The organism is Planococcus sp. 1R117A (assembly GCF_051417975.1).
Lineage (GTDB): Bacteria > Bacillota > Bacilli > Bacillales_A > Planococcaceae > Planococcus > Planococcus shenhongbingii.
Genome location: NZ_JBPRLO010000004.1, coordinates 167,693 through 223,851, shown reverse-complemented (window position 1 = coordinate 223,851; position 56,159 = coordinate 167,693). Strand labels below are relative to the sequence as shown.

60 protein-coding genes (2 of these 60 running past the window's edge) are annotated in these 56,159 nt (G+C 44.0%); 14 read left to right on the top strand and 46 right to left on the bottom strand.

Annotated features, from left to right (window positions below):
- Positions 1-1,596: the 5' portion of a ribosomal protection-like ABC-F family protein gene (abc-f, locus tag ACSFXN_RS13900; protein WP_437150694.1), read on the bottom strand. Its footprint begins 39 nt before the window's first position; only the first 1,596 of its 1,635 coding nucleotides appear in the window; it begins with the start codon at positions 1,594-1,596; the stop codon falls past the left edge of the window.
- Positions 1,597-2,007: 411 nt separating this feature from the next.
- On the opposite strand from abc-f, the gene ACSFXN_RS13895 reads away from it, so the two are divergent.
- The gene (locus ACSFXN_RS13895) at positions 2,008-2,316 is read left to right on the top strand and encodes a hypothetical protein (RefSeq protein ID WP_437150693.1); all 309 of its coding nucleotides are present in this window, start codon (positions 2,008-2,010) and stop codon (positions 2,314-2,316) included.
- Positions 2,317-2,467: 151 nt separating this feature from the next.
- Here ACSFXN_RS13895 and ACSFXN_RS13890 read toward each other — a convergent pair whose 3' ends face one another.
- From ACSFXN_RS13890 to ACSFXN_RS13855, 8 genes are all read right to left on the bottom strand, one after another.
- Complete coding sequence (locus ACSFXN_RS13890) at positions 2,468-3,415, bottom strand: magnesium transporter CorA family protein (RefSeq protein WP_300991198.1); 948 nt, start codon at positions 3,413-3,415, stop codon at positions 2,468-2,470.
- Positions 3,416-3,483: 68 nt separating this feature from the next.
- Positions 3,484-3,651 carry a hypothetical protein gene (locus ACSFXN_RS13885; protein WP_437150692.1) on the bottom strand — a complete coding sequence of 56 codons (168 nt, stop codon included), beginning with the start codon at positions 3,649-3,651 and terminating at the stop codon, positions 3,484-3,486.
- A 64-nt stretch (positions 3,652-3,715) separates the two neighbouring features.
- Positions 3,716-4,129 (bottom strand): NUDIX hydrolase, encoded by a 414-nt coding sequence (locus ACSFXN_RS13880; protein ID WP_437150691.1) that lies wholly within the window; start codon positions 4,127-4,129, stop codon positions 3,716-3,718.
- Positions 4,130-4,484: 355 nt separating this feature from the next.
- On the bottom strand, positions 4,485-4,958 hold the full coding sequence (locus tag ACSFXN_RS13875; RefSeq protein WP_437150690.1) for a GNAT family N-acetyltransferase: 474 nt from the start codon (positions 4,956-4,958) through the stop codon (positions 4,485-4,487).
- 181 nt (positions 4,959-5,139) lie between these two features.
- Positions 5,140-5,985 (bottom strand): twin-arginine translocase subunit TatC, encoded by an 846-nt coding sequence (gene tatC / locus ACSFXN_RS13870; protein WP_437150689.1) that lies wholly within the window; start codon positions 5,983-5,985, stop codon positions 5,140-5,142.
- 10 nt (positions 5,986-5,995) lie between these two features.
- Positions 5,996-6,202 (bottom strand): twin-arginine translocase TatA/TatE family subunit, encoded by a 207-nt coding sequence (tatA, locus tag ACSFXN_RS13865; RefSeq protein WP_300991193.1) that lies wholly within the window; start codon positions 6,200-6,202, stop codon positions 5,996-5,998.
- 18 nt (positions 6,203-6,220) lie between these two features.
- Entirely contained in the window at positions 6,221-7,933 is a 1,713-nt protein-coding gene (locus ACSFXN_RS13860) for a GMC family oxidoreductase (RefSeq protein ID WP_437150688.1), read from the bottom strand.
- 20 nt (positions 7,934-7,953) lie between these two features.
- Complete coding sequence (locus ACSFXN_RS13855) at positions 7,954-8,706, bottom strand: gluconate 2-dehydrogenase subunit 3 family protein (RefSeq protein WP_437150687.1); 753 nt, start codon at positions 8,704-8,706, stop codon at positions 7,954-7,956.
- A 120-nt stretch (positions 8,707-8,826) separates the two neighbouring features.
- Here ACSFXN_RS13855 and ACSFXN_RS13850 point away from each other — a divergent pair, with 120 nt between their 5' ends.
- Complete coding sequence (locus tag ACSFXN_RS13850; protein WP_437150686.1) at positions 8,827-9,450, top strand: hypothetical protein; 624 nt, start codon at positions 8,827-8,829, stop codon at positions 9,448-9,450.
- Positions 9,451-9,565: 115 nt separating this feature from the next.
- Here the strand turns inward: ACSFXN_RS13850 and ACSFXN_RS13845 are convergent, their stop codons facing one another.
- Entirely contained in the window at positions 9,566-10,384 is an 819-nt protein-coding gene (locus ACSFXN_RS13845) for a LysM peptidoglycan-binding domain-containing protein (RefSeq protein ID WP_437150685.1), read from the bottom strand.
- Positions 10,385-10,603: 219 nt separating this feature from the next.
- Between ACSFXN_RS13845 and ACSFXN_RS13840 the strand changes: the two genes are divergently transcribed.
- Positions 10,604-12,106 (top strand): BCCT family transporter, encoded by a 1,503-nt coding sequence (locus ACSFXN_RS13840; protein ID WP_437150684.1) that lies wholly within the window; start codon positions 10,604-10,606, stop codon positions 12,104-12,106.
- 31 nt (positions 12,107-12,137) lie between these two features.
- On the opposite strand, the gene ACSFXN_RS13835 is transcribed toward ACSFXN_RS13840, so the two are convergent.
- Entirely contained in the window at positions 12,138-13,124 is a 987-nt protein-coding gene (locus tag ACSFXN_RS13835) for an NAD(P)/FAD-dependent oxidoreductase (protein ID WP_437150683.1), read from the bottom strand.
- Between the two features lie 178 nt (positions 13,125-13,302).
- On the opposite strand from ACSFXN_RS13835, the gene ACSFXN_RS13830 reads away from it, so the two are divergent.
- Complete coding sequence (locus tag ACSFXN_RS13830; protein WP_437150682.1) at positions 13,303-14,094, top strand: SDR family oxidoreductase; 792 nt, start codon at positions 13,303-13,305, stop codon at positions 14,092-14,094.
- 76 nt (positions 14,095-14,170) lie between these two features.
- The gene (locus ACSFXN_RS13825) at positions 14,171-14,611 is read left to right on the top strand and encodes a peptidylprolyl isomerase (protein WP_300991185.1); all 441 of its coding nucleotides are present in this window, start codon (positions 14,171-14,173) and stop codon (positions 14,609-14,611) included.
- A 5-nt stretch (positions 14,612-14,616) separates the two neighbouring features.
- On the opposite strand, the gene ACSFXN_RS13820 is transcribed toward ACSFXN_RS13825, so the two are convergent.
- The 10 genes from ACSFXN_RS13820 to ACSFXN_RS13775 all read right to left on the bottom strand — a co-directional run bounded on the left by ACSFXN_RS13820 (position 14,617) and on the right by ACSFXN_RS13775 (position 22,060).
- Complete coding sequence (locus ACSFXN_RS13820; RefSeq protein ID WP_437150681.1) at positions 14,617-14,799, bottom strand: hypothetical protein; 183 nt, start codon at positions 14,797-14,799, stop codon at positions 14,617-14,619.
- 86 nt (positions 14,800-14,885) lie between these two features.
- Positions 14,886-15,698 carry a transporter substrate-binding domain-containing protein gene (locus ACSFXN_RS13815; RefSeq protein ID WP_437150680.1) on the bottom strand — a complete coding sequence of 271 codons (813 nt, stop codon included), beginning with the start codon at positions 15,696-15,698 and terminating at the stop codon, positions 14,886-14,888.
- A gap of 206 nt (positions 15,699-15,904) precedes the next feature.
- Positions 15,905-16,633 carry an amino acid ABC transporter ATP-binding protein gene (locus ACSFXN_RS13810; protein WP_437150679.1) on the bottom strand — a complete coding sequence of 243 codons (729 nt, stop codon included), beginning with the start codon at positions 16,631-16,633 and terminating at the stop codon, positions 15,905-15,907.
- Positions 16,630-17,274 carry an amino acid ABC transporter permease gene (locus ACSFXN_RS13805; RefSeq protein ID WP_300991182.1) on the bottom strand — a complete coding sequence of 215 codons (645 nt, stop codon included), beginning with the start codon at positions 17,272-17,274 and terminating at the stop codon, positions 16,630-16,632. Before ACSFXN_RS13805 ends, ACSFXN_RS13810 begins: the two co-directional genes overlap by 4 nt.
- Positions 17,275-17,463: 189 nt before the next feature.
- Positions 17,464-18,249 (bottom strand): transporter substrate-binding domain-containing protein, encoded by a 786-nt coding sequence (locus ACSFXN_RS13800; protein ID WP_437150678.1) that lies wholly within the window; start codon positions 18,247-18,249, stop codon positions 17,464-17,466.
- Positions 18,250-18,365: 116 nt separating this feature from the next.
- On the bottom strand, positions 18,366-19,451 hold the full coding sequence (locus tag ACSFXN_RS13795; protein WP_300991180.1) for an AI-2E family transporter: 1,086 nt from the start codon (positions 19,449-19,451) through the stop codon (positions 18,366-18,368).
- A 96-nt stretch (positions 19,452-19,547) separates the two neighbouring features.
- Entirely contained in the window at positions 19,548-19,829 is a 282-nt protein-coding gene (locus ACSFXN_RS13790) for a hypothetical protein (protein WP_437150677.1), read from the bottom strand.
- A gap of 99 nt (positions 19,830-19,928) precedes the next feature.
- On the bottom strand, positions 19,929-20,441 hold the full coding sequence (locus ACSFXN_RS13785; protein WP_437150676.1) for an isoprenylcysteine carboxyl methyltransferase family protein: 513 nt from the start codon (positions 20,439-20,441) through the stop codon (positions 19,929-19,931).
- Positions 20,438-21,508 carry a type III polyketide synthase gene (locus ACSFXN_RS13780; RefSeq protein ID WP_437150675.1) on the bottom strand — a complete coding sequence of 357 codons (1,071 nt, stop codon included), beginning with the start codon at positions 21,506-21,508 and terminating at the stop codon, positions 20,438-20,440. The genes ACSFXN_RS13785 and ACSFXN_RS13780 overlap by 4 nt, the downstream gene beginning before the upstream one ends.
- Before the next feature lie 69 nt (positions 21,509-21,577).
- Positions 21,578-22,060 (bottom strand): general stress protein, encoded by a 483-nt coding sequence (locus ACSFXN_RS13775; RefSeq protein ID WP_437150674.1) that lies wholly within the window; start codon positions 22,058-22,060, stop codon positions 21,578-21,580.
- A 126-nt stretch (positions 22,061-22,186) separates the two neighbouring features.
- Between ACSFXN_RS13775 and ACSFXN_RS13770 the strand changes: the two genes are divergently transcribed.
- Entirely contained in the window at positions 22,187-23,062 is an 876-nt protein-coding gene (locus tag ACSFXN_RS13770; RefSeq protein ID WP_437150673.1) for a glycerophosphodiester phosphodiesterase family protein, read from the top strand.
- 1 nt (position 23,063) lies between these two features.
- Here ACSFXN_RS13770 and ACSFXN_RS13765 read toward each other — a convergent pair whose 3' ends face one another.
- Positions 23,064-23,783: a type 1 glutamine amidotransferase domain-containing protein gene (locus tag ACSFXN_RS13765; RefSeq protein ID WP_437150672.1), complete on the bottom strand. Its 720-nt coding sequence runs from the start codon at positions 23,781-23,783 to the stop codon at positions 23,064-23,066.
- Between the two features lie 170 nt (positions 23,784-23,953).
- Here ACSFXN_RS13765 and ACSFXN_RS13760 point away from each other — a divergent pair, with 170 nt between their 5' ends.
- Entirely contained in the window at positions 23,954-25,057 is a 1,104-nt protein-coding gene (locus ACSFXN_RS13760; RefSeq protein ID WP_437150671.1) for an S-layer homology domain-containing protein, read from the top strand.
- Positions 25,058-25,104: 47 nt separating this feature from the next.
- On the opposite strand, the gene ACSFXN_RS13755 is transcribed toward ACSFXN_RS13760, so the two are convergent.
- Positions 25,105-25,551, bottom strand: a complete 447-nt coding sequence (locus tag ACSFXN_RS13755) for a YaiI/YqxD family protein (protein WP_437150670.1) — start codon at positions 25,549-25,551, stop codon at positions 25,105-25,107.
- Entirely contained in the window at positions 25,548-26,123 is a 576-nt protein-coding gene (locus ACSFXN_RS13750; RefSeq protein ID WP_437150669.1) for a DUF1836 domain-containing protein, read from the bottom strand. The genes ACSFXN_RS13755 and ACSFXN_RS13750 overlap by 4 nt, the downstream gene beginning before the upstream one ends.
- A gap of 139 nt (positions 26,124-26,262) precedes the next feature.
- Here ACSFXN_RS13750 and trhA point away from each other — a divergent pair, with 139 nt between their 5' ends.
- The gene (trhA, locus tag ACSFXN_RS13745) at positions 26,263-26,910 is read left to right on the top strand and encodes a PAQR family membrane homeostasis protein TrhA (RefSeq protein ID WP_437150668.1); all 648 of its coding nucleotides are present in this window, start codon (positions 26,263-26,265) and stop codon (positions 26,908-26,910) included.
- Between the two features lie 159 nt (positions 26,911-27,069).
- Complete coding sequence (locus ACSFXN_RS13740; RefSeq protein WP_437150667.1) at positions 27,070-27,849, top strand: 2-keto-4-pentenoate hydratase; 780 nt, start codon at positions 27,070-27,072, stop codon at positions 27,847-27,849.
- A 481-nt stretch (positions 27,850-28,330) separates the two neighbouring features.
- Here ACSFXN_RS13740 and ACSFXN_RS13735 read toward each other — a convergent pair whose 3' ends face one another.
- From ACSFXN_RS13735 to ACSFXN_RS13710, 6 genes are all read right to left on the bottom strand, one after another.
- On the bottom strand, positions 28,331-29,506 hold the full coding sequence (locus tag ACSFXN_RS13735) for an MFS transporter (RefSeq protein WP_437150666.1): 1,176 nt from the start codon (positions 29,504-29,506) through the stop codon (positions 28,331-28,333).
- A gap of 25 nt (positions 29,507-29,531) precedes the next feature.
- On the bottom strand, positions 29,532-29,933 hold the full coding sequence (locus ACSFXN_RS13730; RefSeq protein ID WP_437150665.1) for a MarR family winged helix-turn-helix transcriptional regulator: 402 nt from the start codon (positions 29,931-29,933) through the stop codon (positions 29,532-29,534).
- Between the two features lie 253 nt (positions 29,934-30,186).
- Positions 30,187-31,455 (bottom strand): acetyl-CoA hydrolase/transferase family protein, encoded by a 1,269-nt coding sequence (locus tag ACSFXN_RS13725; RefSeq protein ID WP_437150664.1) that lies wholly within the window; start codon positions 31,453-31,455, stop codon positions 30,187-30,189.
- Positions 31,456-31,571: 116 nt separating this feature from the next.
- The gene (locus ACSFXN_RS13720) at positions 31,572-31,784 is read right to left on the bottom strand and encodes a hypothetical protein (RefSeq protein WP_300991165.1); all 213 of its coding nucleotides are present in this window, start codon (positions 31,782-31,784) and stop codon (positions 31,572-31,574) included.
- Between the two features lie 306 nt (positions 31,785-32,090).
- On the bottom strand, positions 32,091-35,183 hold the full coding sequence (locus tag ACSFXN_RS13715) for an AAA family ATPase (protein ID WP_437150663.1): 3,093 nt from the start codon (positions 35,181-35,183) through the stop codon (positions 32,091-32,093).
- Positions 35,180-36,346: an exonuclease SbcCD subunit D gene (locus ACSFXN_RS13710; RefSeq protein ID WP_437150662.1), complete on the bottom strand. Its 1,167-nt coding sequence runs from the start codon at positions 36,344-36,346 to the stop codon at positions 35,180-35,182. Before ACSFXN_RS13710 ends, ACSFXN_RS13715 begins: the two co-directional genes overlap by 4 nt.
- A gap of 128 nt (positions 36,347-36,474) precedes the next feature.
- Between ACSFXN_RS13710 and ACSFXN_RS13705 the strand changes: the two genes are divergently transcribed.
- Both ACSFXN_RS13705 and ACSFXN_RS13700 read left to right on the top strand, forming a co-directional pair.
- Entirely contained in the window at positions 36,475-36,696 is a 222-nt protein-coding gene (locus ACSFXN_RS13705; protein ID WP_300991160.1) for a transcriptional regulator, read from the top strand.
- Between the two features lie 63 nt (positions 36,697-36,759).
- A complete protein-coding gene (locus ACSFXN_RS13700; RefSeq protein ID WP_437150661.1) occupies positions 36,760-37,200 on the top strand; it encodes a YtoQ family protein in 441 nt (146 codons plus the stop codon).
- 199 nt (positions 37,201-37,399) lie between these two features.
- Here ACSFXN_RS13700 and ACSFXN_RS13695 read toward each other — a convergent pair whose 3' ends face one another.
- The 12 genes from ACSFXN_RS13695 to ACSFXN_RS13640 all read right to left on the bottom strand — a co-directional run bounded on the left by ACSFXN_RS13695 (position 37,400) and on the right by ACSFXN_RS13640 (position 48,549).
- Positions 37,400-37,708, bottom strand: coding sequence for a DUF4870 domain-containing protein (locus ACSFXN_RS13695; RefSeq protein WP_437150660.1), 309 nt, complete (start codon positions 37,706-37,708; stop codon positions 37,400-37,402).
- 72 nt (positions 37,709-37,780) lie between these two features.
- A complete protein-coding gene (locus tag ACSFXN_RS13690; protein ID WP_437150659.1) occupies positions 37,781-38,761 on the bottom strand; it encodes a zinc-binding dehydrogenase in 981 nt (326 codons plus the stop codon).
- Positions 38,762-38,896: 135 nt separating this feature from the next.
- Positions 38,897-39,838 carry an MBL fold metallo-hydrolase gene (locus ACSFXN_RS13685; RefSeq protein WP_437150658.1) on the bottom strand — a complete coding sequence of 314 codons (942 nt, stop codon included), beginning with the start codon at positions 39,836-39,838 and terminating at the stop codon, positions 38,897-38,899.
- A 21-nt stretch (positions 39,839-39,859) separates the two neighbouring features.
- A complete protein-coding gene (locus tag ACSFXN_RS13680) occupies positions 39,860-40,834 on the bottom strand; it encodes a quinone oxidoreductase family protein (RefSeq protein ID WP_437150657.1) in 975 nt (324 codons plus the stop codon).
- 10 nt (positions 40,835-40,844) lie between these two features.
- Positions 40,845-42,617 carry an acyl-CoA dehydrogenase family protein gene (locus tag ACSFXN_RS13675; protein WP_437150656.1) on the bottom strand — a complete coding sequence of 591 codons (1,773 nt, stop codon included), beginning with the start codon at positions 42,615-42,617 and terminating at the stop codon, positions 40,845-40,847.
- A gap of 15 nt (positions 42,618-42,632) precedes the next feature.
- Entirely contained in the window at positions 42,633-43,700 is a 1,068-nt protein-coding gene (locus ACSFXN_RS13670) for a phosphotransferase family protein (protein WP_437150655.1), read from the bottom strand.
- Positions 43,701-43,703: 3 nt separating this feature from the next.
- Positions 43,704-44,108 (bottom strand): acyl-CoA thioesterase, encoded by a 405-nt coding sequence (locus ACSFXN_RS13665; RefSeq protein WP_437150654.1) that lies wholly within the window; start codon positions 44,106-44,108, stop codon positions 43,704-43,706.
- A 13-nt stretch (positions 44,109-44,121) separates the two neighbouring features.
- A complete protein-coding gene (locus ACSFXN_RS13660; RefSeq protein ID WP_437150653.1) occupies positions 44,122-44,901 on the bottom strand; it encodes an enoyl-CoA hydratase/isomerase family protein in 780 nt (259 codons plus the stop codon).
- The gene (locus ACSFXN_RS13655) at positions 44,898-45,785 is read right to left on the bottom strand and encodes a 3-hydroxyacyl-CoA dehydrogenase family protein (RefSeq protein WP_437150652.1); all 888 of its coding nucleotides are present in this window, start codon (positions 45,783-45,785) and stop codon (positions 44,898-44,900) included. Before ACSFXN_RS13655 ends, ACSFXN_RS13660 begins: the two co-directional genes overlap by 4 nt.
- 20 nt (positions 45,786-45,805) lie before the next feature.
- Positions 45,806-46,363, bottom strand: coding sequence for a TetR/AcrR family transcriptional regulator (locus tag ACSFXN_RS13650; protein ID WP_437150651.1), 558 nt, complete (start codon positions 46,361-46,363; stop codon positions 45,806-45,808).
- A gap of 56 nt (positions 46,364-46,419) precedes the next feature.
- The gene (locus ACSFXN_RS13645) at positions 46,420-47,193 is read right to left on the bottom strand and encodes an SDR family oxidoreductase (protein ID WP_437150650.1); all 774 of its coding nucleotides are present in this window, start codon (positions 47,191-47,193) and stop codon (positions 46,420-46,422) included.
- Between the two features lie 405 nt (positions 47,194-47,598).
- Positions 47,599-48,549 (bottom strand): threonine/serine dehydratase, encoded by a 951-nt coding sequence (locus ACSFXN_RS13640; protein WP_437150649.1) that lies wholly within the window; start codon positions 48,547-48,549, stop codon positions 47,599-47,601.
- Between the two features lie 152 nt (positions 48,550-48,701).
- Between ACSFXN_RS13640 and ACSFXN_RS13635 the strand changes: the two genes are divergently transcribed.
- The 3 genes from ACSFXN_RS13635 (at position 48,702) to ACSFXN_RS13625 (ending at position 52,408) form a co-directional block, all read left to right on the top strand.
- Positions 48,702-49,259 carry an SLOG family protein gene (locus ACSFXN_RS13635; protein WP_437150648.1) on the top strand — a complete coding sequence of 186 codons (558 nt, stop codon included), beginning with the start codon at positions 48,702-48,704 and terminating at the stop codon, positions 49,257-49,259.
- A 109-nt stretch (positions 49,260-49,368) separates the two neighbouring features.
- Positions 49,369-50,862, top strand: a complete 1,494-nt coding sequence (locus tag ACSFXN_RS13630) for a glycine betaine uptake BCCT transporter (RefSeq protein ID WP_437150647.1) — start codon at positions 49,369-49,371, stop codon at positions 50,860-50,862.
- Positions 50,863-51,028: 166 nt separating this feature from the next.
- Positions 51,029-52,408 (top strand): Glu/Leu/Phe/Val family dehydrogenase, encoded by a 1,380-nt coding sequence (locus tag ACSFXN_RS13625; protein ID WP_437150826.1) that lies wholly within the window; start codon positions 51,029-51,031, stop codon positions 52,406-52,408.
- Between the two features lie 39 nt (positions 52,409-52,447).
- Here the strand turns inward: ACSFXN_RS13625 and ACSFXN_RS13620 are convergent, their stop codons facing one another.
- The 4 genes from ACSFXN_RS13620 to ACSFXN_RS13605 all read right to left on the bottom strand — a co-directional run.
- Complete coding sequence (locus ACSFXN_RS13620; protein WP_437150646.1) at positions 52,448-53,362, bottom strand: catalase family peroxidase; 915 nt, start codon at positions 53,360-53,362, stop codon at positions 52,448-52,450.
- 49 nt (positions 53,363-53,411) lie between these two features.
- The gene (locus tag ACSFXN_RS13615; RefSeq protein ID WP_437150645.1) at positions 53,412-54,044 is read right to left on the bottom strand and encodes a LysE family translocator; all 633 of its coding nucleotides are present in this window, start codon (positions 54,042-54,044) and stop codon (positions 53,412-53,414) included.
- A gap of 255 nt (positions 54,045-54,299) precedes the next feature.
- On the bottom strand, positions 54,300-55,139 hold the full coding sequence (locus ACSFXN_RS13610) for a cation diffusion facilitator family transporter (RefSeq protein ID WP_437150825.1): 840 nt from the start codon (positions 55,137-55,139) through the stop codon (positions 54,300-54,302).
- 534 nt (positions 55,140-55,673) lie between these two features.
- On the bottom strand, positions 55,674-56,159 hold the 3' portion of the coding sequence (locus ACSFXN_RS13605) for an ABC transporter permease (RefSeq protein WP_437150644.1). It continues 294 nt past the right edge of the window; 486 of the gene's 780 nt are visible here — the last part of the coding sequence; its start codon lies beyond the right edge, outside the window — the gene reads right to left on this strand; the stop codon is at positions 55,674-55,676.

Genomic DNA, 56,159 nt, shown 5'->3' with positions numbered 1-56,159 from the left:
AGAGTAATTCCCATCAAAACGTTCAATTGACTGATTATAAAGCCAATAAGTTACAGGAAACAGCTTATCCAGGAAATAGCGGTCGTGGGAAACCGAGATGATTGTTCCGGGAAAATTGGACAGTGCTTCTTCCATCACTTCTTTCGCTTCCAAATCCAGATGGTTTGTCGGTTCGTCTAAAATCAATAGATTATGGTTCATGTGCATCAATTGAGCAAGCCGGAGCCGCATGCGTTCTCCTCCGCTTAGCTGGCGCACAGGCTGGAACACCATATTGCCAAAAAACAAGAACTGCGCCAATATAGGGCGGGCATCGTATTCTGACACCGGCACAACATCCCGAAACTCTTCCAACACGCTTCGGTTATTATCCATTTCCAATGTATGCTGAGATAAATAGCCGATGGATAAACTGTTACCAAGAATGATGTCCCCGGCATCCGGCTTTTCTGTGTCCAATATCATGTTCAAAAGCGTTGTCTTTCCCGTGCCATTGGAGCCGACAATCGCTACCCGCTCCCCGAACCGGACATGCAGGTTTAGTTCGTGGAATAATATCCGTTCTCCAAAGCCTTTCCAGATACCTTCCATCCGGACCACATCTTTACCGCTCCGGTCTGCCATCTGAAAATCGAGAGCCATCTGTTTTCTGGACAGGACAGGACGATCGAGCAACTCAATACGAGCTAACGCTTTTTCTATGCTTTTTGCTTGGCGGTGCATTCCGGCATTCGGCGGATTCGCCCGATTTGCCCATTCTTTCAAGCGCTTGATTGTTTCTTTCATTTTCCGAATTCTCTTTTGCTGGTCTTGGTATTGCTGGAATTCAATCAACAGACGGGCTTCGCGCTCTTTTACATATGCTGAATAATTTCCTTTATATTGAATCAAATCTCCTTGGTCCAACTCCCAAATTTGAGTGACTGTTTCATCTAGGAAGTAGCGGTCATGTGAAACCAGCACAATGGTGCCTTTATAATGACTAATAAAAGAACCGAGCCATTCAATCGCCTCTAAGTCTAAATGGTTTGTGGGCTCATCCAGCAGCAGTAACTCCGGTTCCTGTAAAAGCAATTTGGCCAAACCTACTTTTGTCCGTTCGCCGCCGCTCAGATGTCCCCATTGTTCTTCTTTTAATGATTTGATTTTCAAGCCATTAAGAATCTGATCGATTCGGACTTCAATTTCGTAACCGCCCCGCTGAATAAAATCATCCTGCATGGCACCATAACGCCGCAAGATCCATTCCATTTCTTCCGGAGCCGCCATGCCCATTTGTTTTTCCATCTTCTCAAGCTGAAGTTGTACGGCAAGCAACTCTGAAAACACATTCCTCAGCAATTGTTGGACCGTTTGTTCTCCGTTTTCATTCGGAGACTGCTGCAAAAGCCCGATTGCGCAGCCTTTTTTCCAGGTAACTGCGCCTTCTGTCGGATGCAGTTTTCCAGCCAAGACATTCAGCAGCGTCGTCTTTCCTTCGCCGTTTCTGCCGACAAGTCCAATCCGCTGACCTTCGGCAATTTCCCCTTTAATATGATTAAATAATTTCTGATTCGCAAAATGGCACATAATGTGTTGGAATTGGCTGATGATCATTGTTCTCTTCCTTTCGATTGAAGAGACACATACAATGCAAAAAAGGCATGCGCAGACGCATGCCTTTGATAAAATCCGTTTGCAGGCAGATGTCTCTCACTGGTTTTTCACTTCATGCAATTGTCTAAAAAAGGACAGACTTATCCCGTGCATGTTTTTTGTGAAAGTAACGCCATGAAGAATGTAAAGATATTCCTGACATTCAGTCATGCGCTTACCAGTTTGATTCATCTTACCCACCTCCTTCATCATTTCTTTCATCTTAGTTGAATCCTCATAAAACGTCAATTGAAAATCAGAAAATTCTCATTTATAATAAAGAAAGAATACACAAAAGCTTATATTTCAGTTAATTAGGGAAAAGAATACTTAATAAGAAGTTTCTATGAAGGGCGGGTGGGTACCTTGTCAATGTACTCAAAAATGGCTTTTGATAATGAGACTAAAAAGATTGAAAAAGCGCTGAAAAAGTACGATGAAAAGAAAAACTCTGCGCTTGTACTGCTTGCTGAAATTGATATGTTCGAGAAAATGGATGATGTGAAAGAACTTGAGCTGTGGAGACGCCAAACGCTAAAAGAGAAACTCGTCGCCGTTGAACGCCATCGGAAAGAACTGAAAGAACTTATAGCCTCCTATATTGAAAGACATGGAGATCAAGACCTTCAGCGCTATTCCGATTTGCTGGAGGAACTTGAAAAAGATAAATTCCGTTATTAAAAAGATGAAAGCAGCGTCAAGCTATACTCCATTAGCTATTCAGTTTATTGGCAAACAAAGGAGCCGCCCCACTGAATATGGGTTGGCTCCTTTGTTTTGCTTTTATGGTAATTAGGACTCTTGGTTCTTCAAACAGGACATCCATTCGCTTTCACTGTTTTTTCAATTTGGAACTTTTGCTTAAAGCGGTTTTTAATATATCTCCTGTCCATCCTCTGTTTTTCAAATAAAAATAGAGAAAAACCGTTGAAGCGACAATCACAATCAACGAGCCTAAATAACCATAGGTCCAGCTCAATTCTGGCATTTTCTCAAAATTCATTCCCCATAGTGCACCAAATGCCATCACTGGAGTGAAAAGCGTCGTTAGAACAGTTAATGTCTTCATTATTTCGTTTCCGCGGTAATTAGCCACCACATTCTCCATATCCACCATATTATTGATTTCGTCTTTATACGACCTAATCAACATAATGCAGCGGTCAATGCGCGCTGAGGTCCGTATGTATTCTTTCTCTTTTTCTACATCTTTGCCGAACGTTTCAAAAATAGCCATCCTTATTTCTAAAAATCCCATCACTAAGTTTTGCCATAAAAGAATTTCATGGCGTACAACCTCAATTTTGTCTAAGGTTTTTTTATCATTTCTTTCTCTTATTTCCCATAACAAGTTGCGAAGCTGTTCTTCGAACACATCAATTTTATGGAGAATTGAACTGATCATATCTCCCAGCAAAATCATCATTAACTCAGTTGTAGATTCTGTTTCTTTCATTTGCCTAAGGACAGAATCTTTATCCAAATCCTCATCTGTCTCAAAATCCAATTCATTTGTCACCAGAATATCTTTCGATAAATAAAAATGAAATACCTCCAAGTCATCTTTCTTTTTTGGGTTTTGGCGATAAATAAGAGATCCCCAGATTGCTTCATTTCCGCTTTCTGACGTCTCTGTATGCAAAATGTTAACGGTTATGTCGCGTGAATCTTTAATCCAAGAATGCATTTTTTTATTGTTCGGCAAAAATTTTAGGAAATCTTTATCTTCAATATCTCCTTCTTCTTGCCATATCGCGTTTTCAAATAAATACTGCGGCATGAGTATTCCCCCTTGTAGCTAAGCAATGATAAACACTTATGTAAAAAGCAAGCCGCAAGCGGCTTGCCTCATTTTTCATGCGGTGGATTATCTCTATACTTTTCATTCGAATTTTCTTCATACTCTAGTTCTCTGTCTGGCATTGGATCTATTTCTTTAGTGTCTGGCATATCGCGGCGCGGCTCGACTTCCGGAATCAGCTCTTCACCTTCGTGACCTTCCCGATCTTTTCTCATCGAATCCCTCCTAAATAAAATCTTATTCATATAATACCCTTTTTCTTTATGATATATGCTTTTATCAGTGTTGAATCAGCGATTCTATCAATTTTGCATCGTCCGGATACGCCATGTCCAACTTGGCAAGCTCTCCTAACGATTTCCATGCCACATCCGAAATCCATTCATCGCCTTCTTGAAGCGTGATTTCTCCGCCTGTAACTTCCACTTTGAAATAATGGACATTAAAAGACACAGCGGCGTTTTCGTACTCTCCACTTCTAACTTTCAATTCATCGGTAACTTTCACTGTAAGACCTGTTTCTTCATAAAATTCCCGCTCAATGCATTCACGCAGACTTTCGCCTTGTTCGATGCCGCCTGCCGGAACTGTCCATTTCTTCTCTTCTCCTGGAGGACCTTGCAGCACCAGCAACACTTCATTTTTTTCATTGATGCAAACTCCCGCTGCACCTTTCCATTCCGACATTTCCATTTGTAATTCCTCCATCGCCAGCTTTTCAATTTCAGCTGCTATTTGTTGTTTTCTTTCTATAATATATCCCTCAACCTCTCAAGGATCTGCTTCAGGCAATTTCTTTTTTAAGGTACCATATCTTTGGGCTTCTATGGGATGTTTCTTCAAATAATTGCGAAAAGCGCCCCCCACGGAACGCAATGAAAAGGCTGCCGAGAGTTTCTCGACAGCCTTGAAAGCTTAGTTTTCTTTACCCCGCTTTAACGGTCAGTACGACTCCCGCTTCTTCAAGCGGGAAGTCTACTGGCCGTAAAAGTCCGATTGGTTCAACTAACAATCAGCGGGAAGAACGCCCACTGATTGAAGTTTCTCTTTACCGTGCCGATTCTTTTACTCCGTTGTCCAGTGTTAATCCATGGGTTGCTTCCGGAAGTCCAAGATCGGCTGAAAAACCATTGGCTCTATAGAAAGCATCTGCAGCGGCTGAATCTGTCCGCACCACAATTTCTTTGAAATGGTTGCGCCCGTGATTGATGATTTCTTTCAGGAGCAACGTGCCAATTCCCTGTCTTCGGGAGTTGGGTGAAATGTAAAAGCGGCGCAGCCTGCCGACTCCTTCTTTATTCGAATACGGGTCCCGGTTTAAACCGCCGATGGCTATTAAATGGCTATGCTGATCCCATACGCCGTACAATACTTCTCCAGCCTGATTGAATGTATTAGTGCCATCTTCGTATTGGCTAACCAGCCGTTTGAGAAAGCGGTAACCTTCCGCTTCACTTTCTTCTACTAATTTCGAAACATCTACAGTCTTCAGATCTTCAATTTCTTCTACATTGATCGTCATGCCGCTCCTCCTCCTCTTGGTTTCCCGATTCTGCTTCTATGGGATTTTTACCTATACTTATACTTCCTTACCCCTTTAGTGTATAGAAGTTTTAAAAGGAATGCCATTTAATATCGGAATTTTCTTATAAATTAAAATATAAAAAAACTGCACCGAAATGCAGCTTTTCCTTTTCATCATTTCACATTGCAGAAGATTCAACATTGGCTTTCTTCACTTCTATTCTTCTCACAATATAAATGCTTACTTCGTAAAGAACAGCCATTGGAATCAGCACAATTAATTGGCTGATAAAATCTGGCGGAGTAATTAAAGCCGATACAATCGCAATCACTAAGTACGACCATTTCCGGACGTTTTTCATCGATTCAGACGTCAGCAATCCGATTGAGGACAAGAATAAAGCAACAATCGGCATTTCAAAAAGAAGCCCCAGCGGTATAGTGGTCATAATCAGAAAATGAATATATTCACTCGCTGAAATCATGACCGCGAAATTCGCTTCCCCCAGCCCAATCAGAAACTGGAAACTCAAAGGATTGACAATAAAGTAGCCAAACGATATGCCAAGAAGAAACAAGATCAGCATAGCCGGCGAATACAAGCCAACAAACCGTTCTTCCGTTTCCAGCAAACCAGGCTTAACGAATTGCCATAAAAAATAACAGAGAAAAGGCAAAGAAAGACCAAGCGCCAGTGTAACTGAGATTGATGTGTAAAACTTAATTACTTCCAGCGGTCCAAGTATTACTAAATCATGGCCTTTTACGATATAAGGGAACCAAAAATTCAAGGTCGAAAAAACCAACAGCAAGAAGAATAAAAAAACAAAAATGCTCTTTATCAACTGCTTTCTCAATTCACCTAAATGATCCACCAAACTTTCTGCCTGTTCTTCCGGTTGTTCTATTTTAGGCGGCTCCGGTTTGACCGGCGGCTCTTCTAAAATTTTTTCAGCACTTTCTTCCGGAAGAGCTGCTTTCTTGCTGAGCGGGCTAATTAGTTTGCGTTCTCCATACGGATCCATTTAACCACCTTCATAATTTTTCGGATTTTTTCTCTTGCTTTTCAACCGTTTCGTCTTCGTCATCATCCATTAGCCCTTTTGTGGACCGTTTGAATTCCGAGAATGTTTTTCCGACTGCTCCGCCAATTTCCGGCAGCTTTTTCGGGCCGAATAAAATAAGTACGATGACTAAAATAATGATTAATCCAGGTACGCCAATTGATGCTAAACCTCCCATAAACTTTCTCCTCCTTTGTTATACGAGCGCTCCGCCATTTTTACTGTAATTGATCACACCTTCTGCACAACGATAGGCAAGTGCCCCTACTGTTCCGGTCGGGTTGTAACCGCCGTTATGGGCAAAGTTCCCCGCGCCAACTACAAAAAGATTTTCAGCGTCCCAGTGCTGCAAGAAATTATTTACCACACTATTGGCTGGATCTGATCCCATAACTGTTCCGCCAGTATTGTGTGTAGTTTGATAAGGGACAATATCATAATCGGAAATCGGACTGCCGCCAACCACCGTTTTGGCTCCCATTTCCTGCATGATGCCAGCAGCTTTTTCCACAAGATGAGCATGCAAAGCCTTATCTTGATCAGTAAAATTATACGTAAGCTGCAGCAGTGGAACACCGTAAACATCCTTATACGTTCCATCCAAAGACATAAAGTTTTCCTTATGCGGCATAGAAGCTCCCTGTCCTCCGACACTAAGCGTTCTTGGGTAATTTTCAATCGATGCTTTTTTAAATTCTGCTCCCCAGGACGGTGTGTCAGGCGGGATCGGGTTTGTCAGAATCGGCCGGTTCCCTGTTTGCGTAATGGAAAGACTGGCCCCGTGGATAAAATCCAAATCTGCATGATCAAAATTATCACCGTTAAAATCGTCTACCGTCATTCCAAGAGCGCCAGCTCCCATAAAGACATTCATTTTTTCTTCAAAGAAACCGGACGCTCCTGGCAAAATTTGATAAGCATAATTCCGCCCAAGTGTTCCTCTTCCGGTTGCCGGGTCATATTGTTCGCCAATTTTAGATACCATCAGCAATTTAGCATTGTTCATTACATAACTTGTCAGTACAACCACTTCCGTTGGCTGGATAAATTCCTCAAAAGTGACCGTATCAAAATAACGCACACCAGTGACTTTGTCTCCTTGCTTCATGATTTCCACTACATTGGCATTGAATTTAATGTCAAAATTCCCAGTATTCAATGCCGTAGGGACGACTGTGATTTCAGGAGAACTTTTGGCACCGTATTCACAGCCGAAACGCTCACAAAAGCCGCAGTATTGGCAGGCATTGATTTTGGCGCCATCGGGATTTTCATAGGCTTCTGATAAATTGGCGGAAGGAATCATAAATGGCGTATAGCCCAGTTTTTTGCTTGCTGTCTCGAATTTTTGCAAAATCGGCGTCTTCTTCATTGGTGGTGTGGGATACTCCGCGGAACGCTGTCCCCAGAATGGGTTTATAGATTCACCAGAGATTCCGGCCGTTTTTTCGAAACGGTCAAAATAAGGCTCCAGTTCATCATAAGTAATTCCCCAATCCTGAATGGTATACTCAGGAGCAAGCTTGTTGGCACCATATTTTTGGTCAGTCAAAGTTTTAATTTCAAAATCATACGGCAAAAACCTCCAGTTTTGTCCGTTCCAGTGCGTACCGGATCCACCCAGACCCTCTCCCAGCAAAAAAGAGCCCATTTGACGCATGGGCAAAGCACGCTGCTGCCGGTTGTTGCGGAACGTTACAGTTTCCTTAGATAAATCCTGCATCAATTCGTAGCGTACAGCATAGCGAAATTCGTCATGGACGATTGAAAAATCTGCGGTGCTCCGTTCCCGGCCACGCTCTATGCCGACAACCTTCAATCCTGCTTTAGCGCATTCTGCTGCAATGATGCCTCCGGTCCAGCCCACTCCTACTGTCACTACATCCACTTTATCCAAAGTTGTAACCATTAAGACTCCCCCTCTTTGTATTAGTGACTCATTCCAAGGGATTGCGGATCAATTTCCTGGAATTCTTCACTATCAATCTGATTGACATAAGATGCCTGGTGACCCGGGAAACCTTTCATTCTCCAACCTTCCATGTTTTGATTGCCGCCATATATCGGATCTGCGTAAGCGCCTTCCAATGTCGCCATGCGCAACAGACGGAAAAAGAACAGCGAAGATACCCCTCTCATTTGGATTTCATCTTCTTGGAAAGCGGTAAGAATTTCGTCCATCTGCCCGCCTTCAAGATCAACGAAGTTCGCATTAAAACGGTTTTGGGCTTCCTGCTGCATGACTTGAAGCCCTTGCCGGAACATTTCATTCCTTCTTAACCGGCTTTGATACCCCTGCGTGCTTTCCCCTTCAAAAAAAGGCGCTTGCATATATTCCTTTGAATTTTCACCGTAAGCCCCGGCTAATTGCTGGTCGATGAAATAAGGGACGCCTAGCCCTATAGCTCCGGGACCTAAGTCATCTTCCGGGAAAATCCGCTCTGTAGCTTGTGCCAAAATCTGGAATTCTGCATCATTCTTGAAAAACATCAACCCTCTGACTCCACCAGCCGCACCTGCTTCCCCGCCAGTCGCCGGCGATGTACCAGGTGAAGCATTTTCGGTCCCTGTATTGGAAGCGATTAGACCCCCGATTATACCACCGCCCACTAGTGCTCCGGCAGCTATTCCTGAGGTCTTTAAAAAGTCGCGTCTGGAAAAATTCTTTTCTTTTTTTGACATTCCGCCTGCCTCCTTATATGATAAAAAAGAATAGTGAGAATATTTCAATATTATAACCTAACATATCAAATTTTACACGTGAAAACCAAAATATTATTATCCTAAGAAAGGATGGCTCCAATGGACCTAAAAGTATCCTTAAAAGAAGTTCCCCAGTATTTAAAATGGAAGGATTCTTTATTGGATTTGCGCTATTATTTCGACACGGATACCCAGGATATCACATTGACACGTGTCTTTGACCCTCAGCTTGAATATGATTTGGAGCGTTACCAAATCATGGATGTGCAAAGTTTGAAACAGCATTATTCGGTGGAAATCGAGAAAGCGGAACAGCAGGTCTATTTCTATCGGGTAGCCAATATGATGTTTTTATTCCTGTTTATATTAGCTCCCGCCGTTGCTTTATACTTTCTCCAGGATGACTGGGTTGCTCTCGTCTTCGCTCTCTTGTTCATCTTTCTCATGATTTTTCTGGTAGAATGCTTTAACCAGGCTTACTTAAACAAATTTCAGAAGCAGTTGAAAGACGAAATCGGATTGGAAAACGCTGTACACAATAAGGTTATTTCTTTCCAGCAGGATGAAGTAAAAATCCAAGGTTCTTCCGCGACTGTCCTGACAAACCTGTATCCGGAAATTACAGATCCGGATTACAAAAAAGGCAGAGAAAATATAATCCGTTTCGGGTTGAAGGAAAATTCGATTCAGCCGCTTATTACAGTAAATACTTCAGGAAAATAAAAAAAGCATTGAATTCGGGGTAACAAAAAAGAGGCAATCCGCCATGGATTGCCTCTTTTTGGAGCAATAAAAAAGGCCAAGGGAATGGTCACCTCGGCTTTGTAGCATTTTTCTATTAATTTAAGATTTTGATATTAACTGTTTTGCGGCCCCAGTCAAGAGCTGCACCTTGTGATGGAATAAATACATCAATTTTGTTTCCTTTGATTGCGCCGCCAGTATCTCCAGCGATTGCTGTACCGTAGCCTTCAACCCAAACTTTTGATCCTAATGGAATAACTGTCGGGTCTACTGCGATTACTTTTTGGTTCGGGTTAGAACGCAAGTCTTGTCCAGTTGCCGTAACGCCTGAGCATCCCGTGCAAAATGCTGTGTAAGCTGTAGCTGATACAGTCATTTCTTTACCTGATTGAGTTGATGCTGCCGCTTGTGCGGGTGCTGCTGCTTTGGCAGGTGCTTTAGCTGCTGCCTGAGCAGGCGCTGCTGCTGGTGCTGCTTGAGCAGGTGCTGCTGCTTCTTTTGGTGCTTTAGGAACAGAGATTGGTGTTCCGCCTTTGACAACTAATTTGTCTCCAGGATAAATCCAGTGGCCTGTAATACCATTCCAGCTCATTAGTTCTTCTAGTGAAATATTATGTGCTTGAGCGACTTTAAATAATGTATCGCCGCTTGCTACTGTATATGTAGCTTTGTCTTCCGATACTGCTGCTGCTTTTTCTGTTGAACCAAGTTCAAGCTGCTGCTGCGGGAAAATAAGGTCCGATGATAAGTCGTTCCACCCTTTTAATTGTTCTACTGAAACGTTCTGCGCTTGTGAAATGCCCCAAAGCGTGTCCCCTGAATTTACTGTATACGATGATTGAGCGCTGGCTTGGCCGGCTGCCCCTACACTTAAAGCTGCGATTGCAGTTAGTGCAATGATATGTTTTTTCATAAATGAAATTCCTCCTTTTCACTAACAAGGAGCATCATACCACCTAAACATTTCATTCAGATGACAAAACGACAGTTATAAAATAACAATTGCGTTACGTCATTTCAATCCGTATTACATTTTGTAATGAAGCAGATTCTTTCAATTATTGGGTTTATGTGAATTATATTGGGGAATTATTGTTTATTTGTAAGCTTTTTTAAGGAAAGAGGGGGAAAAATGAAGGAAGTCACATCAGTTTTTTGGGTTTCTCTTGCACTGTGTTTAGGCATGGTCATATGGGGACTTGTCTCACCGACAAAGTTTAATGAATATACCGGATATCTGACTGCCACCATCTCGGATACTTTTGGCTGGTATTATTTAGTTACAGTTTTTCTTATTTTGGCATTCTGCATCTATATGATTTTTTCTAGATATGCGAATATCAAATTAGGGAAGGCGGATGAAGAACCTGAATTTTCATTGCCTTCCTGGTTTGCGATGTTATTCAGCGCAGGAATGGGCATGGGGCTTGTATTTTGGACAACGGCAGAGCCGATTTCCCACGCTTTCACCAGCACCCCGCGTTCAGAGCCCGGTTCTGAGGAAGCGATATCCGAAGCCCTGCAGTTTTCTTTTTTCCATTGGGGTTTGCATGCATGGGCAGTATACGGGATTGTCGCACTGGTCCTTGCTTATTTTAAATTCCATAACGGCGCTCCCGGTTTGATCAGCGCCACATTGGTGCCGTTATTCGGCAAAAAAGCCATGGCCGGATTTGCTGGAAAACTAATTGATGTCCTGGCGGTTTTTGCTACTGTTGTTGGTGTCGCTTCCACGTTGGGATTCGGAACTGCGCAATTGAATGAAGGTTTATCTTTTCTTTTCGGCACCCCAGACACTTTTACTTTTCAGCTGCTTATTCTAGCCGTTTCAACTATTTTATATGTAGGCTCGGCATGGTCAGGGATAGGAAGAGGCATTAAATACTTAAGCAATATTAATATGATAGTAGCAGTTGTGCTGCTCCTCATGATGCTTTTCGCGGGTCCAACTTTATACATATTGAATTCGTTCACCGATGCATTCGGCGGTTACCTTAATAACTTCTTTAATATGAGCTTCAATCTGGAACCCCAAAATCCTGAGAAAAGGGCATGGGTCAATTCCTGGACCATTTTTTACTGGGCTTGGTGGGTTTCATGGGCACCATTTGTTGGAATTTTTATCGCCCGCATTTCAAGAGGCCGAACAATCAAAGAGTTTATGATTGGCGTATTATTTGCCCCGTCGCTCGTCTGTTTTATCTTTTTTGCTGTCTTCGGCGCCTCCGCACTGAATTTGGAACAAAACGGCATTGCAAAAATTTCGGAATACAGCATTGAAACAGCCACATTCGGAATGCTGCAGCATTATCCCTTAGGCACATTGATGGCATTCATCACATTATTTGTTATTAGCGTCTTCTTCATTACATCCGCTGATTCAGCGACGTTTGTGTTGGGCATGCAAACGACTGGCGGCCTTCTGAATCCGCCGAATCTTGTAAAGGTCACATGGGGCTTCCTCCAGGCAGCAGTCGCAGCCATCGTCCTTTATACCGGCGGGACACAAGGCCTCCAAAATGCGTTAATCATTGCAGCCTTGCCGTTCTCGGTAGTTTTACTTTTAATGGGGGCATCGTTTTTCAAAGCCCTACAGAAAGATCCGCTTGTGAATAAACCAAAAAGAGCAAAATAAAAATGAGCCGGCCATTTGGCCGGCTCATTTTTTATTTGAATACGCTGGTACTGTGCAAGGGTTGGATTTTCGATTTTGGATCAAGGTATGCTTTTGCGTTATTGATTGCTGTCGGCGCTTCACCGAAACCAACTGCAATCAGCTTCACTTTACCTTCGTAAGTGGCAATGTCTCCTGCTGCATAAATTCCCGGAATGCTCGTTTCCATTTTTGAATTGACGACTACAGAGTTTTTCTCCATCTCTAAGCCCCATTCTTTAATCGGCCCAAGCGAAGTAATATTGCCATAGTTGACAATAACGTGATCTGCTTCAATCTGCTCTTCATTGCCTTCTTTATCGACCAGAATGATTTCACGGACTTGGCCATTTTCACCGACCAGTTCCTTCACACCATAAGGTTTCTTCACTTCTACTTTTGATTGAAGAAGTGTATCAATGTTCGCTTCATGTGCCGTCATTTTTTCACGGCGATGGCTTAATATTACATGTGAAGCTACGTTTTCAAGCATCATTGCCCAGTCGACAGCTGAATCTCCGCCGCCAAGGACAACCACTTTTTTGTCGTGGAACATCGTCAAATCTTTGACGCCATAATGCAGCGTTTTGCCTTCAAACGGTTCGGAGTTTTCTACGCCGATTTTACGCGGCTGGAATGCTCCTACTCCAGCTGTCAGCAAAATGGATTTTGTATAATGCTCATCTTTATCAGTACGGATCATAAAATGGTCGCCTTCGCGTTCCACTTCTGCCACAGTTTCTTCTAAGCAAATCGCTGGATCGCCATAGTTTGCCTGGCGGACCAAGTTATCCACCAAATCTTTTGCCAGCACCTTTTCGAATCCACCGACATCGTAAATGAATTTATCCGGGTACAGTTCAGTTAGCTGTCCGCCCAGCTGCGGCAAGCTGTCAATGATTTTTACTTTCATTTTGCGCATGCCGCCGTAAAAGGAAGCAAACAGACCTGTTGGCCCGCCGCCAATAATCGTTATATCAAAAATTTCGCGTTCTTCCATTTATAACACTCCTAATCTAATCAGTACCTATATCCTATCATATTTCCCCCTATTTCACGCAATCAGACTAATGATTGAACTTGCAAAAATAAAAGTTTGAATTTTCTACATTTCCACTGCATTTTTTGCTTTCTTTCAGTACACTAATACTTGAAGAACAATCGAGAGGATGAATGGCATGGATTTAGGAATCAAAGACAAAGTGGTAGTTGTGATGGCTTCAAGCAAAGGGCTAGGCAAGGCAACAGCACGGGAATTTGCCAAAGAAGGAGCAACTGTCCTCATTTCCAGCCGCGATGAAGAAGCACTTCAGACAACAGCCGAAGAAATCAAGCAGCACTCTGGAAACGACAATGTCCATTACCGCGTATGCGATATGTCGAAAGAAGAAGACATCGCTTCCTTATTTCAATTTGCAGGTGAAAAGTTCGGACGCATTGATATCCTGATTAACAATACTGGAGGTCCAAAAGCAGGGGGTTTTGACGGTGTAACCGACAGCGACTGGTATACCGCTTTTGATCGAAACTTGTTGAGTTATATCCGGGCATCGCGCGCTGTTCTTCCTTATATGAAAGAACAGCAATTTGGCCGCATCATCAATATTTCTTCTTCTTCAACAAAAGAAGTGATTGATGGACTGATTTTGTCGAATACATTCCGCGCCGGCATGGTCGGCTTTTCGAAAACCTTGGCTCGCGAAGTCGCGAAAGACAATATTTTAGTGAACACGATTGGCCCTGGCCGCATCTCGACTGACCGCCTTGAAGAACTTGATCAAATTTCAGCGGAGAACCAAAATGTATCTATTGAAGAAATCGTCGCGCGCAGGAAAGGACAGATTCCAATTGGCCGTTACGGGAAACCTGAAGAATTTGCGAAAATTGTGGTTTTTCTCGCTTCTTCTGCTAATTCCTATATGACAGGCCAGTCTCTTGTAATAGACGGCGGATCATTAAAAGCCTTGTAATATGCCATATGATTATACAGCTACATAAAAAATCGATATACTGATGAGTGTACAACTTGAAAAGGAGATGTTTTAAATGGCTAAAAAAGGACACATCCACATGGAAAACGGCGAAATCATCGAATTCGAACTTTTCCCGAACGAAGCACCCAACACAGTAAAAAACTTTGAGGATCTTGCAAACTCCGGATTCTACAACGACGTAACATTCCACCGTGTCATTCCAGGTTTCGTTTCTCAAGGAGGCGACCCTACAGGAACTGGCGCTGGCGGCAGCGGCAAAACAATCAAATGTGAAACTGAAGGCAACCCGCATAAACACCAAGCGGGAAGCTTGTCTATGGCCCATGCCGGAAAAGACACTGGATCAAGCCAGTTCTTTATCGTTCATGCACCACAACCGCATCTTGACGGTGTTCATACAGTTTTCGGCCAAGTCACTTCAGGCCTTGAAACTGCAAAAGCAATGAAAAATGGCGATAAAATGACGAAAGTTCATGTTTTCGACGAAGAATAAGATTTTTAAAACCGGTTTGGACTGTCGTCTAAACCGGTTTTTTGATGACTTTTGAAAATACGGCCAGTTATTTGCGGAATATGACCAGTTACAGCGGAAATACGACCAGTAGTGATGAGAATACGGCCAGTAACGGCAAAAATACGATTCTCCTTTATAAAAGCAAAAATATAAAGCGCAAAAGCCAATTCATAGCTCTCTTCTGATGGCTCGATGATTAAAAGAAGACCGGTCTGGCGTTAACGCCAGACCGGTCTTCGAGGAAACTTACATTTCAGCTCTTAATGTATTTAGTCACAATCTCTTCGTACGTACCGTCATCCCGCAATTGCTGAAGCCCTTCATTGATTTTCTCCAGCAATTCACTATGCTGGCCTTTTAAAACTGCAATGCCGTATTTCTCATCTGTCAAACGTTCTCCGACTGTTTTCAGTTCAAGATTCCGTGTAGTAATTGCGTAAGAAATCACTGGGTAATCCTCTACTAAGGCTACTGCATGACCGTTTGCAACTTCCAGAAACATAGAAGGACTGTCATCGAAATAAGCGACTCTGTAACCATATTTCTCTTGGTTTTCGCCGACAAATTTCGAACCAGTTGTCCCACTCTTAACAGCAATGATTTTTCCATCTAGATCTTCTAGCGAGCTAATGTCCGTATTGTCCTTTGCGGTAACGAGTGTCAATCCCGCATCGAAGTAAGGATCAGAGAAATCCAACACTTCTTTTCGTTCTTCTGTAATGCTCATCCCTGCAATTGCCAGATCCAATTCACCTTCTTCAAGTGCCGGAATGATCCCGATAAAATCCATTGGACGAAATTGAATTTCAAACCCTTGGTTTTCTGCAATCGCTTTAATCAGCTCCACGTCAATCCCTTGGTATTCTCCGCTTTTTTGGAATTCGAAAGGCGGATACGTGGTGTCAATTCCCACCGTATAAATCCCTTCGCCTTCGCCGTTTTCTACGTTTGCTTCTCCTTCGCTGCCACCTTCTCCTTCAGATTCAGATTCTCCACCTTGCTGCACGCACGCTGCTACGATAAGAATCAGTGACAAAAGAATCAGTAAGAAACTGAACTTTTTCATCTTTCCCACCTCTCATCGTATCGCTATCTGTCCTTTTAATTTAACATATTTCTCTTATATTTTGTATTAATTTGTCCGAATTATCTGAAAAGATTATTCATTGATGAAAATAGCAACGCAACAAAAAAACACGTCCAAAAGGACGTGTTTTTGACTATTACTTATTGTTTTCAAGTTGGCATTTCACTCATTCAGCTTCGCTTTGCTTACAGCACTTTACTCAAGAAAGCTTTTGTCCGTTCGTGCTGAGGATTACCAAATAATTCAGCCGGCACATTTTCTTCGACGATAAAGCCGCCGTCGATGAACATGACACGGTCGCCTACTTCACGTGCAAAGCCCATTTCATGCGTCACGATGACCATCGTCATCCCTTCAATCGCAAGCTGCTTCATAACGTCTAGCACGTCTCCAACCATCTCCGGGTCAAGAGCCGAAGTCGGTTCATCAAAAAGCATAATTTTCGGGTCCATTGCAAGCGCACGCGCAATCGCCACACGCTGCTTTTGGCCACCCGACAATTCCCCCGGATACGCTTTCGCTTTCTCACGCAATCCTACTTTATCAAGCAAAGCATATGCTTTTTCAGTAACAGCCTTTTTATCGCTTTTCTTTAATTTCATCGGTGCCAGCGTAATGTTTTCCAATACACTTTTATGCGGGAATAGGTTAAATTGCTGGAACACCATGCCGACGTCTTGGCGGACTTTGTTGATGTCAACTTTTGGATCTGTAATATCAATGTCTTCAATATACACGTGGCCGCCGGTAATGTCTTCAAGGCGATTCATGCAGCGAAGGAAAGTACTTTTCCCGGAACCCGACGGACCGATTACACAAACCACTTCTTTTTCTTTGATTACCGTGCTTATATCTTTTAAAACTTCTATGGGGCCGAATGATTTTTTCAAGTTTTCTACTCTAATCATAGTCATCGCAGTACAAACTTCCTTTCTACAAAGCTCGCTAACAATGAGAGCAAGTAAATGATGATGAAGTAAATGACTCCAAGGGTTAAGTAAATCGTAAACGCTTCAAATGTCTGGCTGGCCTGGATGCGGCCTTCTTGCGTCAAATCAGCGATTCCGATGACCGACAGAAGCGACGTATCTTTCAGCGAGATGATTGCCTGGTTGGTGATAGTCGGCAGCATCCGGCGGAATGCCTGCGGCAAGATGATATAACGCATATTTTGCGTAGCATTCAAACCAAGGGAACGCGCCGCTTCTGTTTGCCCTTTATCAATGGACTGGATGCCTGCCCGGATAATTTCCGAGAAATAAGCTCCAGCATTGATCGCTACAGTGACAATACCCGCTGTTGTATTATCCATCGAGAAAAAGCCAAGTGAGTTCAAACCAAAATAGATGAAGAATAATTGAACGATAAATGGTGTTCCTCGGATTGCATCAACAAAAATCTTTGCAATCCAGTTTAAGATTTTAATCGGCGCTAAACGGAATAGGGCCACAATCAATCCGATAATAAAACCAAGCACGATCGCAATGGCAAAGATATAAAGAGTAACTTGCAATCCATCCATTAGAAAAGGCAGGGCATTCACAACTGTATCCATTTTCACATCTCCTTTACATACAAAGAAACTTCAATCCATAGCGGGCCTCACCACTGTGGATTGCCAGTCCATCCAATTACACTTTTACAGCCATTGGATCTTTCACTTTAACAAATGGAAAATCCAATGGCCGTTAAAATGGAATCATAAAAAAATGCAGCGCGCTGCTGCGCGCTACATATAAGGCGTTTATTCAGCAATATATTTACTTAGAATCTCATCGTATTCCCCGCTGTCACGCAATTCCTGCAAACCTGCATTGATTTTTTCAAGCAAGTCAGCATTTTCGCCTTTCAGCACAGCAATTCCGTACTGATCTCCAGTCAAGCGATCACCAGCTGTTTTCAACTCCAGGCCGCTTTGCGCGATTGCATAAGCAATTACCGGGTAATCTTCCAAAAGTACATCGGCGTTGCCATTTGAAACTTCCTGGAACATAGATGGGCTATCTTCGAATTGTGCTACTGTGTAGCCATATTTCGATTCGTTATCCATTGCGAATTTAGAGCCTGTAGTCCCACTTTTCACTGCAACAGTTTTGCCTTTCAAATCATCCAATGTCGTGATGTCGTTGTTGTCTTTGCTGACTACCAATGACAAACCTGCATCAAAATACGGATCAGAGAAATCCACTACTTTTTTGCGCTCGTCTGTGATACTCATTCCTGCAATTGCTACATCCAATTGGCCAGCTTGCAATGCCGGAATGATTCCACCGAAGTCCATCGGGTTAAATTCAATTTTAAATCCTTGGCTTTCTGCAATTGCATTGATGATATCGATGTCAATTCCTGTGTACTCCCCATTTTCTTCAAACTCAAACGGCGGATACGTTGTATCAATACCGACTTTGTAAGTTTTGCTTTCACTTTCCCCACCAGATCCACTTGTATCATCAGCAGATTCATTCGATCCACATGCTGCAAGAACCAGCATTAATGACACAAGAAGAAACAATAAACTGAACTTTTTCATTTTGGTGCCCCCTTTATTCTTTTCATAAAATACTACTACATAATATATCATAAACTTCAAAGATTCAGAACCTTCCTAAGAAAATAAACTCATAGTTTTTTGATTCGTGATTCTTTTTACCCTTCTTTTGCAATTTCCCTCTTTTTTCGCAAGCGGATAAATAGGCGGAAGTTATGTATCAGGGTTTTAAGGACTGCATAAAGCGGAATGGCGATTAAAATGCCGACAAACCCATAAAGAGCGGCCGCAATCAGCAATAATAAGATGATGGTTAAAGGATGAATATTTAAACGGTTCCCCATGATATTAGGAGTTACTAAGTTCCCTTCCAACTGCTGCACGACTAGTAAAACCACTAATACTTTTACAGCCAAAAAAGGTTCTCCACTCATCAAGGCAACGAAAATAGCCGGAATGACGCCAATGATCGGCCCTAAAAATGGAACGATGATGAGGAACATAGCAAAAACAGCGAGCAAGAGCGCATAATCAAGGCCAATGATCAAATAACCGATAAACATGAATACCCCTACGACCACCGCTACAGTAGCTTGGCCAAGTATATAATTTGAGAGAGTTTGATCTACATCTTTCAACAGTTTCCTGCCTTCCGGTTTGTGTTCTTCTGAAAGATATCTCATCAAATGAGGAATCAGTTTTTCATCGTCTTTTAACAGGAAAAACAAAATAAACGGCACAACAATCAAAACAACGGCTATATTCATCAAGGTTGTCAGAATCGTCATGACGTTCTCCATTAAATTGCTCGATACATTCTCTATGTACGTTACTATCCGATTTTTTATTTCATTTCCAGACAGGCCGGCAAATTCAAAATCCGACATCGCGTCTCCTGATTCTTCTGTTACTTCTTCTACGGTTTGAGGTGCCAGTTCTGCAAGACTCGCCACCTGGTCTTTTATTGTAGGGCCAAAATAATAAACCACTGCAGAAAGAGCAATAAAAACAATTGAAAACACAACTGTGATTCCAGCCACCTTTGGCATATAGCGCATTAATAAATGAAGCAATGGGCGAATTAAATAATATAAAAGTCCAGCAATCAATATAGGAGCAAAAACCGTAGCGATGATGACTTTGAATGGCCATAGTGCATAATCGATTTTGCCTAGAAAAAAGAGAATAATAACAATCAGCAAAACGGCTGTCGCATATTCAAAAAAAGGTTTTTTAATCCACATAATTTCACTTCTTTCTTTAATGGTTGCACATTTAAAAAACAACAGTAAAAAGAGCGGAAGCAAAATCGTACCAGCTTCCGCTCTTTTGTCAGATCATTATTTATCTTCTTCCAGTTCTTTCATTTCTCTATGCGTTTGTGGGAAAGCATTGGCTTGCCATTCATCGCGATAAGCCGAATCCAGTTGTGTAAGCCCTTTTTCAGCGGGGTCTACATCAGCTTCCACACTTTCACGCTGATCAACTTTTAGGCTATGTCTCATGTCTACGTCGGCAGCCACTGATACGGTATTTTTTTCTTGATAAGCACGGTACACGAAGATTCCCGCTGCTGCAGCAAGTGCGCTTCCTATTACTGTGTTCATTGTTGATTTTTTCATCAAAATCCCTCCAAATAGAAACATGATAGATACGTATACTCTTCTGTATACCCTATAACTTACTTTTTAACTACAAAGTCAAAAAAAAATTGCTTTTATTTATTCTTCCAATTCCTGTAAAGCTTTTTCTTCAGCAGGAATTCGGACAAAAAGCAGCAGAAAAGCATTCGCAATTGAAAAGACGACAGCTGTACGCCAGGCTCCGAATATGAGTGGAAGGGCTGCAATCTCCAACGAAACAACAATATAATTGGGGTGAGGGAGCCATCGGTATGGCCCCTTTTTCACTTTTTCCGCTCCAGGCAGCACGATGATTTTGGTATTCCAGAAACGGCCCAATGATGCCAATGCCCATATCCGGAGAATTTGGGCGATGATCAAGATTACTAGAAATGCAGCCCAAGCTTTTCCAAGCCCTTTTTGTATAAATAGCACTTCAGCTATAAGCGAAACAAAGAACAAGACATGGAGCAGCACAATCCACTTGTAATGGTCCGCACCGGCTTCTATCGCACCCTGACTTTTCATCGTCCGCTCATTGGATTTGGCATACATCACTTCAAGCAACCGCTGCACGATAACAAATCCGACTAATAGGTAGAAAAATGTCATGAGCCGGCTTCTCCCCATTCCAGCCAAAGCATTTCGGAACTGAACCCGGGACCAAGCGCTGTCAAAAGCCCTTCTTCCCCGCTCTTCGGCTTTTTCTCCATAAAATCTTTCAACACAAACAACACAGTCGGCGAGGACATATTTCCGTACTGTGCCAGGACGTTTCTAGAGATATCCGTTTTTTCTTTGGCAATGCCGAGCGATTTTTCATAGGCTGCCAGCACTTTTTTGCCGCCTGGATGAGCCACAAAATGCATGATGTCAGCAGACGTTTTCCCGATTTTATCCAAAAACAGATCGACATTTGGCTTTAACCAATTTTCAATGATTTTTGGGATATCCCGGGAAAATACCACATGCAGCCCTTCATCTTTGACGTCCCAGCCCATGACGTCTTCAGAATCCCGCATTAACGTCGATTGGGTTTCTCTAATAAAGAAACCAGATCCTGCTGTCCGATCATTTTTCCCTGTCACCAAAGCACAAGCTGCACCGTCAGCGAATAAGGAAGTAGCGATTAAATTGCTTTTGGATGTGTTGGAACGCTGGAACGTCAAGCTGCACAGCTCCAAGCACAGCACAAGCACTTTGGCATCTGGATAAGCCGTGCAATAATCATGGGCCCGGCTTATGCCGGAAGCTCCTCCTGCACATCCCAAGCCCCATAACGGAAGGCGTTTAATATGGGGCGGCAAGTGCAATTCGTTCATGATACGGGCATCGATGGTAGGAGTGGACATGCCGGAACTGGAGACGAAAATAAAAGCGTCGATTTCCCCTTTATCCACCTCTGCTTCTTCAAGGCAGCGCTTTACTGCATTGCTGCCCATTCGCACGGCTTCTTCGATATACAGCAGATTTTTCTCTTCAAGTCCGCGTTCCCGTTCAAACCATTCGAGTGGAGCCGCAAAATAGCGCCCTTCAATTTGCCCATTGCCAAATACTCGCAGCAACCTTTCAATATCGTCATAATGCCCTCCGAATAAATTCCTGACGACGCCAACAATTTCTTTTTGATCTACATGGTATGGAGCGTTTTCTGTCACCACTTTCCGAATAAACGACATATTCTTTCCTCCTTTTTAAGTTTCTGTCAAAAAAACCACCCTTTGCAGAGGATGGCTTACTTTCGTATACTATAAAACACTTCTATTCGCTCGACCCAATGTATCTTTGTCCCTGTCATTGTCGTCATCCAGCAGCACTAAGATTTTGCCTTTGTTAAAATGGGTTTCATATTCTTTCGCTTCTTCTTCAGGGACCCCCATGCCGATCAAAGCGCCCGTGAGCCCTCCGATCCCAGCACCAGCAGCAGCTCCAGTTAGCCCTGCTGCAATTGGCCCAGCCGCTATGATCGGACCAATCCCCGGAATTGCCAGCGCACCGATTCCTGCCAGCACTCCTCCTAAGCCGCCAAGTGCACCGCCCGTTAAAATACCGGTTGCTGCGCCTTCTCCGGCGTGAGTTCCTGTTTCTTCAATGACTGTTTCGGTTTCTCCTTTGCTTTTGCTAAGCACTGAAATATCTTCAGGCCGGTAACCTTGCAACTTCAATTCTTCTATTGCATTGATTGCTTCTTTCTCATTGTCGTAATATCCTATCACCGATCTTTCAGCCATTTCAAAACTCCTCCTAAAAAGTAGTAATTAATTGAAAATACCCTGTTGTTATTTGGATTAAACGTTGCGATTAAGGGGTATTGGAAAAGATTGTATTATTAGATTCGTCTATTGGAGGGATGGCTAATGAGTGAAAGAGGGAAAACATCGGCCTTAACCTTTGACAATTACCCGGAATTTTTAGCGGCATTGCAGCAAAAACAGCATCCTTTTTTCGCTGTAGCTCACCGCGGCCTCTGGGGAACTGTTCCTGAAAATTCGTTGAGCGCTTTTCAACAATGTCTGGACCAACGGATTTATTTGATTGAACTGGACCTCCAACAAACAAAAGATGGCCATTTAATAGTGATGCATGATTCTACCGTCGACCGGATGACTAGTGGCAAAGGAAAGATTGCAGAGCTGACTATGTCTCAAATCCGTTCACTGACCTTAAAAGAAAAGAATGGTGGAAGACAGGCCAAGCTTACAGATGAATTAGTTCCCACTCTTCGGGAAGTGCTTTCCCTTGTCAAAGGAAAAGCCATGATCAACGCAGATAAAGCATGGCTTTTTCGCGAGAAGCTATACGGCTTGCTGGAAGAATTGGATGCTTTTGACCACGTTTTATGGAAAAGCGATGAACCAGTTGAAAAAGTCCGGAATTTTTTCCATTCCAAAAAGCAGCCTTTGTATTATATGCATAAAGTTCAGGACAGCAGCTTGAATCAGCTCGATGAATTGCTCAGTTGTGTTTCTCCAATCGCCATTGAAATCCTTTTTTACAGCGATTCGGATAAAGTCGTTTCCAAGCCAATCATGCAACAAATGCGAAGCCAGGCAAATGTTTGGAGCAATTCCCTGGATAATGCTGAAAATGCAGGTCATTGTGATTCTGTCTCCCGCACCGATCCTGATAAAGGATGGGGATGGCTGGCAGATAAGGGTTTTAACATTATCCAGACAGATTTCCCCCTGGAAGCTCAACAATATATGCAGCAGCGAAAAAAAGATGGAAGCTGAATTACGCTTCCATCTTGTAATGATATTCTTTTTCTTCCTGCTGCCGGCATTGTTCGATCACTTTCAACGCTACTCCTCTTGCTGATGCTGGATTTTGGCCTGTAATCAGGCGCCCTGACAGAATGACGCAAGAAGTAAACGGCAGTGCCGCTTGTTTAAAGAGCGTTCCCCGTTCCCTCAAGCTATCTTCCAGTGAATACGGAATATCCTTATAGAGCCCTATGATCTTTTCTTCCTGATTCGAGAAACCGGTCACCACATGCCCTGACAATAGATAACGTCCATCAGACAGCTGGACATTCAGCAAGCCGCATGGCCCATGGCAGACCGCGGAGACAATGCCCCCTTTTTCGTAAACCGTTTTTGTCAGTTCCTGCAATTGTTTATTGTCCAGGAAATCCCACATGGTTCCATGCCCGCCAGCAAAGTATATGGCAGCGTAATCCGTGCCATCCACTTGGTCCGGTGTAAGCGGACGCTTAATTTGATCCATCAGCTCATCATTCATGTAGTACGCCCTTGTCTTTTTGTTGGTCAGCACTTCCAGCAAACTTCTCGGATCCAGAGGCACCCGCTGTGGGGAAGTACTGATAATGTCTACCTCAAATAAATCTCTTACTTCATGGTAAAAGTCCGTTAATTCTCTGAGCCAAAGTCCCGTTTTCTTTCCTCTTCTGCCTAGAGCGGAATGATTGGTGACGACAATCAGAATTTTATCCATAAGGTTCTCCTTCCTTGGATCAATCTCTTTACCTTTGGTATTCCCCCACCTTCTAAAAATATTCATCTAAGGCATCTCAAATTCATATTATTATTGCCAGAAAAAACAGTCTTTTTATTTATCTGTTCTCAATTTTGTGGTAAAATCGACTTAACTAGGGAGGGATAAAAATGAAATCGATTTTGTCTCTAGCAGCAGCGTTCATCCTTATATTCAGTGCTTTTTCTGCTCCCGTAAAAGCTGTTGTGACATTTGATGACCTTTTCGCCAATGACCCTTTTGCCCCTGAAATCATTTACTTGCATCAGGAAGGGATTGTGTCCGGTTATCCGGATGGCACTTTCCGGCCCAATAAACCAGTTTCCCGTGCTGATGCCATGGTCATGATCGGACGCGCCCTTGAACTTGACGGCACTAAGCGTGCCACGCCTTACAAAGATGTACCTGCTAGCCATCCCGCTTCAGGCTATATCGCTTCAGCGGCAGCGGAAGGAATCCTGCTGGGTTACAAAGACCGGACGTTCCGCCCAGGACAGTTCATAACCCGAGGTGACACTGCTGTCATTCTGGATCGGGCCTTTGATTTTCCTGAAGCGCCAGGCGCAAAATACAAAGATGTGAAGCCAGGCTCCTATTCTTTTGATGCCGTATCCCGCGCTTCCTATCAAGGTGTGATCCGAGGTTACCGGGACAATACGTTCCGGCTGCATCCGCGAGTGACCCGCGCCGAATTCGCGGCATTCCTGGCACGGGCCGTTGAACCGTCTTTCATTCCTGACAAACACGCCTTGCTTGAAACCGCCAATGACATTTTAGTGGATTTGAAAGAGAAGGACTTTGCAGCGGTTTCCAAGTATGTCAGCAATCAAAAAGGCTTGACGTTCTGTCCTTATAGCGGTGGTTGCCTTAATGACGGAGGAGTAACCTTCACTAAAGCCCAAGTGCAAGGATTCATGGAAAGCAAAAAAGTCTATGAATGGGGCCATCAGGATGGCAGCGGCTTCCCAATCAAATTGACGCCAGCCGGCTATTATGACGAGTACTTGATGAATGCCTCTTATGAAGAAAAAGAACGATTCGGACGCACCCAACAGCCAATGACACGTGATCAAATCAGAGAACGTTTCCCAACTGGCCAGATTGTGGAATTTTATTATCCAGGAACCGAGCAGTATGACCATATGGATTGGCAGAACCTCAACATGGTTTTTGAGAAAGGCAGCAATGGCAAATGGATTTTAGTGGCTTTGGTTAACAACCGATGGACAATTTAATAATTGGTACAAAAATGGACCCGGCTTGAAATTGCCGGGTCCATTTTTCATTGAGTTATCAATTTATCCAATAACATGAGCAAGCTCTCTTCAAATTTTTCATTGTCTTCTTGTCTGCGTTTTTTGGGGCCTTTCATGCGCCCTCCGCTTTGGCGGACTTTTTTAGAAATGTGGCGGCTATAAAGCAGTTGATCAATATTTGTTTCAGAATAGATACGGCCATTTTGATCAATCGGAAAGCCCCGTTTAGCAAGCACCATAGCGGCGAGCCCGTAATCCTGAGTTACTACGACATCTCCTTTATCGACACGGTTCACCAGCACGAAATCTACAGCATCCATCCCTTTTGAAACAATAATGGTCTCCGCTCCCGGACGCTGCATATTATGGGTCGTGTCACAAAGCAGCAACACTGGAAGATGAAACTGTTTGGCAATTGAAATTGTCAAATCCACCACTGGACAGCCGTCTGCATCTATCAGCACTTTCGTCATTCGACTTTCCCCCGCTCTTTCATTTCATCCACCAATTTTTCTGCAGCCCTTCGGTAAAGATTGCTGGTATGCACCAATGAAGCAATCAGCAGCACTTGCTCAATTTCCTGTGCCTCTTCTGCTCCCTGCACTTCTTGTCCCACCCGCTTGCTCTGTTCCTTCAGTCCTTCAGTAAAAATAGTAATATTTCCTTGCTGGAGCTTCAAATAGCTTTCATAGAAACTTTCTAAATTTAAATCTTGCTGCAAGGCTTTTTTATTGAGGCCATCCAGCACCTGTTTCACATCGTTGATGGATAAAGCGCTTTTCATCTGATAAATCAGACTAATCAACATAATATGATTACGTGTATACTTTTTATTTTGGACAGGATAAAAGAGCTTGCCTTTTGCATAATTATTAATCATGGTTTTCGTTAAAATCTTCTCATCTTCGTTTCTCTTCGCATCAGCAAAGCTGGTTTCAAACAGTTGAATGATTTGGTCGATATACAAGTCGATTTTCGGTATATCTTCCAGCAAAACTCCACTTTGGAGGCCTAAATTTTTAATAAGCTGTTCTGAGTCTTCCATGGCTTTCACCTTCAATGCCTTATTTGATACTGTTAATTTTACCTCACTATTGAATATTCTCCAAGCTTGACCACCAAATAAAACAAGAGTATCATCTTATGTAGTTTCAATAACTAGATAGAAAGAGGTGTACGTTCCAATGACTGCTTACATAAGAGAACCTTTTAATGCGCTGTCCCATTTGGCAGGAGCCATTTTATCCTTTATTGCATTGCTCGCCATGGTCATCAAAGCCGCCTATGCTGATGCACCGCCACTTCATCTTGCTTCAGTCATTATTTTTGGCGTCAGCTTGATTTGCCTGTATTTGGCTTCTGCCATTTACCATACGGCAATAGCCGATCCGCGTTTAATTGCTTTTTTAAGAAAACTCGACCATTCCATGATTTTTGCTTTGATTGCGGGCTCCTACGCCCCTTTTTGCCTGATTGCGCTTGAAGGTCCGCTCGGCTGGTCGTTGTTTGGTTTTGTGGCGGCTATTGGCTTGAGTGGCATTTTCTTTAAAATGGTATGGTTCCATTCGCCGCGCTGGCTTTCCACAGCCTTATATATCGCCATGGGCTGGATTATTATTTTCGCCGTTGTTCCGCTTGCTGACAGTTTGCCTCTTCCAGGATTGATGTTGCTGATTGTAGGTGGTCTTTTGTACACAGTCGGCGGCATCATTTATGGTTTAAAACCTGGCTTCCTATCTTCAAAGTATTTAGGTTTCCATGAAATATTCCATATTTTCATCTTGCTTGGCAGTCTATGCCATTTCCTGTCAGTTTTTATTTATATACTATGATGAAAAAATCCGTTTCCTTTTTAAGGACAACGGATTTTCTTTATTTACAGGAGTATTTCCTATATCTATGGCTAATAAATTATCATCGTTAAATCCATATTTTAAAATAACATTTTAAATGGTATGATTATTCGAAAGATTCGAAAGGAGATATCCAATATGGAATCCATTGAATTTAGCAGCCAGAAAATGGCCGATATTCTTTACGACGCTTATATACATAAGAAACAGATCACAAAAGAACTGATTCCCCCTTTTTTGAAAAAAGACGAAGCTTACGAACTGCAGCACATTGTGACAAGTAAAAAAGCGACTGAAGCCGCTGAACGGCTGGCAGGCTATAAAATCAGTTTAACCAGCCCCGAAACTCAAAAATTATTCCGTTCGGATACACCTTTATATGGAGCTTTGACCACTTCCGCGTTAAGCAATGGAACCGTTTCTCTGGAAATGATGTCTTCCCCTTTAATTGAAATTGAATTGATTTTTATCCTTAAAGAAGATTTATCCGTAGAGGATGATGTTCAAGCCATTCTGGAGAAAACCTTAATTGCACCGGGAATCGAAGTGCCCGATTCCCGTTTTGAAGATTGGTTCCCTAAAATCACCCTCGGTCAAGTTATCGCGGACAGTGCAGTGGCTGGAAAAATCATTGCCGGAAAGCCTGTAGAAGGTTTAACTTACGAACAATTAGCTGATATGAAAGGAACTTTGCACTTTAACGGAAAAGAACTTGCATCCGACACTTCCTCAACGGTTCTGGATCATCCTGTACATGCTGTAAAATGGCTTGTAACTGAATTGGCGGGACATGGCTTGAAGCTTGAAAAAGGCATGTCTGTTTCGTCCGGCACCTTTATCCTTCCCCATAAATTGGAAAAAGGCATTTATACTGCCAGCTATGAAGGTATTGGAGAAGTCACATTAAACGTTATTTAATAAAAAACAGGCATCCCGATACGCGGGATGCCTGTTTTCAGCTTATTGAAAAAGTTGAACTTGTATTAGGGATCATTTCTTAACCGATATTCCGCCAACCAGCTGCGAAGACATTAGCCGAAGCCTGCGAGGCTAAGTCTTTGCGACGAAGCGCACAGCGCTGCAGGAGCATAGGTTTTCAGCCGCGGGTGAGAGCCAAGCCGCTTCGTCGCTTACGCTCCTGTCTCTGCATCGCTGCGCTAGCTTCGAGACAGGAAAGTGCGTTGCAGGACTTCGTGCTTCGTCGCAAAGAGACGGCCCAAACTGCTTTTGGTCCATCTCTTGCCTGTCGAACCTACACTGGCGCTTCCGCTTTTTAAGCTGTCTAGCTGCAGCACCCAGATTCTAGGGTCATAAGCCACTTCGGCTGTGCGGCTGAAAACATGCCGCTTCGCCGAATCGTCTTATGCCCGTCGAATCTACACGGGTGCTTCCGCTTTTCTTAGTTGGCTGTAGTTTTTTGCTTTTTCATGATCCACATATAGTAGAAGACGGTGCATAAAACAAAAACAGACAGTATTAAGTATAAATTCGAATAGCCGAATACTGCGACAATGATTCCGAGCGAAATGGAACCGATGGCAATTCCGAAATCGTATAAAGCAAAAAACGTACCTGTCGCATAACCGCTCCGGTGTTTGTCCGCTGCTTGAATGGCCAGCGTCTGAAAGCTTGGCAGCAATGTGCCGTAACCAATTCCGACTAAGGCACCGGATAGCAGGAACATCCATGCAGACTCGGTTTGGCTAAGCGCAAACAGGCCAACAGCAAACATGATCAGAGAAGGGATTATCACAATATTGGGTCCTACCGAATCGAAAAGCCGGCCGCTAAAAGGTCTGACTAACAGCATAGCCACTGCGTATACCATAAAGAAAAAGCTGGCCGTTTTGATCAAGCCCAACGATGCTGCATATACTGAGATGAATGAAATGATGCTGGCATAGGCAAATGAAGTAAAAAAGCTGACGCTTGCAATGGGCACTGCTTTTTTCTCTACAAAATCATTGAATCCCAGTTTGCGCTTTTCTTCTTTGGCTACTATCGGATTTTCGTCTACCTTAACCCATAAAGCACAGAAGAACCCGATGGCCATAATGACCCCGAGAACAGCAAAAATGCTTCGTGCAGCCATAAAGGGCTGTAAAGTTAACGCGATAAAAGGCCCTGCTACAATAGCCAGGTTCATGGCGATCCCATAATAGCCCAGCCCTTCGCCACGGCGTTCCGGCGGCACGATATCCGCTGCAATCGCACCGGCAACTGTAGTTACTAAGCCAAACCATATGCCATGGAAAAAACGCAGAAACAATAGAGCTGTGAACCCTCCTATGAAAACGTAGAGAATGGTGCTGATGGTGAACATCAGTACGCTGATAACCAAAATCTTTTTCTTTCCGTATTTCTCCAAAATCAAACCTGCAAAAAAGCGCAGGATAATAGCTGAGATCAAGAAAGCTGATACAGCTAAGCCTCCTTGTGTTGCAGTGCCTTCCATGTCAGTCAGAACATAAATGGGGATAAACGTTAATAAAGCATAAAATACAATAAAAATAAAAAACGTACTTATTGATATATTGATAAAACTTTTTGTCCAAATAGGTCTTCTTTCAGTCATTCGTTACATCCTTTTCTACTGACACTTATTTCTTTATTTTTTTAAGCAGTTCAATCAGCAGCTTCTGCTCATCTTCCGATAAAGAAGAAACCAGGTTCTCTTCCACTTCTAAAACCCGCTTTTCGATTTCCGGGACAACTTTCTCTGCCCGTGCGGACAATTGAACGATGCGTTCCCGCTTATCTGTTCCTTCTTTCCGGATAACCCATCCACTTTCTTCCAGCCTCGTTAAAGTTCTCGTAACCGTGGGAGCTTCTACATTCAAATACTGCCAGATTTCTTTTTGCGTCATAGAACTGAATTGCTTTAAGCAAAAAAGAATCGACCACTGGGAACTATACAAATCAAATTCTTTCAACGCCTCATTTACTTCTTTAACTGACAATCGTGACTTCTGATGAATTTCATGGAACAGTAAATTCTGCATAAACATTCCCTTCCAAATTAATTACTTAGGTAAGTATATATGATTTATTATCCTTAGTAAAGAAGCATGCCTGGTTGTTCATAAAAAAGGGGCTGTCCAATAAGTCTAATAACAGACTTATTGGACAGCCCCTTGCTTCTAAAAAAGCGTAGGTTAATACCATTGCTCCTGCATTGCACCTGCATCGCTGCGCTAGCTTCGTCGCAAAGGAGTTGTCCCAAATTACTTTTGGGACAACTCCTTTTTTGTTCTATTAAATTATAATGCCGTTCTTTTTCGCATCAAACAGCAGCTCTTCTCGGAAATTCGGATGGGCGATGGCAATCAGCCGTTTAGCCCGTTCTGATATGGACATACCATGGAGACGTGCGATGCCGTATTCCGTTACAATGCTGTCAACGTCATTTTTTCCGGTCGTCACTACTGATCCAGGTGCGAGCTGCAATTTTATCCGTGAAATGGTTTCGTTTTTAGCAGTGGACTGCATGCAGATATAACCTTTTCCGTTCTCCGCAAACCGTACACCCCGTGCAAAATCAATTTGGCCACCGCTTGAAGAATAGTATTTTCCGCCTACGGTTTCGGAAGCGCATTGCCCAAACAAATCCACTTCAGTCGTCGCATTAATGGAAACGATATTTTTTTCTTTAGCAATTTCACGCGGATCATTCACAATGCTCACCGGCAGGAATTCGACTACCGGGTTGTTGTCGATAAAGTCGTATAATTTCTTTGATCCGTACGCGAACGTCGCCACAATTTTTCCCGGGTTCGTGAACTTCCGAGTACCATCGACTGCCCCCGCTTTAACAAGATCTACGATGCCGTCCGGAAGCATTTCCGTATGGATGCCGAGATGGCGATGGTCCTTCAACATCGAGATGACTGCATTGGGAACAGAGCCGATTCCAATCTGCAGCGTATCGCCGTCTTGGATGTCTTCGATGACGGAGGCAGCGATCAATAAATCTTTATCGCTCACCGCAGCCGTTTGTTCTTCAGTCAATGGCGCATTATGTTCCACAAAACCAGCAATTTGACTGATGTGGATTTGATTGCGTCCGTAAGTCCTTGGCATTTGATCATTGACTTCCAAGATAAATGGCACTTTGCCGACAAACTCTGAGACGTAGTCCGCTTGTGTACCAAATGTAAAGTAGCCATGCTCATCCATTGGAGAAGCTACCGTCATAATCATCGACATTTTCGTCACTTTCTGAAGCATACGCGGAACTTCATGAAAATTATTGGGAACAAGCTCCATTTTCGCTTGTTGATACACTTTTCGGGTTGCGCCGCTCAGAAAATAGGAAACGTGCTTAAGCTGCTCGTATTCACCTTGGATATATGGGCGGCTACGCAGAGCCAGCATTTGATGAATTTTCACGCCCTGTAATTTGTCCACGTTTTCTTCCAATATATCAAGCAGACGGACCGGCTCGCCATTTGCTATGGGAATAATAATGTCCGCCTCTTGATCAATCAATCCAATTACTTCTTGAGGATTCAGCAATTTCGTCATATCATTTTCACTCCTGATTTTGAAATCTTCTTAAACTTTACCATAGCTTTTCCAAATTTCCCACGAATCCAAAGTATCCACTTTATTCCGTTTTTTCTGCAAAATAAAAAAGGCCGTCACTTCGGATGACGGTCCTTTTTGGCCACACTATAAACGATTCCGGCTATCCCAAAGACAACCATTATTCCCCATAAAATCAGCAAGACGACCGAGCCGGTTCCTCCTGGACCATTCAGATGCGCATATAATTGCAGAGCGAAAAATGCCAAACTGACAAAAGCGATTACTCCGAAATAAATCATCCGTGTTTTAAAAGAAAAATTTTTCATATTCTTGGCTCCTTTAATTTCGTTCTTCTGACTCCAGATGAACTTTTGTCCAGACTAGCGTAAACAGCAGGATTAACTCAAAGGCATTCGTTACACTGGAATTGGCACTGCACTTCCTAGTTGGCATAAACAAGGACACGCAGCACCAGGTATATAAAGGACATAAAATTCCAGGAACGCTGCTGTAAAACCACAATAGAGTATTGTATCCACTCACATCTTCCTTCCGAACTCCCCTGTTATTGTTACCATTCACTATTCAGAGGCTATTTAAACAAAGGAAGAGGAGATGACAGTCTAACCTTGTTATTTAATCAGGAATTTCGTTTGGCTAAAGCCTTCTTTCGATTTTCTCACTTCCAAAATGGCTGGTATCGCCGCTTTCAATTCCTGGACATGCGAAATGACCCCGATCATGCGTCCTGACTTCTGCAAGTCAATCAGCGTGTCAATTGACTTGTTCAATGATTCATCGTCGAGCGAGCCGAATCCCTCATCAATGAACATGGTATCAATCGCTACATTGCCTTGGAAACTTTGGATTACATCAGCCATGCCCAGTGCCAAACACAGCGATGCATTGAACTTTTCACCGCCCGATAAGGTTTTCACATCGCGGGTCTGTCCGGTATAAGCGTCATATACATCCAGGCCAAGGCCGCTTTGTTTGCCGCGAGCTTCTTGTCGGTCACTGCGAATCAAATAAAATTGGCCATTCGACAAATTTTTCAGCCGCTCGTTCGCTGACTCGATAATCTGTTCCAGATATTCAATCTGCAAATACCGCTCGAACGAAATCCGCATGCCATTTTGTCCACGGATCATATCATGCAAGTCCGCAATCCGGTTGAATTGCTGCTCAGCTTGCTCTGCTTTTTCATGGGCTTCTGCAATGTTTTCTGCCAAACTGTGTGCTGAAATTCTGTAATCTTTCGACTGATTCCAAACTGTCAGTGCCGCTTCGTACTCTGTTTTCAATTGGCTAAGCTCAGCTTCAAGCAGGCTCAAATCAGATTTTTCCCGTCCAGAAAGCATTTCCTGCAATTCTTTTACTTGTTCCTTCAATGTATGGAGGTTTTGCTTAAAGTTTTGAATCGATTCCTTTAAAGAGCTCCGTCCTGATTCTGAAAGTTTGGCTTGCTGATAGAACTGCTCCGAATCGAAGCCGGACTTTTGCAGCGCTTCTTCAAATTGCTGGCCGGCATTGTTTGTTTTCTGCATGCTTTCTGCAGCCGCGTTTCGTGCGTGCCGCACACTTACCGTTGCAGAGGTAAACTGTTCTTTCGCTTCTTGAAGGCCTTGCTGAACCTTTCCCCAAAGGCTTTCAAGCTGTCCTTTTTTCGTGATAGCCTGGCTAATTTTTTCCTGCAGTACAGACAGTATCCGAACTTCTTCCGGAATGGCCCGCAATCCCTGCTCGAAAACCGCTTTTGCTGTCTCGAATTCCGCCCGCTGTTTTTGCACATTTTCAGCAAGCAAGTTTTTTTCAGCTTCCAGCTTTTCAGCTTTTGCTGTTTGGCTGGCTAAGTTTTCTTTTAAGGCACGCAAGTTCTTCTTGTCTGCCAGCAGCAGGGCCATTTCCCGTTCCAACACACTTCTCTCTTGTTCCATTTTTGGATAATCACTGTTTGCCATAACCGGATCTAAACCAATTTTTTTCGCTTCTTCTTTTTTCTGTTCAAGCTGCTCAGCCAAAGCATTCAATTTCGCCAAGGCATCCCGGTATTTGCCGTCCACTACATCCTTTGCGGCTTTTGCGCGGTCCAGTTCTTCTTTTGAAACTGCTATGTGATGGACGCCGCCGGCCTTGTCTGGATGGTCGAGGCTGCCGCATACCGGACAAGCATCCCCATTATGAAGAGCAGCCGCCAACACCTGTGCTTGATTGGCAAACCAGGCGGATTCAAGTTGGATATACTCTGTTGCCGCTTCTTGGTACGCAGTTTCTTTCCCTTGATGCTCTTCTTGCTGCTGCAGCCAATTCTTCTCAACGGTGAGCAGTTCCTTCAGTACACGGCATTGTTCATTCAAGGCAGTAAGCCTTATGTTCTTGTCATCAAAGATTTCCAGCTTTTGATCAAGAGCTGCCATCTTTTCAGACAGTGACTTGCAAGCCTCTCTTTCAGCATGCCATTGGTTTTGTATGGCCAGAAGTTTCTTTTCAGATTGTTGGGCTGCAAGTTGAAGCTGTTGCAGTTGCGCTTTTTTCCCATCCAATTCCTGCACAGCCGGCAATAATTTTTCTAACTCGATCACTTGCTGGTGAACTTGCTGGCGTTCGATTTCCCGCTTTTGTTCTATTTCAAAAGCAGCTTCTGCTTGCGCTAAGTTCTCTTGCGCTATTCGTTCACTTTTCAGCGCATTCTCCAGTAAAAGTTGTTTCTGAGCTGCTTCTTTTTTCAACTCTTTATATAAGTTTTCTATTCCTTCAATAAAACTCGCCCGTTCAGCGTTTTGCAGGCGCCGTTCTTGGTCGGCAATTGCCGGCAACTGTTCATTCGCTTTTTCGAGGCGCTGTGTTTTTTCTTCCAGCTCACTAAAGCGGTCATTCCATTTTTTCACTTCATGGAAAGCATTCAATTTCTCATCATGCTTTTTATAGGCGCTTAAATAATATTGTTCATCTTGAAGCATCTTTTCCTGATAAAAGGCTGCCTCGCTTTGAAGTCCTGTCAGCACTTGATTAACGTTATAATGTTCGCGGCTCAACAGCTCGAACAGCTCAGAATCGCGTTCGGTCAACTGTCCTTTGATGCGGCCTATGTGTCCGGCCAAAACTTGTTCTTCCAGTTGAAGAGCTTTAGCCGCCACATCTCTTTTTTGTTTTAATCGTTCCGTGATCATTTTATAAGGCTCAGTTTTAAAGATTTTCCGCAGAATTTCTTCCTTATTATCTGTTTCAGAAGTCAGCAGTTTGCGGAACTCGCCTTGCGGCAGCATCACAATTTGACTAAATTGGTTTTGCGTCAGCCCAATGATTTCTTCGACTTTCCGGTTGATTTCCGATACGATCTGCCGTTCTACACATGGCGTTTCCCCGGTTTCCGTCACCTCGAAAAATTCATAGCGCTCACCTGTCGCGCTTTTGTTTCCTGCTTTGACATGGCTCATCTGGCGGAGGATCCGGTAAGTTTTTTTATGTATTTCGAATTCCATTTCCACACAGGTATGCGTTCCATCTTCCGCGAAATCACTTCTTAAATGACGCGTTTCAGCACGGTCTGAGCCGCTGGCAGCGCCGTACAAAGCAAAACAGATACCATCAAAAATCGTTGTTTTCCCTGAACCTGTGCTGCCGGAAATAACAAACAGCTGATTGCCTTTTAAATCAGCGAAATCAATTGTTTCCGTGTGCTTATAAGGCCCAAAAGCAGTCAATTTCAATTTTAAGGGTCTCATTGTTTTACCCCTTCTTTCTCGTCAGTTTCTTCGCGCAAAAACTCCTGAAGCACTTCTTTGAAAATCACTTCGGTTTCTTCCGTCGCTTTTTCTCCTTTGACTTCTTCATAAAAAGCATTGAATAAAACCATCGGATCCATTTCGCGGCGTGATTCCACACCGCCTCTGCTAGATGTCCGACCAAAGCTTTTTCGTTCGACGTGCATCGCATTCGGATAAACCGATCGGATCTTTTCCATCGGATACAAAATCGGCGTTTCATCGAGCAGCTTCACAAATACATAATCTTCATTGATTTCATGGCGCAGGATGTCTTCCATAAACCCTTCCACTGTTCGCATGTCCCGATTCGGATTAAGCAATTGCTTTTCAATGGCGACTTTGCCGCTGCCATCCATTTCAATGATAAGAAATCCTTTTTGATGCCGCTCTTCTGAAATCGAATACTTCAATGGCGAGCCTGAATAGCGGATGGTTTCATTCAGCACATGATGCGCTTGGTGCAAATGTCCGAGCGCCGTGTAATGGAATTCTGTGAAATGGCCGGCATCGACATGTTCCGCTCCACCAATCGATAACGGGCGCTCCGAATCACTGGTATTTTCCTGCCGCTCTCCGTGAGGTGTCACAAATGCATGTCCTACTGCAATATGGCGAGCTTCTGGATTCAGGCTTTGCTTTATATTTTCGACGATGGCTTCTGCCGCATCGTTATGTGATTTAATGTTCGGAAGACCAAGCGTATGGCGGACCATAGATGGATCTGCATAGGGAATCAAATGAATATGCACTTCCCCAAATTCATCGGCCAATACAATCGGTTCGTGCTCTTTTTGGACATGGCCGGCGATATGGATGCCGTTCATCTTCATGACCCGGCTTCCAAAATTCAAACGTCCGGGGCTGTCATGGTTTCCGGCTACAGCAAATACAGGCGTCTTCAGTTCCAAAACAATTTTCGCCAGAACTTCATCCAGCAGATTGACAGCTTCCGTCGGCGGAACTGCCCGATCATATAAGTCTCCCGCAATGATCACTGCGTCTGGCCGCTGTTCTTCAATCGCGGCGATAAACTGTTTTAAAACAAAACGCTGTTCTTCTGTCATATAAACGCCTTGGACAAGTTTGCCTAAATGCCAGTCGGCGGTATGGAAAAATTTCATGGTCATGCCCCTTTCTTCATTGAAAAGAATATATGTTCGTTCCATTATACATGAAAACGATTTGCTTGTTTTCTACAATTTTTAGGACTATAATAAGAACAAACGTTCTATTAAGGGAGTGAAAATTGATGAAAGCACAGATTCTTAAAGCTTTTAAGCATCAGCAACTAATCGATATGATGTATATGGCGAACGATGGAAGCTTCAGCAAACGCCGCATAAAAATTTTAAAAGTAAGCGGCGACTCGTTTCAAGCATATTGCTTTCTCCGGAACAAAAAACGCACGTTCAAAATAGAAAATGTGCTTTCATTGATTCCGGTAGAGCGCAAAGAGCGCCAAATAATCTGATAGATGCCCTCCCAATTCCGTCTTATGATACACTGAAGGAAATGGATTTTGGGAGGTAGCACCATGCGATTAACTGTTTATCTTGCTGGAGAAATTCATAGTTCGTGGCGTGAAGAAATCAAGAAAAAATCACTGGCGTTAAAGTTGCCGATTGATTTTGTCGGACCGATGGAGAACCATGAGCGTTCAGACAATATTGGCGAGGAAATTTTGGGGCAACAGCCGAATGCTGTTTTCAAAGACGAAGCCGCATCAAGCTTCAATAATCTCCGGACCGGTGTACTGATGCACAAAGCGGATCTCGTCATTGCCCTTTTCGGTGAGCAGTACAAACAATGGAACACAGCAATGGATGCCAGCAGCGCAATTGCGTCCGGCAAACCGCTCATTCTGATTCGTCCAGAAAAATTGCATCATCCTCTTAAAGAACTGTCGAACAAAGCAAGCGCCACCGTTGAAACTGTCGACCAGGCGCTTAAAGCTTTGGCTTATATTTTCGAATAATAGAAACCCGGCCATCTGTGAGGATGGCCGGGTTTTTGTCTTTGTTTCTGGAAATACGCTCAGTAGTTCTTGAAATACGCTCTATAACTCGAGAAATACGCTCCATCAATATTGAAATACGCCCAGTGAAGGTTAAATTACGCTTTTAGAAGAACCTCCATAACTTCATCCAATAAAAAAAGCCCTCAAAAGGCTTTTTTTATTGGTACCAAGATCCAACAATCGGATAATCAAATTTGTCATTGTTCAATGCTCTGATAATGCCCATAATCGGCACAATAACTGTCATTAAGCCGAAAATGATTAGCATCGGAATTCCAATGACAACAAACATCAGCAAGAACGAAATAAACAACAAGACACTCATCACAACTTGAAACAGCAAAGCTTGGATTGATAACTTTTTCACTTCTCGGTCTTCGGTAATGAGAAACACAATAAACGGCACCAAAAATGGGGCAAAGAACGCACTGGCATGGACAAGTACTTTCAAACCGGTATTCTCCATTACATTCATCTCCAGTCTTTTTCTAATAATACATTTACGGTTGACTGGCTGAAAAGTTTCAAAAGTTGAACATTATTTAATGCGCAAAACGACTTTGCCGAATTGTTTTCCACGGCTCAAATGGTCAAACGCCTCCTGCGCATTTTCCAGATCAAAAACCTGGTCGACCACTGGATGGGTGCTGTGCTCTTCCATATGAGAAAGCATATCGCGCAGTTCTTCGCGGCTGCCCATTGTTGAACCGAACAATTGGTATTGCCCGTAAAAGAAACTGCGAAGATTAAAATCGACGTTGTCATCCGTTGTAGCACCAAAAATGACAATGCGGCCGCCTTTTTTCAAGACATCCAACGACCGGTTGAATGTTGCTGCACCAACACTGTCAATCACGAGATCGATGGTTTCATCCGCCAGTTCCTGATTCCAATCGCTGTCTGTCGCAATGGCAAGATCCGCCCCGATTTCAAGTGCGTGTTTTCTTTTTTCCTCGCTTCTTGAAGTGACAATTACCCGGGCACCTGCATTTTTAGCAAATTGAATCAAATACGTTGCGACACCGCTGCCAGCACCGGGAATAAAAAGCGTATCCCCTTTTTTCACTGAGCCTTTTGTAAACAACGCCCGGTATCCTGTCAAGCCTGCCAGCGCCAAAGAACCAGCTTCTTCCCACGATAAATACCCAGGCTTTTTCTCAACTTGTTCCGCAGGCAACACTATCTTTTCAGCAAATGTTCCATGGTCAGGCATCCCAAGAATATCAAACTCCGCCGGAGGGGCATCACTATTCTCATACCAACGGAGCGCCGGATTGATGATCACTTCATCTCCGACGGAGAGTCCACTGACTCCTTCTCCTACGGCTTCAATAATGCCTGCTCCGTCAGAGCCGATGATGAGCGCTTCCGGCCGGTTGCCATAACGCTTCGGCAGTCCCAAATCGCGCCGGTTGATGCCTGCGGTTTTTAACGCAACCACCACTTCGCCGGTTTTCAATTCCGGCTCCTTCATGTCTTTCACTTTCAATTCACCAGATTCTATGACAAATGCTTTCACTTACATCACCCTTCCTCTGTTATCAACTTACCCTGTCTTCAGTTTAACAGTTCTCAGGATGCTTTTTCCTTTGAAAGCCTTTTTTAAACAGTTACGCCTTTTTATATTGGCATCGTTCCGGCTGCACAGCTTCAGCTAGCAGCTTCTGTATCGCCAAACTCCATTCTCTATTTCCCTTTCACATTCTCCGGCATGGCGCAGAAACTCCAAATGAGCCAGTGTTTCTCCTACCGCAAAACGCATTTCATGGACTGTCAACGGCCGCTTGAAAAGCCGTTCACATGTTTCGTAGACTGTCGAAGCTGCTTGAATTGCATCGAACGTTTCTTCGAGCCGCTCGCCGTGATGTCTCTTCAATTCCTCAATACGGCTATTGGCTCCGTAAAACGGATTGCCATGCGACGGGATCACAAATTCGGCATCCAGATTTTTTATTTTGTCTAAGGATGCTAAATAAGATGCCAACGGATTTTTATTTCCATGGTACCAATAAGAAATATTCGGCGTGATTTTCGGAAGAATATGATCTGCGGAAAGCAGCACATTTTTGTCTTCATTATAAAAGCACACCATGCCGTCTGAATGGCCTGGCGCAAAGATTACTTCGTATTCAAAGAGCCCAATCTGGACTTTTTCGCCTTCCGAGAAATAATGGCCAATTTTCGGCAACGGATTTACAAGCTTCTGAAAACCTGCGGTATTGCCCGCCATTTGTTCTGACATTTCATCCGGCACTCCAGAGATGCTGTAATGCTCAGGCATCGTCTCTAAAAAACGAGACTCCCAAGAAGACAGACCCAAATCGGCATCTGTCTTCGTCATTGACACTTTTGCTCCCGTCTTTTCCTGAAGTCCTCCGGCGTATCCGAAATGATCCGGATGGTAATGGGTGATCAGCAAATTCGTCACATTCCGCTTTCCAATGGACTGCTCCCATAACTTTCTCGTATAGTCATTGTTCAATCCAGCATCGATAATCGTCCAGCCCGTCTCATCTTCTGCCATAAAGCAATTAACATGGTTCAAGCGGAATGGCAATTCGATGCGGACCGCCTCAATCCCTAATTGGTCAAGCATGTAACCCCTTCTTTCCAGAAATTACGGTTTTAACACCAGTTTGCCGATGGTTTTTCGCCCTTGCAATAATCGATGTACTTCTGCTGCTTCTTTAAGCGGATAAGTCCCACCGATTGTCAGTTTCAAATCGCCGTTCGCCATGTAGCCAAGCAGTTCTTTAAAGCTGCTTTGGAACAATTCCGGTTTGCGCATGATCTGCGGCAGGAAAAAGCCGATAACGGACTGATTTTTCCGCATCAACTGGCCGGGATGGAACGTTGCCTGCTCGCCGCTTGCCGCACCGAAAATCACCAGCCGGCCGAACGGAGCAAGACATTTTACTGTCTGATTGAATACTTCACCGCCGACCATTTCAAGCGCTACGTCGACGCCTTTGCCTTCAGTGATTTCTTTTACTTTGTCCATCCAGCCGTCTTCGGAGTAATTCACTAGATGTGTCGCTCCCATGGATTTAGCATGGGCAAGCTTTTCCTCGGTACTTGCCGTCGCAATGATTTTTCCCGCTCCGAATAGCTTCGCGAGCTGAACCGCAATCGTGCCCACTCCGCCGGCAGCCGCATGGATCAAGACACTTTCCCCCGGTTCCAGACGCCCCATCGTTTTCAGGATGTGATAAGCGCTCAAGCCTTGAAGCGGCAAAGCGACCGCTTGTTCATCATCCACTCCGTTCGGGATAAGTGTTAATACCTGTTCATTTGCTGCGGCGTATTCGGAGTAGCCGTCGGATTCGATCAACGCCACCACCCGGTCTCCTTTCCGGAATTTTTTTACGCCGCTTCCGGTTTCCACAATAACGCCGGCGATTTCTGATCCGGGCACATACGGAAGCTTCGTCGGTACTACATATTTCCCTTCACGCCTTGCAGTATCAGCATAGTTGACGCCGCTCGCTTTCACTTCGATCAGCACTTCGTTTTCTGCCGGCTTCGGCTTGTCGGCTTCCGTCCACTGCAAGACTTCCGGACCGCCGAACTGTTCAAATTTAATAATCTTCATCATGTTCCTCCTAGGAAATATATTGTTCTGCAGCCAGTATTTTTTCTGCAATGGCTCGTTTTGCCGCTTTTCCGCCTGCCCGCTGCAATCGGCTCAGTTCACCCGAAAGCACCCGTACATTGTCGTGAAGACCTTTTTCTGAAACAGTTCCTTGAAGCAATTTTCGGGCATTCATTTCCACTTCCAATAACGCATCATCCACTAGCGATTTCACCAGCTGTATTTTAAAGGCCGCTGACTCCTCACCTTGTGCTTTAACGGATTTTACTGTTCTGAGCACGGCCGATTCTACTGCAAACAGTGTGATGCCAATGTCCGCAAGTTTCATCAATGTTTCCTGTTCTTCACTAAGTGCGCTTCCATATGTCTCGTAGGCAGCTCCTGCGCACAGCAGGAACACTCGCCGTATGGCACGGACCGCCTCTATTTCCCGGGAAATAACGCCAATCGACTCCACTTTCGGCGACTTGAGTTCTGACATTGCCTGTTTGACCGCTTCTGTAAGCGGTGCTTGGCCTTTCACAGCTGCTTTTAGAAGATTGCCTGGAATGATCAGGCGATTGACTTCATTGGTGCCTTCAAAAATCCGGTTGATGCGCGAATCGCGGTACATTTGCTCAATTTTATACTCCTTGATAAAACCGTAGCCTCCATGCAATTGCAGCGCTTCATCGGCAATATAATCCAGCGTCTCGGAACCATACACTTTGCAGACAGCACATTCAGTGGCATATTCCATCATTCGTTTTGCAACGAGCGCCGCGCCTTCGGCTTCATACAACCCGCCAAGTGCTTCCTCTAAATAACCGGCAGTCCGGTATTGGAGCGATTCAGCTGCATAAATGCGGAGCGCCATATCGGCGATTTTCTCTTGAGTCGCTGTAAAGTCGGCAATGGCTCTGCCGAACTGGCGGCGCTCTTTCGTATATTTGACCGCTTGCTCTAGGCCGTATTTGGCTGCCCCCATCGTTGCAGACCCTAAGTTATAGCGCCCGAGATTCAGCACATTCAAAGCGATGACATGGCCTTTCCCAACTTCCCCCAGCAAGTTTCCAACGGGCACTTCACAATCGTCAAAAATCACTGTCCGGGTGGATGAGCCTTTGATGCCCATTTTCTGCTCTTCCGCTCCGAGCGATAATCCTGGAAAATCTTTTTCCACGATAAATGCTGTAAATGCAGTGCCATCCACTTTTGCGTACACGATGAATGTATCGGAAAATGCTGCATTGGTGATGAACATTTTCATGCCATTCAGTATGTAATGGGTCCCAGCTTCGTTAAGCTTCGCAGTGGTCTTTGCCGCCAGGGCATCCGACCCCGCATTCGGTTCGGTTAAGCAATAGGCACCGATGAATTCTCCCGAGGCAAGCTTTGGCAAATATTTTTCTTTTTGCTCCGCTGTCCCAAAATAGGTAATGGGCAGTGTGGCAATACAAGTGTGATTGGAATGCGCTACACTGTAGCTCCCAGCTGCCCCCAAGACTTCCCCGACAATGCCTTTGCTGATTTTATCGAGACCCAAGCCTCCATATCGTTCCGGTATGCTATGTGCCAAAAGCCCAAGTGCGCCGGCTTTTTCAAGCAGCTCTTTAACAGCTCCAAAATCCTGCTGCTCGATTTGTTCATTACGGGGACGCACTTCAGTTTCTAAAAACCGCTTGGCAGTCTTTGCAATCAGCGTATGCTCTTCCGTGAAATCTTCTGGTGTAAAAACCGACTTCGCATCTGTTTCTTCATATAAAAAGCTTCCACCCCGGTGAGTCAATGTTTTATGCTCCATGCCGTCCAATCCCCTTTACGTTTTCTTCGCGGTTGCAAGTGCATGCTGAATCAGGCTTTTGACAAAATCGCCAAAATGGGCGAAACGCGGATCCGATGTCTGGCCCTTCTTATACCGGTAATAAATTTGCTGGCAAATGACTGCCAATTTGAAATATGCGAATGTCAAATAGAAATGGATATTTGAGACATCCCGGCCACTTTTCTCTGCATAACGCGCAATAAACTCTTTACGCGAATAAAACCCTTTCCCTACCGTTACAGGAGCCTTGCCAAAACCCGTTTTCAAGAGTTCAGGGTCATCGGCTTCAATCCAATAACTCATCGCCGCTCCTAAATCCGCAAGCGGATCCCCTACTGTCGTCATTTCCCAATCGAACAAGCCGGCAAGTTCTGAAAAATCGTCTGTGAACATCGCATTGTTAAGCTTAAAATCATAATGGATGATGGACGGTTCCGACGATTCCGGAATGTTCCCAAGCATCCACGCTGACAATTCTGCCACTTCGGGGATGTCATCGGTTTTGGAACGTTCATAGCGCCCTATCCAGCCGTTGACTTGGCGTTCCATAAACCCTTCCGGCTTCGCCAAATCAGTCAGTGCAGTTTGGGTATAATCGATGGCATGCAGTTTGACCAGCGTATCCACCATGAGTTCTGAAATTTTGCGGCCCAGTTCTTCTGACGGTTCTGTTCCTTTTGGAAATTCTGTATCAATCACTACGCCGTAACGCCTTTCCATGATGAAAAACGGACTACCGACGATTGCTGGATCGCGCGAGAAAACAAATGGTTTCGGCGCTGCCGGGAAAACCGAATGGAGAGCAGACAGGATTTTGAATTCCCGTTCCATGTCATGCGCTTTCGGCGCAACCGGCCCAAGAGGCGGCCTCCTCAATACGGCTTGCCATCCATTGATGGAGAGGGCATAAGTCAAATTCGAATGGCCTGTACCAAACTGGCGGATTTTCAGTTCCCCATCCGGCAACTCTTTTATATGCTCTTCCAAAAACTGCTGGAGCAAGACGCTGTCCAGCTCTTCTCCCGACCGTACAGGAATCGTGTCACGTATTCTCCCAGCCATTTTTCACACCTCTTTTAGATGCATCTCAAGTTTTTCACGGATATGGTCGGGAAGCCGCTCACTTTTTTGCGTAGTAAAATCAAAGTAAACCGCTCCGGCATCCCCTTCCGCAATCAATTCGCCAGTTGTTGCATCCGTGATGCGGTGGCCGATCTTGAAACTGGAGTTGCCGATTTTCGTAACAAAAGAAGTGATTTTCAAGCGCTGGTCAAAATAAGCTTGCTTGTAAAACAGGCAATTCGCTGAAATCATGATGATATTCCATTTATCAATTGTTATTTCAAGCCCCAATTCTCTAAAAAACTCGATCCGCGCTTCTTCCAGATAGATGAAATAACTGATATTGCTGACATGCCCTAATGCATCCGTTTCGCTGAAACGAACTTTTACTGTAATGTCATGTGCCATCGATTTTCACTCCTTATCTATTTTGAAATGCCGGTTTTCTTTTTTCGATAAATGCTTTAACGCCTTCCTGCACGTCTTCAGTCTGGAAGACTTCTTCAAAAAGTTCTGCTTCCAGGTCAATCCCTTGGTCAAGCGGCAATTCCAGGCCTTGGTCAACCGCTTTTTTGATGCGCGACAAAGCCGGCAATGAAAAACGGCCAATGCGATTCGCCATCTTCCGGGCCGTTTCCAGCCCTTCCCCACTGGCGGCCACTTTATTGACCAATCCAATACGCTCCGCTTCCACAGCAGAAACCGCTTCTCCCGTAAACATCAGTTCTTTTGCTTTCGCTTCTCCGACAAGCCTCGGCAAGCGCTGGGTCCCACCGCCTCCAGGAAACAGTCCGAGCGTGATTTCCGGCAATCCAATTTGCGCATGCTCTTCTGCAATCCGTATATCACAGCATAGCGCCACTTCAAAGCCGCCGCCGAGCGTCAAGCCGTTCAGCATGGCAATGACCGGCTTCTCAAAATGGTCAATCCGGTTTAACACGGCATGTGTTTCAAGAAATTCCTTCTTAATTCCTTGTTTCCCGATCAATTGCGGAAACTCTTTGATATCCGCACCAGCCGCAAAAATTTTCTCTCCTTGTCCCGTAATAATCACCGCATTGACTTCTTCATCTTGCCCCAGTTCCTGAAACGCTTTGTCCAGTTCTTTGAATACTCCATTGCTGATGACATTCATAGGCGGATTGTTTATCGTGATGACCGCATAATGGTCTACCTTTTCAATATTCAGCAGTTGTGTCATGGCGCTTTCACCTCATCTTTTTTATAATCATAAAAGCCCTTCCCGGTTTTTCGGCCAAGTTCCCTAGCCTTTACTTTCTCTTCGATAAAAGCAGGAGGCTTATCCGCCGGGTCTCCGGTTTCTGAGTATTGCTGTTGCATGACGTAATAAACCACGTCTATACCGGACAAATCCATTAATTCAAATGGACCGATTGGATGCCGAAGTGCTTTTTTTACAATCAAATCAATTTCCTTGAAATCGGCAATGCCTTCTTCGTACAAATGAATTGCTTCTTTTTGAAGCGCTCCGAGAATCCGGTTCGCGACAAATCCTGAAATTTCTTTCCGCAGCAACACTCCTGTACGGTTGATCCGTTTGCATAATTCAAGTGAAATTTGTGCAGTGTCTTCGGATGTTTTTTCGCTCATGACCACTTCAACACAATCCATGACCAGCGGTGGAAAAAAGAAATGCATATTGCAGACTTTCTCAGGGCGACCTGTCACTTCTGCCAGCAGGGAATTGACGATTGTTGAACTGTTTGAAGCAAGGATGGCATGTTTCGGAGCAATCTGATCCAATTGCTTGAAAATCTCACGCTTCACCTCTAATTTTTCGGTCACAGCTTCAATCACGTAATCGGCATCGCCAGCCGCTTTTTCCAAGTCATTGGTAAATTGCAGCCGATTAAAAGCCTCTACTTTTTCGGGTTCCGTGATTTTCTGTTTCAGCACCCACTGGCCCATGAGCATTTCCAATGCTTTCCGAGCTTTTATCAAAGCTTCTTCATCGATATCAAAAAGCGCTGTATGAATGCCGCCAAGTGCGCATAGCATCGCAATTTGATGTCCCATCTGCCCTGCTCCGATTACCGCTATTTTATGGATTTGCAAATCATTCACCGCTGTTCTCCTCCTTAAAATTAAGTAATCCCGTTCAATATCAGGTCGCTGTAAATTTCTGCCAAACGCTCGGCGGATATTTCGCCGTTCGGGTTGAACCATTGGTAACTCCAGTTGGTGACTCCCAAAATGGCGAATGCCACAATATTAGACGGCATTTCATTCCGAAATTCCCCTTCCTCAATTCCCTGGGAAATCAGCTTTTCAATATTCAGCCGGAATTGTTCCCGTTTCTTCTTCACTTTTTCTGCATTTTCGGAAGCCAAATGCCTCATTTCTCTGAAAAAGACCCGGGCGCTCGGTCCATGATCTTGAATGTCGCCTATCAGTAGCTCCACAATCGCTTGCAGCTTTTCCCGATTGGTCGTTTCCGTTTCCTGGATTGCTTGCTGTCTTCTCAACAGATCGTCGATATAATTTGAATGGATATCCATTAAAAGCTGCTCTTTACTCGGAAAGTAATAGTAGAAAGTTCCTTTCGTCACTCCGAGAACATCCACGATATCCTGAATGGATGTCTCACTAAAGCCTTTTTGTTCGAATAGCAGTATGCTCTGCTGTTTGATTTTTGTTTTCATGCTTTTCCCCGCCATTCTTAATCTTGCTTTTTATGGAAGTTTCTCAATACACTGCTTTAAATAGCATGCATGCCGCCGTCCACAATCACTACATCTCCGGTTACATAATCTGAAGCTTTTGAAGCTAAAAACAAGGCCGCCCCTTTCAGGTCTTCTTCCGTGCCAAAACGACGCAATGGCGTCTGATCGAGCAATCGGTCGCCGCCTTGTTCAATCAGCGCTTTCGACATTTTTGTCGGGAAAAATCCTGGTGCTAATGCATTGACGTTTATATTGAACTGGCCCCACTTAGCCGCTAAATCCTTTGTGAAAGTGATGACAGCTCCTTTGCTGGTATTGTAGCCAATAGTATCCATCAAGCGCGGATCGATTCCACCAAGGCCGGCTACAGACGCAATGTTGATGATCTTGCCGCTTTTTTGCCGGATCATAGTTTCTCCCACTTCACGGCTCATGAGAAATGTACCGGTTACGTTGACTTCCATAACCTTATGCCAGGCATCCAGCGGCATATCGAGGACAGGAGCTCCCCATGTAGCCCCGGAATTATTGACTAAAATATCGATTGTGCCAAACTCCTCCAGCGTTTTTTGGACTACTCTTTTAACGTCTTCGGGATTTGTAACATCACAGGCAAGCGCAAGAGATTTAACGCCTTTCCGCTTCAACTGTTCACTGATTTCTTCGCAAGCGTCTAATTTTCTTGAGCATACGACTACATTTGCGCCTGCCTCTGCAAAACCTTCCGCGATTTGTGCTCCCAGTCCCCGGCCGCCTCCTGTTACAATTGCAGTCTTGCCTTCCAATTTGAAAAGATCCAGTACGTTCATTCCATCATTCCCCCATCCATTTCTTTAGCTGATGCACTACTAACCAGTTGGTATGTTCAGAATACTTAAACTTATGTTAACGCTTTCATTTTCAGAATGCAAGATGCGGAAACAATGATTTTGTTCATAAAAAATAACCGATAGACTGGCTCTTCACCAATCCCCCGGTTTCTCGATCATTATTTATCCTTCGATTCTTCATTTTTCTGGTCGTCTTGCTGCTCTGCAGCTTTATCGGCCTTTTTAAAATCGTCTTGCAAATGGACTTCTTGTGCCGCTTTCACGTTTAATTACTTATCCGCCAGCTTTTCATGCGGCTGTTTTTCCTCTGCCATCGTTACCGCTCCTTCCTGGTTTTAAAGAATATTTATGTTTCCCCATTCACGAAAAGACTAAACCCCGCTTTCACTCCGGCAAAAACGATTGAATTTGAGTTAAATCCACATTGCCTCCAGATAAAACAATGGCAATTTTTTTGCCGTGAACTCCCAATTTTCCTGCCAGCACAGCAGCGACTGCGGCAGCACCCGAAGGTTCAACCAATTGCTTCGTCCGCTCCAGCATGAATTGAAAAGCTTCTCTGATTTCTTCCTCCGTGACTAACACCAGATCGTCCAGATATTCCTGCAAAATAGGAAACGTCAACTGTCCGGGTTGTGAAGTGCGCAAACCATCTGCAATTGTCGATGTTCCGGAAATGGCAGTGATGTGTTTGTTCGCCAGTGACAGGTATGTATCGTTGGCGGTATCCGGCTCAACCCCGATGACCCGGATATCCGGATTAATTCCTTTTACGGCAAGCAAGATTCCACTGATTAATCCACCGCCGCCAACTGGAACGACAATGATATCGAGATCCGCTACTTGCTCAAGCAGTTCGAGGCCAACCGTTCCTTGTCCGGCGATTACATGGGGATGATCATATGGTGGAATATAGACGCCCTTGTTTTCTTCTGCCAGTTGCTTGGCTTTCGGAATCCGTTCAGCCGAAGTCAGTCCGCAGTAAACAACTTTTCCGTTATACCCTTCAATCGCCGCCACTTTTGCCCGGTTCGCGTCTTCCGGCACCACAATGGTGGCCGTTACTCCAAGGTGATCGGCAATGTAAGCCACTGCTTGTCCATGATTTCCGGAAGAAGCCGCTGTAATGAATTCCGCCCCTTCTTTGACAGCTTGCCTCACGGCATTCGCAGCTCCTCGTATTTTGAATGAGCCTGTTTTTTGCAGATGCTCCGATTTTAAATAGATTTGGTTTCCAGTCCGTCCATTCAAAAGACCAGACGTTAAGACAGGCGTTTGGTGGACCATTCCCACAATCTCATTTCGCGCTCTTTTAACATCATTTAGGTTTACCATATAGTTCCCCTCCTTATAATGCCCCATTTTATCACAGCCACCACGAGTAGTAAGACTTTTCAGTTTTCAAAGACGTGCAGCACGGGTACAAATAAAGGAAAGAGTGAGGTAGAATGATAAGCTAAGCATTCTGCTTGGAAGGAGGATTATTAATGCTGAAACGTTTGGTCATTACCGGATATAAACAACATGAACTTGGAATTTTCGACGATAAGCACCCCGGCGTCCAATACATCAAAAAGGCGCTTGAAAATCGCTTGCGTGTTCTGCTGGATGAAGGTTTGGAATGGGTCATTATAAGCGGCCAACTTGGGATAGAAACATGGGCAGCAGAAGTCGTTTTGGATTTGCAGGAAGAATTCCCTGAATTAAAATATGCAGTACTCACGCCTTTTCTTGACCAGGAAAAGAAATGGAATGAAGCGAAGCAGGAAAAATACCAGATGATTCTTGAAAATGCAGATTTCCATCGCAGCTTGACCAACCGCCCATACGAAGCGCCGTGGCAATTTATCGAGAAAAACAAGTTTTTCTTGCGCAATTCAGACGGCATTCTGATTGTGTATGATGAAGAAATGGACGGCTCTCCTAAATATACTAAAAAAGAAGCTGAGCTTTACGCTGAAAAGAATGACTATGAAGTCATGACAATTACTGCCGATGACTTGCGGGTAGTGACCGAAGAAGAGCAGATGAACGAATGGGACTGAAGAAACTCTTCTTTCAGGAACTTCTGCGCTTTCCGGCAATTAGTTGACCCAGACAATTATTTTCGGTAACCTTATGAACTATGCCTTATAAAAACCTGAAGGAGGAATTATGAAGAAAGCTTCGAAAGTATTTTACATCACGTTTGCTTTAGTTATTTTGACTGTCGCCTTTGGCGTCATAGCACCTGAAACCTTTGAAAAAGCGACTGGCAGCATCCGCAGTTTCATCGATACAAGCTTTGGCTGGTATTACTTGATGTTAATGGGAGTAATTCTGATTTTAGTCTTTGTTATCATCATCAGCCCTTACGGAAAAATTCGTCTAGGAAAAGACACGGACCGTCCGGAATTCTCGACAATCTCCTGGGTCTCCATGCTGTTCTCTGCAGGTATGGGAATCGGGCTTGTATTTTATGGCGCTTCCGAGCCGCTCAGCCATTTCGCGGTGCAGCCTGCCACCGCTGAACCTGGAACCGATGAGGCTTTTAAAGAATCTCTTCAGCGCACTTACTATCATTGGGGAATCCATGTTTGGGCGATGTACGGAATCGTTGCATTGGCACTAGCCTTTTTCCAGTTCCGCAAAGGAGAACCTGCGTTAATTTCATCAACACTGAAGCCGATTTTCGGTAAGAAAATGGAAGGGCCTTTAGGAACACTTGTTGACGTGCTTGCTGTTTTTGCTACCGTCTTTGGTGTTGCAACTTCACTCGGCTTTGGCGCTGCTCAAATTAACGGCGGACTCGCCTATCTTTTCGGCGTGCCACAAGGGCCACAGGCTCAGTTCATCATCATATTGGCAGTGACTGTTCTATTTATCATGTCAGCTTGGTCCGGCTTAAATAAGGGCATCAAGTATTTATCCAACACCAATATGGTACTCGCTGTTATTCTTCTCATACTGGTCATCGTTCTTGGACCAACTCTGCTGATTTTGAATATGTTCACTGAAACATTTGGCAACTATATACAAAACTTAATCAGCCTAAGTTTCCAATCAGCACCGCTGGATGCAGAAAACCGCTCATGGCTGAATATGTGGACTATTTTCTATTGGGCTTGGTGGATTTCATGGGCACCATTTGTCAGCATGTTCATTGCCCGTATTTCCAAAGGAAGGACCATCCGTGAATTCCTGGTTGGCGTTGTATTGACACCAACCATTTTCGGAGCTTTCTGGTTCTCTGTCTTTGGCACGACGGCAATCGATATTCAAAAAAGCGGAGTTGATCTGACTGTGTTCCCAACTGAACAAACCTTGTTTGCGATGTTCAGCGAAATGCCGCTCGGCTTTATCATGTCAATTTTCGCCATCCTTTTGGTTAGTACGTTCTTTATCACGTCAGCCGATTCGGCAACATTTGTTCTTGGCATGCAATCGACAAATGGCTCACTTTTGCCAAGCAATCAGATTAAAATTCTCTGGGGCATCGCACAGTCTCTTGTTGCAGCTATCCTATTGTCTGTCGGCGGTTTAACTGCTGTTCAAAATACGATAATTGCGGCAGCTCTGCCTTTCTCATTTGTGATAATCTTGATGATTTTCTCCTTATTCAAAGCTTTGAATGAAGAAGTCAAGCACAGCAAACCCGCAAAAAAGTAATAGCAATTCCCCTCTGGTTTCATTGCCGGAGGGGCTTTTTTGTGCATAAATACTGGCAGGATGGGTATAGAGAGAATAATTAAAATATTTTGGAGGTGTCTGAAAAATGGATGGAAACATTAAATCAGCTGGTCCCGGAACAGAAAACCCAACCGGTGTAGAAGAAATCGAAGGGCAGACGCGGGCGATTATCCAGAGCTCGTTGAATGCATTACTCGACAGCAAAACTTTCTTGCCGGAACTCAAAGACAGAATGCGGACACAGGCCTTCACCTCGATGAGCGCGATCCTTTCGACTCCGAACAAAATACATAAATCATTCCTTCGTATTCCGCTGGATGATGGCAGTGTGGTTCGGATTCCTTCTTTCCGTGTTCAGCATAATGACGCACTGGGGCCTTATAAAGGCGGCATCCGGTTCCATGAAAGCGTAAACGAAGAAGAAGTCGTCAATCTGGCTTTTTTGATGACTTTAAAAAATGCGCTTCACAATGTCCCATTCGGTGGAGGCAAAGGCGGCATCATCCTGAATCCGAGGCATTATTCGGAAAAGGAACTTAATCTGATTTGCCGCAAATACGTCCGGTATTTTTCAGATGTCATCGGCCCGGACAAAGATATTCCTGCACCGGATGTAGGTTCCGGGGAACGTGAAATGGACTGGATGATGGCTGAATACAAGAAAATCAAGCATGGTTCTCCTTATCTTGGCAGTTTTACTGGAAAAAGTGTCGCTAACGGCGGATCGTTAGGGCGAAGAGAAGCCACCGGCAAGGGAGTTTACTTTACTTTCCGCTATTTGTTTTCCGACTACGTAAGGGATCACGCGGAAGAATTGGCAGCATCGGACAACCCTTTCGCTGCTACTGCCCTTGCTCACGCAAATCGGCAGCTTAAAGTGGCGGTTCAAGGATTTGGTAATGTAGGCTCCATTGCAGCATTGGAAGCTTATAGCAGCGCAGAAATTGATAACCAGGTTGTCGCAGTCAGTGACCGCAATGTCACACTTTACAACGAGGACGGCTTAGACATTCCTGCCTTGATTGCCTTTGCTAACACGAATCGCGGAGATTTGCCGTCTACAGTGGACCAAATAGCTCAAGCCGGGGTAACCGCAACCCTTAAAGGCCGGGATGAGCTTCTGACATTGCCGGTTGATGTCTTGATTCTCGCCGCTTTGGAAAATCAGATCCACGAGGGGAATATGCGGGACATCCATGCACGCATTATTGTGGAAGGCGCGAATGCCCCTACTACTCAAGAAGCAGATGAATACTTGAGTGACCAGGGCGTCATTATCGTTCCGGATATTCTCGCCAATGCGGGCGGCGTTATCGTATCTTACTTGGAATGGCTGCAAGGCCGTGAAACCCAGTTCTATACCGAAGAAGAAGTATTCCGCCTGCTTCTGGCAAAAATGAAGTCGACGATGGATATCATTTTGCCGCAGTTTTTCGGAGACCCATTCCCGCTCCGGCAAAATTGCTTTATCCATTCCGTCATGAGGCTGACAACTGTCTTATATCGCCAAGGAAAACTGTATTAAACGAAAAAACGCTGAAGCCTTAATCGGCTTCAACGTTTTTTATTTTTCGCTGTTTCTCCGTTCATGGGAAATGGAATAAGCGGCTCTTCGGAAATTGAGGATTTGGTCTTCTGAACATTCTATTCCTTCTGTCACAACGGTCGGATCAAATTTCAGTGAATCGGCACGCTCTGCCAGCTGAGTAAGGGTCAATTGGCCGATAGTGACCTTGCGCCGGTCTTTTGGCCAGGCGATCGTCGGATCATCCGTTGGATCGCCTTCTTCTCCCAGCACGATATTCAACCGGAAACTGACAGGTTCTTTCTGCAAGCGGTCTTCAATTTCCCATTCATAATAGCCAAAAGGCAATGAGCCAGCATCCTTAGGCGATAAAGTTTCCATTCCTGCATCCGGTTCCCATTCATACTTGATCGGAATGCGTTTACCTTCTCGATTAATAAAGTAAAAAGCATGGATTGAATGATAGCGGCCTGTCGCAAAACTGGCAGGCGCATGCATTTTCTTAATCACTTTGATGGCAGCTCGGCTTTCCGGGTATTGAATCAGCAGCTTCGCCAATTCACGAAGACGCGGCTTTCCTTTTTTGAACGATGTCACAATACCCAAAATCTTAGTAAACGCTTCCGGTGTTTTGGCAAAAAAGATCGGAGAATTGACGCCTACAATATTGGTTATCTCTCCTTCAGGCAGTTGAAATTGCACGGCGAGCCCTTTTACTGGCGACATGATATCTGTCCAAGTAGGATCCGGCGAACTATGAGAAAATCGTGCAACGGCTTTTATCTCTCCGCCTTGAAGATGTGGAGCTGTCGTATACTCTTTTGCAAGGCCATTTGCTGAAAATACCGCTTCGTATATCACACCTCTCGCATGAGCCCGCCGGTACTCAGGATGTTCACCAAATACTTTTTCAATCCGGTCCACTGCCACTCCAGCTAATTGTTGTTTTTCCATTTTCTCACCTCTTAACCTATGCTATACCCCATTGATCTGTAAATATCCATCAGAAGGCTTCTGTTATTGCAGTAAGAAACTGATAAACAAAATATCCGGAAAAGCCAATCAATACGGCTCCTGCAATGACAGAAAACCCTTTAATCATGGACCGGCTCATTACTTTCCTAGTAGTGGCCACAATAGTCAATAACCCTATATCGTGCAATAAAATGCCTGTTAAAACACCTGTTGCGATCATTATAAAATTGCTTGGCTCTGCTGCATCATACGAGTTAGTGAGTACCGCTCCAAACACACTTAACCAAAATACGATGTTGCCCGGGGATATGGCCACAAGAAATCCATTGCGATAAGAAGAGCTTAACGATTTCGCAGACTTCTCACCTGCTAACGCAATGTCGCTATCGGCGTTTTTAATTGAACCCCAACCTATTAAAAATAAAAACACAGCGCCGATGAGCCACATCGGTATTTGAATAAAAGGAAGCTGCAGAAGAGAGGCTAATCCAAAGTACAAAGCGACGATTAAAACAAAATCAACAGTGAGGCCGCCCAATCCAACTACCCAACCATGCATGAATCCATTTTTCAGGCCTTGTTTTGTCATTTCTACTGTAATTGCTCCTACTGGCATTGCAATAGCCAGCCCCGCAATAACATATGTAAAAAATAACGCCATCAACTTCACTCCTTCAGCCAAAATTCAATCTTTTTTTATATTATCATAAAATATCAAACAATTTATAATCATTCTATTAACTTAATAATTATTAATATCTCTTTCATTTCCATAGCAATTCTGCATTAAGATTATATTTGACTTGCAAAGGACTCTGCGAACAGCTCCTTCTATCATAAAGATAAAAAAAATAGAAGGAAGAGAGGTTGCCGGTTTGAACTGAGCACCTTCTCTTCCTTTGTATTCAAAAAATCATTAGCTTGGCTCAACATGGACATGCACCTCGATGACATCATGTTCCTTCATCAGTACATTTTCTACATTTTCCGAAATATCGTGGGCCGCCCCTATCCCCAATTTGGAATTAACCAATATGATGACATCCACTACAGGGTTGTTTCCATACTTCCGTGCTTTTATGCTTTTAATTCCTTTTACACCGGATACCGTGTAGACGGTTTCTTTATATATTTCCAACTGGTCTTCATCAAATCCGTCTGTTAAATCATGCGAAGCCTGCCTGAAAATATCCCAGCCGGTTTTACATATCAGCACTCCTACGGCCAAAGCCGCGACTGGATCTAACCAAGGCAATCCGAGCTGAGAACCAAGAATCCCGATTACGGCTCCGATACTGACCCATGCATCGGATAAATTATCTTTCGCCGCAGCCATCACGGATTGGCTTTGGATTTTCAAAGCCAGTTTTTTATTATATCTATATACTAAGTACATAATGACAGCGCTAAATAGCCCGATCCAGGCTGCAATTGGATCCGGCTCTTCCACTTGTCGGAAAAATGCGGACAAAGTGGCACCGTACAGCACTTGAAGTCCTACTGCTACCATGACAAAAGCTGCTATTAAAGAAGCAACGGGTTCCGCTTTCCAATGGCCATAACGATGTTCTTTGTCCGGAGGGCGCTGGGAAATCTTTAAACCAACGAGAACAGCTACTGAAGCAACAATATCAGTAGTATTGTTCAGTCCATCTGCTTTCAATGCTTCAGAACCTGCTAGATGGCCAACCGTTAATTTTAATGCCGCTAAGAAGAGATATACAATAATGCTTAGACGGGCTCCCCGCTCACCCATTTTTAAATCAAGGTATTTTTGCTCCACATGCTATCCCTCCAACATCATTCCTAAAACAGCATACCAGAGGGCTATTGAGTGGGTCTACAGCAATCTTCTTTCCCGAGTTAATGAAAATAGTTCTCCTAAAATAATGTTTCCTCTGGGAAACAGCTTAAAGATTTCGACTATATCATTAACTATCCAGATACTTGTCTTGTTGAATTTTTAACGCAAATAACAATAAAAAAACCGCAGGAAAGCTGCGGCTTTAATGTTTCTTCTATTTAATAGAAATCTTTTCGTATTCCTCATTGATGTTATCCATCGTTTGGGATAGTTGCTCTCCCCACTGATCATTGGCCTCATTAAATACAACAGTGATTCAATCACGTAGTCGATCCGCTTATTTTATCGGTTCCACAACTGGAAATTACTACAGCAGAAATCAATAAAAGTAAAAGCAATTTGAATTTCATTTATAACATCTTTTCTCTTTACGGACTGGCCATGAAATTGTTCAAATATATCATCTGCCCATTTCCCCCCTCCACGCTACTGGTGGTCCGCCCATAACCACCAGCCAAAAGTCGCTGCAATGCCCGCCAAACTCGTTCCTAAGACAACCAGCAAACTGCCGAACGGCAAAACCGGCTCATCCCCTGCCACTCCACTATACAAAGCCGGCACAGCCCAAGGAAAATAATGGCCATAGCCGATTGCTGCAATAATTTGAGCCACCACCACCATAAAAATGACGAAACCGAGTGGAGCCAGATATCCTCTTCCATAGCATGCAAAAAAAGCTGCAGGTGTACTTAACGCTATAGTCAGAAGGGTGGTAATAAGCAGAACGTATAAGCCGTTGCCTAGGATATCAGCAGACCATCCAGGAAGCCCAATAACAAAGCCGATTAAAATACCCAGAATTATTACATGCCCACTTAATAATAGAGCGGCGATAAAAACAGCTAAAAATTTCGCACTTACAATGATTGAGCGGTGGTATGGAAGAGCCAATAAATCTTTTAAGGTCCGGTC

Excerpts from the sequence above, each read along its gene's own strand:
- ACSFXN_RS13885 (WP_437150692.1), bottom strand. The coding sequence starts at position 3,651 with ATGAGAAAAGATCGGGAAGGTCACGAAGGTGAAGAGCTGATTCCGGAA.
- ACSFXN_RS13845 (WP_437150685.1), bottom strand. The coding sequence starts at position 10,384 with ATGAAAAAACATATCATTGCACTAACTGCAATCGCAGCTTTAAGTGTA.
- ACSFXN_RS13895 (WP_437150693.1), top strand. The coding sequence starts at position 2,008 with ATGTACTCAAAAATGGCTTTTGATAATGAGACTAAAAAGATTGAAAAA.
- ACSFXN_RS13890 (WP_300991198.1), bottom strand. The coding sequence starts at position 3,415 with ATGCCGCAGTATTTATTTGAAAACGCGATATGGCAAGAAGAAGGAGAT.
- ACSFXN_RS13760 (WP_437150671.1), top strand. The coding sequence starts at position 23,954 with ATGAAATCGATTTTGTCTCTAGCAGCAGCGTTCATCCTTATATTCAGT.
- ACSFXN_RS13860 (WP_437150688.1), bottom strand. The coding sequence starts at position 7,933 with ATGGTTACAACTTTGGATAAAGTGGATGTAGTGACAGTAGGAGTGGGC.
- ACSFXN_RS13660 (WP_437150653.1), bottom strand. The coding sequence starts at position 44,901 with ATGACACAACTGCTGAATATTGAAAAGGTAGACCATTATGCGGTCATC.
- ACSFXN_RS13790 (WP_437150677.1), bottom strand. The coding sequence starts at position 19,829 with ATGAAAAAATCAACAATGAACACAGTAATAGGAAGCGCACTTGCTGCA.
- ACSFXN_RS13765 (WP_437150672.1), bottom strand. The coding sequence starts at position 23,783 with ATGGATAAAATTCTGATTGTCGTCACCAATCATTCCGCTCTAGGCAGA.
- ACSFXN_RS13635 (WP_437150648.1), top strand. The coding sequence starts at position 48,702 with ATGCTGAAACGTTTGGTCATTACCGGATATAAACAACATGAACTTGGA.
- ACSFXN_RS13650 (WP_437150651.1), bottom strand. The coding sequence starts at position 46,363 with ATGAAAACAAAAATCAAACAGCAGAGCATACTGCTATTCGAACAAAAA.
- ACSFXN_RS13695 (WP_437150660.1), bottom strand. The coding sequence starts at position 37,708 with ATGGAGAATACCGGTTTGAAAGTACTTGTCCATGCCAGTGCGTTCTTT.
- ACSFXN_RS13780 (WP_437150675.1), bottom strand. The coding sequence starts at position 21,508 with ATGTCGTTTATTCGGAAAGTGGTGACAGAAAACGCTCCATACCATGTA.
- ACSFXN_RS13715 (WP_437150663.1), bottom strand. The coding sequence starts at position 35,183 with ATGAGACCCTTAAAATTGAAATTGACTGCTTTTGGGCCTTATAAGCAC.
- ACSFXN_RS13815 (WP_437150680.1), bottom strand. The coding sequence starts at position 15,698 with ATGAAAAAGTTCAGTTTCTTACTGATTCTTTTGTCACTGATTCTTATC.
- ACSFXN_RS13850 (WP_437150686.1), top strand. The coding sequence starts at position 8,827 with ATGGACCTAAAAGTATCCTTAAAAGAAGTTCCCCAGTATTTAAAATGG.
- ACSFXN_RS13855 (WP_437150687.1), bottom strand. The coding sequence starts at position 8,706 with ATGTCAAAAAAAGAAAAGAATTTTTCCAGACGCGACTTTTTAAAGACC.
- ACSFXN_RS13735 (WP_437150666.1), bottom strand. The coding sequence starts at position 29,506 with ATGACTGAAAGAAGACCTATTTGGACAAAAAGTTTTATCAATATATCA.
- ACSFXN_RS13835 (WP_437150683.1), bottom strand. The coding sequence starts at position 13,124 with ATGGAAGAACGCGAAATTTTTGATATAACGATTATTGGCGGCGGGCCA.
- trhA (WP_437150668.1), top strand. The coding sequence starts at position 26,263 with ATGACTGCTTACATAAGAGAACCTTTTAATGCGCTGTCCCATTTGGCA.
- ACSFXN_RS13740 (WP_437150667.1), top strand. The coding sequence starts at position 27,070 with ATGGAATCCATTGAATTTAGCAGCCAGAAAATGGCCGATATTCTTTAC.
- ACSFXN_RS13810 (WP_437150679.1), bottom strand. The coding sequence starts at position 16,633 with ATGACTATGATTAGAGTAGAAAACTTGAAAAAATCATTCGGCCCCATA.
- ACSFXN_RS13725 (WP_437150664.1), bottom strand. The coding sequence starts at position 31,455 with ATGACGAAATTGCTGAATCCTCAAGAAGTAATTGGATTGATTGATCAA.
- ACSFXN_RS13645 (WP_437150650.1), bottom strand. The coding sequence starts at position 47,193 with ATGAACGTACTGGATCTTTTCAAATTGGAAGGCAAGACTGCAATTGTA.
- ACSFXN_RS13615 (WP_437150645.1), bottom strand. The coding sequence starts at position 54,044 with ATGGCGTTATTTTTTACATATGTTATTGCGGGGCTGGCTATTGCAATG.
- ACSFXN_RS13700 (WP_437150661.1), top strand. The coding sequence starts at position 36,760 with ATGCGATTAACTGTTTATCTTGCTGGAGAAATTCATAGTTCGTGGCGT.
- ACSFXN_RS13800 (WP_437150678.1), bottom strand. The coding sequence starts at position 18,249 with ATGAAAAAGTTCAGTTTATTGTTTCTTCTTGTGTCATTAATGCTGGTT.
- ACSFXN_RS13775 (WP_437150674.1), bottom strand. The coding sequence starts at position 22,060 with ATGGCTGAAAGATCGGTGATAGGATATTACGACAATGAGAAAGAAGCA.
- ACSFXN_RS13785 (WP_437150676.1), bottom strand. The coding sequence starts at position 20,441 with ATGACATTTTTCTACCTATTAGTCGGATTTGTTATCGTGCAGCGGTTG.
- ACSFXN_RS13610 (WP_437150825.1), bottom strand. The coding sequence starts at position 55,139 with ATGGGTGAGCGGGGAGCCCGTCTAAGCATTATTGTATATCTCTTCTTA.
- ACSFXN_RS13670 (WP_437150655.1), bottom strand. The coding sequence starts at position 43,700 with ATGGCTGGGAGAATACGTGACACGATTCCTGTACGGTCGGGAGAAGAG.
- ACSFXN_RS13805 (WP_300991182.1), bottom strand. The coding sequence starts at position 17,274 with ATGGATACAGTTGTGAATGCCCTGCCTTTTCTAATGGATGGATTGCAA.
- ACSFXN_RS13680 (WP_437150657.1), bottom strand. The coding sequence starts at position 40,834 with ATGAAGATTATTAAATTTGAACAGTTCGGCGGTCCGGAAGTCTTGCAG.
- ACSFXN_RS13630 (WP_437150647.1), top strand. The coding sequence starts at position 49,369 with ATGAAGAAAGCTTCGAAAGTATTTTACATCACGTTTGCTTTAGTTATT.
- ACSFXN_RS13665 (WP_437150654.1), bottom strand. The coding sequence starts at position 44,108 with ATGGCACATGACATTACAGTAAAAGTTCGTTTCAGCGAAACGGATGCA.
- ACSFXN_RS13710 (WP_437150662.1), bottom strand. The coding sequence starts at position 36,346 with ATGAAATTTTTCCATACCGCCGACTGGCATTTAGGCAAACTTGTCCAA.
- ACSFXN_RS13730 (WP_437150665.1), bottom strand. The coding sequence starts at position 29,933 with ATGCAGAATTTACTGTTCCATGAAATTCATCAGAAGTCACGATTGTCA.
- ACSFXN_RS13825 (WP_300991185.1), top strand. The coding sequence starts at position 14,171 with ATGGCTAAAAAAGGACACATCCACATGGAAAACGGCGAAATCATCGAA.
- ACSFXN_RS13750 (WP_437150669.1), bottom strand. The coding sequence starts at position 26,123 with ATGGAAGACTCAGAACAGCTTATTAAAAATTTAGGCCTCCAAAGTGGA.
- ACSFXN_RS13675 (WP_437150656.1), bottom strand. The coding sequence starts at position 42,617 with ATGGAGCATAAAACATTGACTCACCGGGGTGGAAGCTTTTTATATGAA.
- ACSFXN_RS13620 (WP_437150646.1), bottom strand. The coding sequence starts at position 53,362 with ATGGAAAAACAACAATTAGCTGGAGTGGCAGTGGACCGGATTGAAAAA.
- tatA (WP_300991193.1), bottom strand. The coding sequence starts at position 6,202 with ATGGGAGGTTTAGCATCAATTGGCGTACCTGGATTAATCATTATTTTA.
- ACSFXN_RS13755 (WP_437150670.1), bottom strand. The coding sequence starts at position 25,551 with ATGACGAAAGTGCTGATAGATGCAGACGGCTGTCCAGTGGTGGATTTG.
- ACSFXN_RS13685 (WP_437150658.1), bottom strand. The coding sequence starts at position 39,838 with ATGCTTGACCAATTAGGGATTGAGGCGGTCCGCATCGAATTGCCATTC.
- ACSFXN_RS13770 (WP_437150673.1), top strand. The coding sequence starts at position 22,187 with ATGAGTGAAAGAGGGAAAACATCGGCCTTAACCTTTGACAATTACCCG.
- ACSFXN_RS13875 (WP_437150690.1), bottom strand. The coding sequence starts at position 4,958 with ATGACGATCAATGTAGAAGAAATTGAAGATCTGAAGACTGTAGATGTT.
- ACSFXN_RS13880 (WP_437150691.1), bottom strand. The coding sequence starts at position 4,129 with ATGGAAATGTCGGAATGGAAAGGTGCAGCGGGAGTTTGCATCAATGAA.
- ACSFXN_RS13720 (WP_300991165.1), bottom strand. The coding sequence starts at position 31,784 with ATGAAAAATTTTTCTTTTAAAACACGGATGATTTATTTCGGAGTAATC.
- ACSFXN_RS13640 (WP_437150649.1), bottom strand. The coding sequence starts at position 48,549 with ATGGTAAACCTAAATGATGTTAAAAGAGCGCGAAATGAGATTGTGGGA.
- ACSFXN_RS13795 (WP_300991180.1), bottom strand. The coding sequence starts at position 19,451 with ATGTGGATTAAAAAACCTTTTTTTGAATATGCGACAGCCGTTTTGCTG.
- tatC (WP_437150689.1), bottom strand. The coding sequence starts at position 5,985 with ATGGATCCGTATGGAGAACGCAAACTAATTAGCCCGCTCAGCAAGAAA.
- ACSFXN_RS13840 (WP_437150684.1), top strand. The coding sequence starts at position 10,604 with ATGAAGGAAGTCACATCAGTTTTTTGGGTTTCTCTTGCACTGTGTTTA.
- ACSFXN_RS13705 (WP_300991160.1), top strand. The coding sequence starts at position 36,475 with ATGAAAGCACAGATTCTTAAAGCTTTTAAGCATCAGCAACTAATCGAT.
- ACSFXN_RS13830 (WP_437150682.1), top strand. The coding sequence starts at position 13,303 with ATGGATTTAGGAATCAAAGACAAAGTGGTAGTTGTGATGGCTTCAAGC.